We start from the raw sequence: 49,795 nt of genomic DNA, 5'->3' as shown, positions 1-49,795 counted from the left end.
GGAAACGTCATTCACGGAGGAATGTATCTTATGATAAATCGTGTACTGTCACGACCGAATTTACTTCAAGCGCTCAAGCGTGTAGAAAAGAATAAAGGAAGCCACGGTGTCGATCAAATGCCCGTAAAATCCCTACGTACGCATTTAAAAGAAGAGTGGACATCATTAGTGGAAAGCCTGCGGTCGGGAACTTACCAACCTCAACCGGTACGTCGAGTCGAAATCCCGAAACCAGACGGCGGAAAGAGGAAGCTGGGCATCCCCACGGTGACAGACCGATTTATTCAACAGGCAATCGCCCAACAACTATCCGAGATGTATGACCCGACCTTTTCGGAATACAGCTACGGGTTCCGTCCAAATCGAGATGCCCACCAAGCTGTCCGTCAGGCAAAAGAGTACATCCAAGAAGGATACCGCTGGGTCGTGGACATGGACTTGGAGAAGTTCTTCGATAAAGTCAACCATGACCGACTTATGGCAACCCTATCCAACCGTATCCAGGATAAGAACGTTCTCTACCTTATCCGACAATACCTTCAAGCAGGTATTATGGAACAGGGTCTTGTAAGCCCAAATACGGAAGGGACTCCTCAAGGAGGCCCCCTCAGTCCGTTGCTTTCCAACATCGTATTAGACGAGCTGGATAAAGAACTGGAAAAGCGTGGTCACAAGTTCGTTCGGTATGCGGATGACTTTCATATTTACGCGAAGTCTAAGCGTGCAGGGGAAAGGGTGATGGCGTCCATCACATCTTTCATCGAGAAGAAGTTACGACTGAAGGTAAACCGCGAGAAGAGTGCCGTGGACCGACCTTGGAAGAGAAAACTTCTGGGGTTCAGCTTCACTCCTAATCGAATCCCTAAGATTCGATTAGCTAAGCGTTCCATCGAACGGTTTAAGAACCGAGTCCGAAGTCTTACTTCACGAAAAGAACGAATATCGATGGAGAATCGAGTGAGGAAGCTTAATCTATTCCTACAAGGATGGATGAATTATTATAGCCTAATTGACACACTAAGTGTATTGAAAGAGTTGGAATCATGGCTTCATCGAAGACTTCGAATGATTCGCTGGAAAGAATGGAGACTTCCCAAAACGAAAATCAGGAAACTGATCAAACTGGGAATCTCTCCGCAGAAAGCCCACGAATGGGGAAACTCACGGAAGGCTTACTGGCGAATTGCGAGAAGTCCCGTCTTACACAAAACCCTAGGCACCACCTATTGGTGGCGCCTAGGGCTGAAGAGTATTGTCTTAAGATACAAATTTATTCGTCAGACATGATTGGAACCGCCGTATACGGAACCGTACGTACGGTGGTGTGAGAGGGATGGAGGTTAGTCACCTCCCCCTATCTCTATTACTAAAGGTTTTACTGTACTATGATATGCAACTATAGCAATAGCGTACTGTGAGTGCCTTACTACACCACGTTAACACTTAGCAGATTAGGGCGGCCACCGACAACAAGAACATAAGGCAGAAAATATCGATGTCTTTGACTTCAGCTTACAAATGAAGATAAAGCAGCTATCGCGACCTTAAATATTGAAGAAAGGCAGTTTTTCTTACATGCTGACCCAGATATGATTAAGATGCTTGACGAAACTAAGTTAGGTTTATAAGAGTGATTCTATTTTTTTAGAATAGTAATCGCATGAAATCCGTTTATTTAGAACGTTGTAGAAGGGAAATCCCTCAAAGAGAAGGTGTACATATGCTATAATGAGACAAAAAAGAGGAAGGGATATTATGGGATATCCTGCAGATTTACGGGAGCAAATTTTACAACAACTGAAATCGATTTTGAATGAACAACTCGCCAATGAAAAAGCACGTGTTTTCTTATTTGGTTCTTGGGCTCGACAGGAAGAAAAGCGTAGCTCAGATATCGACATCGCTATCGAATCTTACTCCCCGATCTCTCCTTCTAAATGGAATAAACTGATTGAGCAAATCGAAGAGTCTACCATTCCTTACAAGGTAGATGTGGTGGATTTACATGATGCCAAAGAAGCTCTAATCCAACAAGTGAAAAAGGAGGGTATCTTATGGAAAGATTACGTCAACGACTAGAAGCAGCAGAAAAAGCGTTGGCTTCCTTTGAAAAGCTAGCTAACCTTAAAAACCCGAACGATGTGGAACGAGATGCAGCGATTCAACGATTTGAATTCTCTTTCGAGGCTAGTTGGAAAGCGGCTAAGCAATATTTATATGACATAGAAGGGTTGGATGCCGGCTCTCCGAAGAGCGTCATTCGCAGTTGCAGGGAGGTCCACTTGTTAGAGGATGAAGAGGCCGTATTGGCTTTGGAAATGGTAAATGATTGTAATTTGACCGTCCATACCTATAATGAAGAAGTGGCCATTAAAATCCACAAAAATTTGTCCCGGTATAATAACCTTCTCCAGCAATGGGTTGAACGTATGAATGGTAAAGTGATGGAATAGCTAATAAAGATAAAACCCCAGACGTTAGTAACTACTTCTAGTTTGTGAACCAAATATTTTAAAAAACGCATTATCCCAAATGGGTAAAGATCTATTTCTTTTATTCTGAATTCTGGTGATGTTTTTAGTGACTGGATACTGTTCATAAAGTATTAAAGCTTATTGTGGTTTATAAATTCATTTTGCGATGGAAACCTTGGTATAACAAGGTTCTGAGGGTCTTATTATTATCCTATTAAATAGTCGAGTGAATGGGCGGCATGATGTGATAACGCTCAAACCACTTATGTAATAGGTTTTTTTCCGCATTACAAATAAGTTTTGACTGGATTTTTCTATAAAAAGTTTGAAACACACAAAAAAGTCTCTGGAAACTCTTCAAGTAATGTATAAATAGTTAGTAATTAAAGGACTACTTCCTAAATAAAGGAGGTAGTCCTTTTTTGCTTTTAAAATTTGCATTTCAGGTTTTTTAGAAGACCGTAAATTCTAGCCAACAGAAAAAATAGCAAATATTATTAATATCTAAAGTCCCCATAGCCGAATGGTTTATACATCCAAGAAACCTAGGTGTGGAAAGGGACTAATTTACACCTATTTTCCTGATAGTTCTTTTATTAGTTTGTGTTCAAAGTAAAGAATGTATAACTTTTGACAATACTACAGCCCTTGATGATGTGGTATTGTACTTGTATGGAGACGAATATTTTACGATGAATTTTCTTTGATGAACATCAACATTGGGAAGCATTTAAGAACAAATATGGAGCTAAGATCCGGCCAGTCGTGCAAAAGAAAGTGGAGAAGTTTCGAGATTGTGGAAATTTTAAAAAGGGTTTTAAGCTTTTAGTATATGAATAGACACACTAAACATACTGTAATACGAATTGAGGTGACCGAGTGGAGCGTACAGAGGACTTAATTGAGTTATGTTTATTAATTGGGAAGATAATGCAACAAAATGGAGCGGAAACCTATCGTGTGGAAGATACGATGACGCGGATTGCCCAATCTTTTGGACGGGATGAAGCACAAAGTTATGTAACACCTACTGGGATTGTGTTTACGATTAGCCCTGGTGCCCCTGCAAAATTAGTAAGAGTTTCAGCACGAGAGACAAATCTCGAAAAAGTAAATCTCGCGAATAATGTCTCTAGAAACATTACAAGTGGAGACATGTCTACTCACATAGCGTATAAAGAGCTTAGAAAAATTGAAACCAGTCCTACAGATTATTCCATGCGCATGCAAATCATCGCTGCCACGTTAGCGAGTGGTTTCTTTAGTCTCATGTTTCAGGGGAGTTGGTACGATTTCCTACCAGCCTGCGTAGCAGGAGGGCTGGGATTTATTGCATTAATTAACTTTATTCGATTATTTGAAATTAAATTTGTTGCTGAATTCATTGCTTCGTTGGTGATTGGTTTTACAGCCTTTTCCCTTTTTTCATTAGGTATTGGGAAGGAAGTTGATAAGGTAGTTGTTGGTTCTGTCATGCCGTTGGTCCCTGGCCTGCTCATCACCAACGCTGTAAGGGATTTGATGGCAGGTCATCTTATCTCAGGACTCGCCAAGGGGGCGGAGGCCTTTTTAACGGCTTTTGCAATTGGGGCAGGTATTGCTGTTATGTTTGCACTATTTTAGAGATCGTGAGGAATGACTATGTTGATTGAACATGCCATAGCAAGCTTTTTTGCATCAGCTGCCTTTGGAATCATCTTTCAGGCGCCAAGAAATACGCTCATTAAATGTGGTCTCGTCGGCATGATTGGTTGGGTCATTTACATATCCTTAGTATGGGAAGAAGTCGACAGTGTCCCAGCTACACTCATCGCCTCCTTTGTTATTGCCATGGTCAGCCAGATGCTGGCAAGGATATACAAAACGCCTATGATTATATTTAACGTACCAGGGATTATTCCTCTCGTACCAGGAAGTCTCGCGTATGATGCCATGCGAAGCTTTGTGCAAAATGACTACAGCGTCGCTATCTCCATTGCAGCGAAAGCTTTTATGATATCTGGTGCTATTGCATTTGGGCTCGTGTTCTCGGAAGTGCTTAACCAGATTATAAAAAAGATAAGACAAACAAAAGCGCAATTGAGGTAATGGGTGAGCCTCACTTGCGTTTTTGTTTGTCTTTATAATTCACTGGGTTAATCCTTGTTTTGGCATTCAGCTATAAAGTCATTTGCGGTGATATAAAGGGCTGTATGGCCTTGTGTAAGGACTTCTACTGTCATGGAAGTGGCTGAATGCGTTTTCCCTACACCAGTTGGGCCTAGGAGGATAATATTCTCACCATGATGTATGTATCGCCCGGTTAGAACTTCTTTAATACGCTTCTTATCTATACTTGGTTGAAAAGCAAAGCAAAATCAAAATCGCCCTACAACTCAAACAGTACTCATCTCAAAGCAGTGTTAGATTGATTCCAGGTTTGGCTAACTCCTTATGAATATACTCACAAGCTGACTTTCTTCTGAATTTGATAACGAGTACTTTTCCGGAAACTCGAGTGCGTTAGTTGAAATTATGCATTAAATATCTCGAATTCAAGTCTTACGTTAACGGGGCGATTCTCTAAAAAAGAAATCGTCTCCTTTTTGTGTATTTGGGAACTGGTGTGGTGGAAGTTCAGTTTCGAGATATTGATCTAATTATTAAGTGGATTACCTTGTAATAGAGACTTCTTAAATTTGTTGAATCTAAGAGTACTTACTCCTCTTTTGTTGCGAATTTTATGGAGGTTTTTGGGTTATAATCCAGAAGTTATTCTACATAAGGGCAAATTGAATTAGAAGTATAGGGGCCATTTAATGGATAACGTGAAATACGTTTACATAAATTAGTAAATTACAAGGGGGGAAATTTTGGTGTGCAAATAATGCTTCGAAGCGTAATTGAAGATGACCTTCCGGTTTTCTTCAAACACCAACAGGATCGGGATGCAAATTATATGGCGGCATTTACAAGTAAGGACCCGGCGGATTGGAGCAGTTTCTTAACCCATTGGAATAAAATTCTGGCGGATAAAGACATCATCAAGCAAACGATTACTGTTCAAAATAATGTTGCTGGAAATGTTCTATGTTTCGAGCAGTTCGGCGTACCAGGAATTAGCTACTGGATAGGAAAAGAATATTGGGGCAAAGGAATCGCTACCAATGCTTTAAGAGAATTTTTAAAACAAGTTACCATTCGTCCACTTTATGCTCGTGTTGCCAAAGACAACATTAGGTCACTCAAGGTACTGGAGAAATGTGGTTTTACAATCTATGGTGAAGATAGTGGGTTTTCTAACGCACGTGGTGAAGATGTAGCAGAATTTGTTCTTACACTTGAATAAAGATTATTTGCAATACAGAATATCTGTTAATTACGGGAGTATTGGTTAAAAAGATACTTGTTAATTAAATTTTTTCTGTTAAAGGGCGTTTATGAAAAAATGGTGTTTTCAATGGTGTTTTACATTGTGTTCAACAATAGCGCTAGTTTGTTAAACAACTTATTTTATTGGATTTTTGAAGCAATTTTCGAAAAATTGGCTGAGAACAAGACAAAGTTTATCGAGAAAACGGTGGATCAATCAGTAGAAGGTCGAGATGGAATGATTAAAGCAGGTATGTCTGAAGGAGCCGTTGAACTTCTGGATCGGCTTGAAGAATTGCTGGAAAATATCCAGAACGTGTGAAGTGAAAAATACTTCAAGGAGGAAATTACGATGGTAAAAACCAATGATAATATCGTCCCTCATTTGTGGTTTGACAAGGAAGCTAATGAAGCAGCGGATTTCTATGCTTCCATATTCCCTGAATCAAGAATTACGAATGTAACAACACTTCATGGAACACCATCCGGCAACTCCGATTTAGTTTCTTTTGAGTTGTGGGGACAGGAGTTCATGGCAATTAACGCAGGGCCTTACTTCAAATTCAATCCGTCTGTGTCTTTCATGGTTCATTTTCATCCCTCACAAGAAAAAGATGCGAGTATGATGATAGATAAGGTTTGGAACAAATTATCCAAAGGCGGAACAGTGTTAATGCCCCTGGATAAGTATCCGTTTAGTGAGAAGTACGGTTGGATTCAAGACAAATATGGTTTATCTTGGCAGCTAATCCTTACCAACCCTGAAGTTGAAAAGCGGCCTACGGTAGTTCCGTCATTTATGTTTGTTAATGATCAATGTGGAAAAGCAGAAGAAGCGGTTCATTTTTATTTGTCCATATTTAAAAACTCCAAACAGGGTTCAATTGCCCGCTATCCTCAAAGTATAGAATCTGCCAAAGAAGGTACCATCATGTTTTCGGATTTTATGCTTGAGAATCAATGGTTCACCGCAATGGATAGTTCAAAAGACCATAAGTTCAACTTCATCGAAGCCATCTCTTTTATGGTGAAATGCGACACACAAGATGAGATAGATTACTACTGGGAAAAGCTATCCGCGGTTCCTGAATCCGAACAATGCGGCTGGCTGAAAGATAAGTATGGAATGTCGTGGCAGATTGTGCCGAGAGAAAAGGATGAGATGCTGAGTGATAATAGTACTCAGGAGCAAATTGCTCGTGTGACCCAGGCCACTTTGAAAATGAAAAAACTTAATCTTAAGGAGTTACAGAAAGCCTACAAAGGATAGTGAAATAACAGACGATCCCCCATATCCATTTTTATTTATGGAAATTTCCAATGAAAAGGGGATATTTATCATGAGAAATTTAGGTCGTGATGAGATGTTAAAGCGGTTAGAATTTTTTATAGGTGAATGGGAAATAGAGGTGATTCATCCACAATTTAAAACAAGTTCCATTAAAGGACAAACATTATTTGATTGGATGGAAAAAGAGAAATTTATCGTTCAGCGAACTTTTATAAAGCAAATGGAATTTCCAAGTAGTACGATTGTCTATGACTATGACTCTAATACTAGTAACTATTTACAACACTATTTTGATTCGCGAGGTGTAACTCGACTATACTATATGAATTTGAAAAGCGGTTTGTGGGAATTGTGGAGGAATTCATCTGATTTTTTCCCAATTAGATTTTTGCCAGCGTTTTGTTGGGGAAATCAATGACTCCAGAGATAAAATAAAAAGTTCATGGGAAAAATCAGATGACGGTTTACACTGGGAGCACGATTTTATGCTTCTATATAGAAAAGTCAATTAGAATAATTTGGTAATACTTTTGGAATGGAAGTCAACTTTTTCCTTCCCCTAAACTCAGTTTAATCGAACAAGCCATTTAAAAGTCGATTTCTAAATAAAAGAAATCGACTTTTACGTTGAAATTTATTTAACATTATACTTTGGCATTTTCCTTACGTTTCCTCTATCCTGTCAGGCGTACTTGCATATTAAATTATTGTCGATTCAGTAAAGGTTAGTTCGTCGTATATATAGAAGCGGAATTACCCGAATGATTGTTACAAGGGTTAACGAAGCTTCAAAAAATAAAGGAGGTAAACACATATGAGATTTATGATCATTGTCAAGGCTACAACAGATTCAGAAGAGAAGGTTATGCCGAGTGAGGAACTTTATAGTGCCATGCAAAAGTACCATGAAGAATTGGCGAGAGCTGGTGTTTTGATCGATAGGGCTGGGCTGCAGCCTAGCTCAAGCGGAATACGGCTTTCCTATCCGATACCTGGAGAAAAACCGAAAGTCATTGATGGTCCGTTTACGGAAGCTAAAGAATTAATCGCGGGATATACTCTAATTGAAGTCAAATCGAAAGAAGAAGCAATTGAATGGGCACATCGATATCCTGATCCTCATGGATTTGGACAAGGAGAGATTGAGCTCAGGCCGTTATATGAAGCGGGGGATCTTACGATTAATTCAGAATTGCTGGAAAAAGATGCAGAACTCGACAAGCAGGTAGAGGAGCAGAAAAAAACGTGAGTTTAATCGATACACATCGAACCACTGATTCCATATGGAGAATGGAGTCGGCAAAGCTAATTGCTAGTTTAACCCGAATGCTACGGGATGTGGGTGCTGCAGAGGATATTGCCCATGATACTTTAGTTATTGCTCTCGAACGATGGCCGGAAATAGGCATTCCAGACAATCCGGGTGCCTGGCTAATGACCACGGCGAAACGGCGTGCGGTCGATCTTATGCGCAGGACGAAGCTACGTGATCAGAAGTATGGAGAGATCGCCCGCGGTATGAATTTATATAAAGAGGAAGATGTAGATCATGCTTTGGAGGGGGAGATCGATGACGATCTCCTTCGTCTGATCTTTATGACCTGCCATCCAGTGTTATCACAAGATGCTAGAGTTGCCCTAACTCTCCGCCTGTTATGCGGACTTACTACAGATGAAATTGCACGATCTTTCCTTATTGCCGAATCGACGATTGCCCAGCGAATCGTCCGTGCCAAGAGAACCCTCAGAGCCAAGAAGGTACCTTTCGAAGTGCCAACAGGTGGGTCACTCAAAGACCGTCTATCTGCCGTACTTGAAGTGATTTACCTAATGTTTAATGAAGGTTATTCAGCAACATCAGGTAATGACTGGATCCGTCCATTACTGTGTCAAGAGGCACTGAGACTGGGACGTATACTTACCGAAATTGTCCCTCATGAATCGGAAGTTCACGGACTAGTTTCCCTTATGGAGATTCAAGCTTCGCGGCTTAAAACTCGAGTTAACCCCAAAGGAGAACCGGTTCGTCTGTTGGAACAAAATCGAGCGCAGTGGGATCAATTGTTGATCCGTCGGGGGTTAGCGGCATTGGAGCGCAGCCAGAAGCTTCGAAGCACACTCGGGCCGTACGCGTTGCAGGCTGCGATTTCTGCTTGTCATGCAGAAGCTCCTACGGCATCTGAGACTGATTGGATTCGTATCGCTGCCCTTTACGAAGCATTGGCCAGGGTAACTCCATCGCCGATCGTCAATTAAATAGGGCGATTGCCATATCAATGGCATTTGGACCCTCTTTCGGTCTGCAGATTGTTGACGAGCTGAGTGCCGAACCTTCCCTAAAGGGATACCATCTACTGCCTAGCGTTCGTGGCGATCTACTGGTTAAGCTCGGGCGATTCGATGAAGCCCGGACAGAATTTGCACGAGCGGCGTCGATGACCCGGAATGACCGTGAAAAGGAGCTTTTATTGAACCGGGCAAATGATTGTGAGTCCTAAAGCATTGGATTAACTTTCTTCGCCTTGTCGATTGTAGCGTTCCTCGTTCGTCGCTTCAAAAGTCATCTTCCCACAAGGAGGAATTAAAGATTCCTTTCTTCTAGAAGTTTTGGTGACTGGATAATGACTGGATACTGTACAGATAATATTAAAACCTATTGTGCTTAATCAATTTGTTTGCTAAGGAAAACCTTGTTATAACAAGGTTATACAGGGTCTGTTATAGTCTTTTTAACTAAACGATTGAATGGGCGGCATGATGTAATTACATCTCCCCCTCCACTATAAAAAGATGGCGAGCATTTGCTCGTCATCTTTTTTTTTGTAATTCTTTCCTCGTCTATTAAAGGGGAATTACACGAATTAGTGGAATGCATAGAGTAAGAGAGTAGAGAAAGCTTAACAGTTTGCAGTAATTATTGGAGGAGGGATCAATGCATGGATAAAATGATCAGCCAGGCAATTTCCGTATCTATAGACCCGGAACGAATAAATGAAATCATCCAACAAGCGAAGAAAAATAAAGAAGAAATTATTAAGGATGAACAGGTGTACTTTGATGAAAGTAAAAACAAACAAACGAAACAAGAATATTATGCGTCTGTTAATTTTTCGGATCCAGCCAACAGCACGGCAATAGAAAAGGTAATGGAACTAATCCAGTCGACACATAATAATTTTTTACGATACGACCCGAGCTTATACGTTTATCCTTGGGTAGACCTGCGACCTGATGGCAAACTGCAGAGCATCTATTCGGGAGAGATAAGAGAGCCGGAGGATGTCATACAGGAAGATTATGCTGCTTCCCAAAAACGTGAACAAGAGATAAGAGCAAACAAAGACGAGGGTGAGAATCTGCTGAAAGTGATGGCAGAGGCCGTTACCACCTTTAAATACAATTGTGAACATGCCGTTCCGCAATCCTGGTATGATGCGCAGGAGCCCATGCGAGGCGACCTGCATCATTTATTTACGTGTGAACCTCTATGTAATTCAATCAGAAGTAATTATCCTTATCATGATTTTCATGATTATCCAGCTGAGCAAGAGGCGGGGGTTCTTAGAATCGAGGATCAATGCGGAAAAGCGGAGGATGAATTATTTGAACCGGAGTTCGCAAAAGGGACGGTGGCTCGTGCGATGCTTTATTTTTTGGTGAGATATCCGGATGGTTTGGAAATGAATCAAAAAGAAAGAATAGATGTAGATCTTATGCTTGATTGGCATAGGAATGAACCACCTGAAGTTTATGAACTGCACCGTAATCAGGCGATTTTTGAGCTTCAGGGAAATCGGAACCCGTTCATTGATTATCCGGTTGAGATGGCTGAGTTATTGAGAAATAAATAAAGATAACTACCATCGTAATAAACTCTATCTAAAAATAAGGCAGGCCTTTTTTCTTGGGGTCAGTCACCGAAATGGAAAATTACTAGTCTAATAAATAAGAAAAAAAGGCCCCTGCTAAGCATTGATATACTTATCAGGAACCATTGAGCGTTAATATTATAGATTCAAGATGAATAGTTTGTCGCGTGTCATGGATTCAATACTGCGGCGTATTCCTTGAGACCCGAGGCCGGAGTTTTTAGCTCCGATGAACGGGAAATGATCAGGACCGCGTTCTGTTTTTGCGTTCATTTGCACGGAACCTACATCTAGTTTTGTGGCTATTTCCCTGGCTTTTTGGACATCTTTTGTAAAAATACTTGCTTGCAGACCGTATTCTGATTGGTTGGCAAGCGATACAAAGTCATCTTCATCGTTGATACGAATGATCGGTAGGACTGGACCAAAAGGTTCTTCCCATGCCACATCCATATCTGAATTTACATGATCTAATAATGTTGGATAAACTAAATTATCTTCACGTCTATTGCCAGTAATGAGCTCTGCACCCTTGTTTATGGCATCATCGATCAGATGTTGCACAAAGTCAGCGGCATCGTTATTAATCAAGGGAGTCACTGTCGCATTGTCTTCAGGAGTTCCGACCGAGAGAGCTTCAACCTTCTGCTTTATTTTCTCTGTTAGATCATTAGCAATAGTGTCATCTACTAGAACACGCTTAATTGCCGTACAACGTTGACCTGAATAAGAGTAAGCACCACTGACGATGTGCTCAGCTGCTAGCTCAAGGTCAGCATCCTCCAGAACGATCGCTGGATCTTTACCGCCGAGTTCTAATACAACAGGAATCATTTTTGCTTTTTGAGATATTGCTTGTCCTGTTTCTGTACTCCCTGTAAAAGTAATCATATCAATGTTCGGGTGTGTAACGAGAAAATCACCAATCTCTGAACCTTTTCCGGACACAAATTGAATGATATCAGAAGGTAGATTTGTTTCGAGCAGTGCTTCGGTCATCAGTTGACCGCTCAACGCCCCTTGAGAAGCTGGTTTAAAAACAACGGCGTTTCCGGAGATGAGTGCGGGCGCAATTTTGGAAGCTGCTAAATTAACCGGATAGTTGAATGGAGATATAGCGAGGACAACACCGAGTGGCTCCTGCTCCACCATTGCCATTTTGCTTGATGATCCTCCTCTGGAAGAATCCCCTTTCAACATTTCACCATGGATACGGCAACCTTCCTCAGCGGTGTAACGAATTAAATCTGCTGTCCTTACAACTTCTTTAATAGCGGAAGCCAGGTTTTTACCTACTTCTTTAGAAATTACCTCTCCGATTCGATCCTGTTTTTCAACTAATCGATCTGCCCATTCGTGCAAAATATCTGCCCGCTTATATACCTCTGTTGCAGACCAAATCTTTTGGGATTCACTTGCCAGTTTTATTTTATCGTCTACTTCCTCTTGGGACATCAAAGGAAGAGAGCCAAGAACTTCGTTTCCAGAAACTGAATAGACCTTCTTTTCATTTTTGATTGCAATGCTGATAACTAATCAATCCTCCTAATATATTTGACTATTCTGATTATTAAGTATATTAAAAAGACCTGCAAACTCAAAGTAAGCGGTAACATCACTCATTTAAGCGCTTACTTTTAATGTAAGGTTTAATATGATCCATCATCCTTTTATTTTAATGCAAAAGTGAAAAGTATTATTTGAAACAGTAATTAAGTAGACGTAAGATCATCATTTAATAAACGGTAATGTAAGAAGTGAGTGTATATGTATGAGAACATAATCGCACCACGCGTTTCAATAACATGTATCGGTGCCTGACACCAATGCGGTAAAGTGTTAACGAGGTGGAGGGCAGGCACTTTTAGCGTATGTGGGGTGTTTAGTCAGATGAAGAGAGTAAGAAGTTAAAAAAATGTATATTGGATCTTAAACTTCTTTGTAATATTCTGGTCTTCCAAAGTGAAGATTTTTTCTACCTTATCTTCTTCGGTGTCTTCTCCAACCCGCTTATTAAAAGCAATCCCTCGTCCCATAACGATTACTTCCTGCTTGTTTTTATAGATCAAAACCCACTAAAAATACGGCAAATAAAAGTTATCACAATGCTAATGAGGTTATCTCATGTATAGTTAAAGTATATGCAGGAAGTGAACGCAGGCCGAAATATAACCAAGGGGGAAATAGAATGCGAAAGATAATCTTATCGACCGAAAGCGGTGCCGACTTACCGGATGATTTAGCTGAAAAGTACGAGGTTCAAGTAGTTCCCATGCACATTATTATGGATGGAAAGGATTATTTAGACGGTTCTTTGCCGGTTCAGGATATTTATGACTATTACAGACATACGAAGAAAATACCCTCTACTACCTCCACAAATGCTCATGAGTATCAAGAGTTTTTCGCAACGATAAGAGATAATTTCCCAAATTGCATCATTATCCATGTTGGTTATACATCAAAAGCGTCTTCTTCTTTTCAAAATGCTGTCATTGCTGCGGAAGAATTTGAAGACATTTTTCTCATTGATGCTCTGAACGTTACTGGAGGATTAGCTGCGATCGTATTGTATGCCGCTGATTTATTAGAAAAAGAACCTGGCATTGAACCGGAACGCTTAGTTGAAAAAATACAGGCGATCGTTCCTAAATCAAGGCTGGCTTTCATCCCAGGCAACTTGGAATTTCTTAAAGCGGGAGGAAGGGTAAGCAATATGGCTTCTCTGATCGGAGCTCTGTTGAAAATAAAGCCATGCATAGAGTTGAAGGATGGAAAGCTTGTGTCTACAAAGAAGTACCGCGGGAAAATGAGTAGAGCTACTGAAAAACTCTTTAGTGATTATTTAAATGAATTCGACATCGATAGACAGCAGCTTTATTTTATCTACTCCATCGGACTCGATGAAAGGATCAAGCAGCGGATGGAGGAAGTTGCCAAAGGAAATGGCTTCCAAAATATAAGATGGATCCAAGCGGGCGGTATGATATCGACTCATTCTGGAGCCGGTGGCTTCGGAGTAGCAGGGTTAGAGCATTAGTGCGGAATGGACTAGAGGGAGTGTAGAGAGAGGATCTATTCTATAACTTTTGAATACTAGTAACCTCACAATGCTTAAGCCGAGTCCAAAGTCTGAAACGAGATTAATTATTATTGATCCTGTTGCTAAATTAAATAGCTCATAACAGAATTCAAAAGGTGCTTCCCTATGAGGAGAAGCACCTTTATTATGCAGAATATTTCTTGACTGAAAGTCCTGTGAAACCATCTTAAGTTTAAAAGTTATAGTGGGCGATCATCAAACTCATAATGAACAGGTCCAGGGGCAACTCGTGCATTTTCCAACGCGGGAGTATCTGGTCTTGCGATTCTGTAGACAGCTGCTCCTACGATTTGCGTCGTTTCTTTCAATTTTTCTTTACTTATTTTATCTAAAGTATCTTGAGGGGAATGGTACCACGGCTCAAGAGGAGCATGAATAAACAGTGCGGCAGGAATTCCCTCCAGATAAAACGGCACATGGTCACTGCGGCCAAGCTGTCCGTATTCGACCACTTCGGCCACTCTTGCACCTGCAGATGCGCCTAAATCTGTGACTAGATTTTTCTCTCCAGCCGGTGTGAACATAATCAGGTCACCAGAGTCGCGGCTTCCGATCATATCCATTTGGAAGTGAGCGGAGATTCGGTTGATTTCATCATCTTTGAGTGTACTGACGTAGTGATAGGAACCGAGTAAACCTTTTTCTTCCGCTCCAAAGGTCATAAATCGTAACTCTGTGTCCGTAGGAGTTTTCGCCATGATTTTAGCCAATTCTAAAACTCCGGACACACCGGAAGCATCATCATTGGCGCCTGGTCCGCCTGCCACTGAGTCGTGGTGAGCACCAACTGTGACAATTTGTCCTGTATCTTTATTTTTGTGTGGTTTCATGGTTGCGATCACGTTATACGATGTTTGATCGATGGGGCCTGCATCTTGGACAGATACTTCTGCCGTGACTTCTTCTGACTGAAGTTGATTTACGAGGGACAGGCCAGCTTCGCGATCAATCGCAACAGCTGGAATGTTCTGCCCTTCATATGTAGAACCGAAATCGTTGCCTTCTGTTCCTTCCCGGTTAAACATAATGACTCCTACAGCACCTTTATCGATCACGTTTTGGATTTTTTCATAAAAACTGATTTCGCCTCTTTCAATTAAAGCGATTTTACCAGAAACGGTATCCGGCACATCCCCCGCATAAGCAAGACCTACATACTCCAGCGTAGCTTCGACTGTGCCGTTTACAGATCCATTAAAGGTATGAACATCACCAGCAAAGTCTGAGCCATTGACTGAAATGGAGGAAGTTCCTCCGTCCCACGCTTGGAAGGTGAAAGGCTGTACTTCTGTTTCATAACCGTAGCTTTCGAATTCGCTTTTGATGTACTGAACGGCATCATACTCTCCTTGTGTTCCTGCTTCCCGGGGCTGTTTAGACAGCAGATCTACCCGTTCGTAAAGACGCTCGGCACTGATTTTTTTAATGACCTTATTATCAAAGGCGTGGTCTGCTTGTTCATTTGGTGCAGGTGGATCAGCAAAAGTTACAGCAGGCGCAGACCCTAAAACTAATCCAGCGGCTAACATGAAAGGGATGGCTTTCTTGGACAAATCAATTTCCTCCTCTTAAAGCGTAAACCGTACTATTGGTAGTTTATCAGAATTGTAATTATTTGGTTTTTATAATAATCGGGGAGGTAGTTATTCTCCTTGTCCTTCTTACCTATGAGAAAAAGGAGAAAATTGAGGGAGGATGTCGAATATATAGTTCGTCATAGGTAGATCCATGATGAACTTTGATAGGATTTAATAGAAGTTGTTACTTAAGATTCATTTTTTTGCAGAGGGAGCCCTTTTTGACGACAAGGAAGAAACCTAATAATGATTATTCCATTGTTTTGACTTTTGATTTCGCATGCATCAAAATATACTTTGGATAGAAGAGGTGAAACAATGTCAGATAAAATGAATAATGTGCGTTGGTTCAGTATGGCTTTGAAAGCTTTGATCGTATTAGCTGAAAACGAAGGCCGCTGCCCGAGTGGTAAACTTGCAGAGAAGCTCGAATCTCAATCTGTATATCTTCGTAAAATTCTGACTCACTTGGTTAAGGCAGGAATCATAAGTGCGAAAGAAGGCCGCGATGGGGGATACTCCCTTAGTAAAAAGACGGAAGATATTAAGCTTTCTGAAGTATATGAAGCTATTAGCGCTGAGACCGTAGTGAAAGACTACTTTGAGACAGAAGGAAAACACTGTTTCTCAGGCACTTCCCAACAGTCTCTTTGTGATTTGCAAAGGGAAATGGAGACTTGGATTTTGGAAGGGTTACAATCGAAATCCTTATCGGATCTTATTGAACAGTAAAACGAAACGATCACCGTTTCGTTTTTTTCGATGAGTAACTGTATTTGACAAAGTAACAGTTAACGATCTATACTGTAATCGTGTAAGATACAGTTAAAGGGGTGCAATTCCATGTCTAACAAAACGATGACCAAAGAAGAATATCTCAATAAAGTAAAAGAAATCGATACGACGAAGGAAGCTCCGAAAGTCCTTGAAGATACCGATTTTCTGACAATAGCAAAAGAACGTCGTTCCGTACGTCAGTATGACCCGGATTATAAGATTGAACGTAAGGAGATTGAAGAGCTGTTGGAAACGGCAACATTAGCTCCGTCTTCATCCAACTTACAATCCTGGCGTTTCCTTGTCATTGATGAGCAGGAAGAAAAAGAACGTCTGCTTCCGATTGCGAATAACCAGCAGCAAATTGTGGATGCTTCTGCTGTCATAGCGGTCCTTGGTGATAAAAAAGCCTATAAGAATGCTGACCAGATCTATTCTCAAATTGCTGAAAAAGGGAATATGCCTGAAGATGTAAAAGATATGTATGTAAACAGCATCTTCGACAACTATGGAAATTTCCCTGAAGAGCGTCTTGCGAAAATCGCCCACATTGACGGTGGGATTGTTGCCATGCAGCTTATGCTTGCTGCGAAAGCAAAAGGATACGATACTGTACCGATGGGTGGATATGATGAAGAACAGTTCTTAAAAGCCTTCAATGTGCCTGAGGAATATACTTCTGTTATGCTGATCTCCCTTGGGAAAGGAGTCAAAGCAGGCTTCCAAAAAACACGTCTACCTTTAGATAATGTTGTGAAGTGGAATCGTTACGAATAAAATAGAAAAGATCATTCATAGCGGATGATCTTTTTTTGTTCAAGAATCATTCAAGGTCAGCTTCTTAGTGGAACGTGGGTAATCGACGTTTTTCTAGTAATCCAAGCCAAAAAAACTCTCCTAGGTCTGGGGAGTTTTTTTGGCTAGTCTAAATTATTAGTTTTGTTGCAACTATATAAAACACATTTGAAAAATGAAAGATGCTGAAATGCTTTATCGAATTGAACTAAAAAGGACAGAGTTTGAGCTTTTTGGGGAAGTTTCCCAAATGATTAGGAACGGGGGTAATGGATTTGTTACTCATCGAACAAGTCAGGATAGAATCCTTTTGCAAAAGTTTCAACTGAATAAGCCATTCGATTTCCCGGTAAAACACTTTCTAAGGAAATAGTGACGAATCTTTCGTTTTTCACACTTTCTAATTGAGATAAAACGGGATGATTTTTAATGTCTTCTATTTTCTGCTCTAATGAAGGGTGATCATAATCGTGAATCAAAATGACATCCGGATCTCTGGACAATACCTCTTCATAACTTACCGTTGCCCATTGCTTCTCGATTAGATCTTCGAAAATGTTCTTTCCACCAGCTAATTCAATGAGTAATGTTTCAAAGTTGGTCCCCCCAGCAGTGAAAATTCCTTCACCGCCATTATCATACACAAGAACATTGACAGGGTCCTTTTGTGAAACCTTTTCTTTTATATTCTCAATTCTTCCTTTTTGGTCAGCAACAAAGGCTTCTGCTTTATCTTCTACTTCAAAAATTTTCCCGATATCCAAAATTTCCTGATACATTTTCTCTAAAGTGGAAGCTTTATTCACATAGGTTGCAATACCATAGTCTCTCAATTCTTCAATATTCAGGCCCTCTTTGCCAAACTCCCATTCAATTCCGTATATAAAGTCTGCGCCACTCGTTAATACAGCCTCTCTAGTAGCTGAGCCATATGTTAATTCTGGAATCTGTTCGTATGCTTCTTCATACTCTGGCAATGCCCCGCTGCTATGATTATCTAAACTGTTTCCGATGATATAGTTACCAAGACCTAACGCTATGAATAATTCTGTCGTGTTTGGTCCCAGTGTTAATACATTCTTTGGTTTTTGGCTAATAGACAGCTCTCTTCCGTAATTATTGATGGTTAATAATTCTTCTGATTTAGAAGCATCATTGTTATCGGTATGTTCTTTACTGATGGATTCTTCACATCCCGCGATCATTATACTTATGAATCCAACTAAGAACCATGACCATACTTTACTTTTATACAACTTTTTCCTCTCCTTTATTGAAAATACTTTCTGGTAAGTAGGTAATCATTACTTTTTTTGTTACGGGATGCCGCCTGACATCTGTTTTAATATTAAAAACCTCATGAATAGTTTTAGAAGTTAATATATCTTCAGGAGTGCCGGATTTATAGATGGTGCCATCTTTCATTACATAGATTCTGTCACAGTAGAGAGCAGCAATATTAAGGTCATGAATAGCTGAAAGGACAGTTGCGCCTAATCCCTTGATTACATCGAATATTCTAAGTTGATGATGGATATCCAAATGGTTTGTAGGTTCATCTAATACGAGACATTCCGTTTGCTGAGCGAGTACTCTTGCCAGCAGTACTCGCTGCTTCTCACCGCCGGAAAGGTATAGGTAATTTCTTTCCGCCATATCTCCCATCTCTACTTTTTTAAGAGCATTTTCTATAATTTCTTTGTCTTCTTTGTTGTCGCCTTCAAAAAGTTTTTTGTGGGGGCTTCTCCCCATAGCCACGATCTCTTTTACTGGGAAGTCGAATGGTAACGCATTGTCTTGGCCGATCACACCAAGTTTTTTAGCTATTTCTTTTACTTTTAGATCACGATAGTTTTGCTGGTCTAAGTAAATGGAACCTGAGTCAGGGGTAAGAGCCCGATATAAATTCTTTAGAAGTGTTGACTTCCCGCTGCCATTTGGTCCTATGATTCCGACAAATTCCCCATTCGCAACATGAAGTGATATATCTTTCAGGATTTTCTGGTGGTTATAAGAAAAATTGAGATTTTCCACTTGCAGTTTCATATTTTGTCTCCTTACTTTCTGGAATTTCTTTTTAATAACCAAATGAAAAAAGGACCTCCAAATATGGCCGTTAAGACACCAATAGGCAATTCTTCAGGTGCAATAATTAATCGAGCGGCAACATCTGTCCAAACGACTAAGATCCCTCCTAAAAAAGCACTTACTGGAAGTACTTTTTTATGATCGGAGCCGATTAATAGTCTGGTTATGTGGGGGACCATTAACCCTACAAACCCGATTGAACCACTGACGGCAATGGTCACACCTGCTAATAGTGATGCGACCAACACAAGCATTGTTTGTATTACATTCACATTAAAACCTAATGTCCCAGCTGTTTCATCTCCTGCCAACAGGGCGTTGAGGGCTCGATAATTGATTAATAGAATAGTCATACATAGAAACATGGCTAATAGAGGAAGGGTCAAATAACCCCATTTGGCTCCTGCTAGACTACCTGCCATCCAAAATGTTGCGTTATGTAATCCTAAAGCATTGGGGGCGCTTAAAGTAATCAACTTTGTTATCGATTCCATAATAAGACCTATAGCCACCCCTGATAATAATAATTGGGTCATATTAATCTTTCCATTCACCCTTGAGAGAGCATAAACCAACACTATTACGACTATGGCTCCTATAAATGCACTTAAAGACAGGGAATAGGTGCCTAGAAAAGAAAAAGTGCCAAATAACATCCCCAATGTGGCAGTGGCAGATGCACCGGAAGATACTCCAAGAATAAATGGATCTGCTAAATGATTTCGTACCAGAGCCTGTAAGGCAACCCCCGTTACGGACAATGAAGCGCCCACTATTAACCCTAATAGGACTCTTGGAAGTCGTAATCCTAATACAATGCTTTCCTCCAGCTGAGTCCAATCATCCCCTGCTGCATTAGAAAAAATTGGAACCTTACTTATGAGAATTTGTAATACCGTTGTTGTATGTACTGAAACCGGCCCCATTCCTGTTGCAAAAATGACCGTGCCAATCATCAATAGAAGGAAAAATGAAAGGATAACAATCAGCTTGGTTTCTTTTAAACCTTTTGGACGTTGTGCTATGTTATTAAACATTTTTCCCATTCCTTATACAATCTTGAAGTACTTTACGTGCCATCGTAATAAGAAAGGATCTATAAAATCTTCGGTGTTTAGCCATCCCATTATTCAACTCCCTTTAATATTAAGAAGTTAACATATTTATAGATTTCAGAATAGGGGGAATTATCAAACAAAATTTCTGCCTATGAGAAGCAAGAATGAGCTTTTAAGAAACGATTAATTGAACACGAAGCTTTTTTATTTTTTAAAATTTTTTACAAATATTCATGAAGCCAGGCATGGGTTAAATGGTAACGCTTACCAATTCACTCTCATGTAAGCTTTCCTTACATATTGTGTTGACTGTCTTACGCAATATGTTACATTATTCAGTATATTAAAAATATTTGGAGGGTGCTTTATGTTACCATCTTATGTTGGCTATGGGCTGTTATTGGTTTTTGGATTGTTCTTTACCCTTATCACTTTTGTAATGCAGCGAAGAAGGAAACAGGCCATGACTGCTGAGCAGTTTAGTACGGCAGGTAGAAGTGTGGGGGTTGGATTAGCAAGTGCTTCTATAATTGCGGCTTGGACGTGGGCCGCTACGCTGATGATGTCCTCTTCCACTGGGTATCAATACGGGATCAGCGGTCCCTACTGGTATGCTGCAGGCGCTTGTATTCAAGTGTTACTGTTTGCGATTGTTGCTATTAACTTGAAGAAGCGAGCCCCTAACGCCCACACGTTCTTAGAGTTCATTGGCCAGCGATTCGATAAGAAAAACCACCGTTTAATTATGGGGTTTGCTCTAATGACCAATATTCTCGTGACATCCATGGTCGTTCTTGGTGGAGCGATTGCTTTAAACTCTCTCACGGGAATGAATATTTATGTAGCTGCCTTTCTGATTCCTCTCACCTTCACGATTTACACCATGATCGGTGGACTGAAAGCCTCTTTCATTGCCGACTACTTTAATACCGTTATGATTTTTACCATCCTTGCTATTTTCGCTACCGTTGTTTATGTCAAATTTGGAATTGATCCTATATATGAAGGGTTGAGCAACATGCCGTCTTCGGATTCCATGCTCACAATGGCCTCTGTATCCGGTCTGTTTTTCGGAATGATTAATATTATAGGAAACTTTGGTGCGGTATTCGTGGACCAGGCATATTGGCAGCGGGCCATTGCAAGTAAAGATAGTGCTGCCTCCAAAGCATACATATACGGAGGGATTTCATGGTTTTCCATTCCGTTTGCGATTGCCACATTTCTTGGGGTGAGTGCTGCAGGTCTTGGTATAACGGTTGGAAGCCCTGACTCTGTTGCTCCGGAAATGGCTGCCCATCTGCTTGGTGGTGTAGGTTCAATTTTATTTCTGGCCATGTTGTTCATGGCGGTTATGTCTACAGGAGCTGCTGAACTAACAGCCATCACAAATATTATCGTCACAGATATTTACCGGAAATCGATTAACCCTAAAGCGAGTAGTGACAGGCTGCTGAATGTCTCTCGAAAAGTTACGTTAGGCTTCGGTTTGATGATGGGTGTCCTTTCAATCTTATTGTTTAAAGTAGGCATTGGTTTAGGATGGGTTTATATGGCTATGGGGATTTTTGTAAGTGGAGCTGTCATCCCAGTAACTTTGGGACTGCTTTGGAAAAAGGCTACAAATGAAGGAACCTTCTATGGTGCTTCCGCGGGACTCGTCTTTGGTGTAACCGCATGGTTCACTTCTGCTTATCTGCTCTTCGGTGAGATTAGTATTCGTTCACTAGGAGAACTTCAATCGATGTTTTTTGGTAATATTACCGTCTTTCTTGTAAGTGGAACGATTTCCATTGGCCATGCCTTGATGTCGAATCAAGAATTTGATTTTGATTCGCTGCAAGATAAGTTCCGCAGCTTTGATGATGAGGAGAATGACGACGAGATCACAGAGGAGGAAATAATGTATGGAGGTAAACAAGCATCAGCTAAGTAAAGACGCAAAACTATGTAAGAGATGGGCCTTCGGGTTGACGGCGTTACTGATCATTGCTTTTCCTGGGATCATGTTCCTCACAGGTTATTCCTATAGCCTCGAGTTTTTCAAAGGATGGACGTATCTATCGTTTTGCTGGCTGATCATTGCGGGATTATATATTGCGTTTCGCCCTGTGGTTGAATATATGCAAGGGAAGGACGGGCAGCCGTAAGGAAATGCCATAAGGAAACTTAGGGAAATTTGGGCAGAGGGGAGGTGGAAGTATGAAGTTAACGTCTAGAGAGATGGAAAAGCTCATGGTGGTTTCGGCAGCTGATCTTGCGCGGAGGCGTCAGGGGAGAGGGTTAAAGCTCAACTACCCTGAAGCGGTCGCCATTATCACTTATGAAGTGGTCGAAGGGGCAAGGGATGGCAAACCAGTAGCGGAGTTGATGCGATATGGCGCAACGATTCTGGAGAGAGAAGATGTCATGGAAGGTATCCCAGAGATGATTCCTGATATTCAAGTGGAAGCGACGTTTCCTGATGGTGTAAAGCTTGTGACCATTCATGATCCGATTCGCTGAGAAGGGGGTTGAACGATGATACCAGGAGAGTTTTTATTACGGAAAGAACCGATTGTTTGTAATGAAGGAAAAGAAGTCGTCAAAGTCAATGTATTGAATCGAGGAGACCGCCCTGTCCAAATCGGCTCCCACTTTCATTTTTATGAAGTGAATCCCTACTTACAATTCGACCGGGAGCATGCAAAAGGCAGGCATTTAAATATTCCAGCAGGCACGGCTGTTCGTTTTGAGCCAGGAGATGAGAAAGAAGTCGAGCTTGTAGCGTTTTCTGGTGAAAGGAAGATTTGCGGTTTGAGTAATCAGTTCAATAGGAGGGCTGATCTATGAGTTTTGAAATGTCGCGAAAACAATATGCTGAGATGTTTGGACCTACTACGGGGGATGCCGTTCGCTTGGCGGATACGGAATTATTCATTGAAGTGGAAAAGGATTATACGACATACGGAGATGAAGTGAAGTTCGGTGGCGGTAAAGTGATCAGGGACGGGATGGGGCAGCATCCGTTAGCTACAAGCGATGAGGCTGTCGATCTTGTCATTACCAATGCCGTTATCTTGGATCATTCAGGCATTTTCAAAGCGGATATCGGTGTGAAAGAAGGCTGGATCTCAGCTATCGGGAAAGCGGGAAATCCTTTGCTCATGGACGATATCGATATTGTAATTGGGGCTTCAACGGAAGTCGTAGCAGCGGAAGGAATGATTGTCACTGCAGGCGGGATTGATGCTCATATTCACTTTGTTTCACCGCAGCAAATTGAAACAGCTCTTTCCTCAGGAATCACTACGATGATCGGAGGAGGCACAGGTCCCGCTACTGGAACGAAAGCGACTACTTGTACGCCAGGTCCGTGGAATATCCATCGAATGCTTGAAGCAGCGGATGAATATCCGATGAATCTAGGGTTTTTAGGAAAAGGGAATTCATCTAGTGAAGAAGCCATTCAAGAGCAAGTGGAAGCGGGAGCTGTAGGGTTAAAGCTCCATGAAGACTGGGGGACGACGGCTTCATCCATTGATACTTGTTTACGTGTAGCTGACCGAAATGATGTTCAGGTGGCTATACATACCGATACATTGAATGAAGGAGGTTTTGTGGAACATACGCTTCAAGCGATCGATGATCGAGTTATCCATACCTATCATACCGAGGGAGCAGGAGGAGGACATGCACCGGATATCATTGAAGCGGCAAGTTATCCGAATATACTCCCTTCCTCCACAAATCCGACCAGGCCTTATACGGTTAACACACTTGAAGAACATTTGGACATGCTGATGGTTTGTCACCACTTGGATCCAAGTGTACCGGAGGATATCGCTTTTGCAGATTCTCGAATTCGGAAAGAGACGATTGCTGCTGAAGATATTCTTCATGACCTCGGGGTATTCAGCATGATTTCTTCCGATTCCCAGGCAATGGGGCGTGTAGGAGAAGTCATTATCCGTACGTGGCAAACAGCGGATAAAATGAAAAAACAGCTCGGGTCTTTAGAAGGAGACCACAACAAGAAGGACAACTTTCGTGCTAAAAGATACATTGCTAAATACACGATCAATCCGGCCATTACACATGGGATTTCTGATTATGTCGGATCAGTGGAAAGTGGAAAACTGGCTGATTTAGTGCTTTGGGATCCGAAGTTTTTTGGTGTGAAGCCGGAGTTGATTATTAAAGGCGGGATGATCGCCCACAGCTTGATGGGTGATCCTAACGCAAGCATTCCTACTCCCCAACCCGTTTTTTACAGAGAAATGTTCGGTTCTCACGGCCAAGCGAAAGACAAAACCTCGCTGACGTTTGTATCGAAAAAGGCTCATGAGAAAGGTCTGCATGAAGAGCTGGGGTTGAAGAAAATGGTACGGCCGATTTCCGGTGTGCGGAATTTAACGAAACGATCGATGATTCATAATGGAGAAACACCAAAAATCGAAGTCGACCCACAAACCTATGTAGTGAAAGTAGATGGAGAAGTCATTGAATGTGAACCGGCGGAAACGGTTCCTATGGCACAACGATATTTCTTATTTTGAGGTGAGGAAAATGATCATTGAAAATATAGTCGGAAACGTAGCTACATTAGAGAAACGAGCTCCTCATATTGAATACGTATACTTGGAAAGCGACCAGCTTGTCAAAAGGATTCAACGCATGACAACAGACCATGGAAATGAGATTGGGATGAGGCTATCTAAAAGTGAAGAGCTCTCGGACGGAGACGTATTGTATATGGATGAAAAAAATATGGTCGTCATTTCTGTGAAAAAAGATGATGTCTTGGTCATCAGCCCAACAAATATGCAGCAAATGGGGGATATCGCCCATCAGCTGGGAAACCGTCATTTGCCCGCCCAGTTTGAAAGAGAAGAAATGATAGTGCAGTACGATTATTTGATCGAGGAATTGCTTCAGGACTTAGGAGTACCTCATAAGCGAGAAAAGAGAAAGGTGCCTGAACCATTCCGCTATATTGGACATCACCATGACTAATGGTTTGATGCCGTTATTGCAGCTTAGTGACTCTCAATTTCCCTCGGGGGCCTTCTCTCATTCTTTCGGGTTTGAAACGTATATTCAAGAAAATGTAGTGATTGGAACGGAGAGCTTTAAGCAGGCACTGATTGTCTTCTTAAAGAAGCAATTAATCTTCAATGATGGACTCGCTTGCCGTCTAGCTTATGAAAGTATAGAAAATGGCAGACCTGAGGATCTCCTAGAAATCGATCATGTTTTGTTCGCTACTTGTGTAGCACGAGAGACGAGAGAAGGAAACCGGAAAATGGGAGAGCGTATGGCTAAGCTGTTCATGGAATTATATCCATCAACTGATTTGAGCGAGTACTTGTCATGGATCAAAGAAAAGGAAGCTTATGGCCATCCTTCGGTAGTTCTTGCAGCCGTTTATCATTCCCTGAATATTCCTAAAAAAGTGGCAGTGGAGACATTCTTGTTCACGAACTTGTCTTCTCTTGTACAAAATGCGGTCAGGGGAATACCGATCGGGCAGACCGACGGGCAAAGGATTTTAGTAGACCTGCAACCTATCGTGGAAGAAGCAGTCCAATCAATTATCAATCTTTCATCAGATGATTTAGGTGCGGGGAGCCTTGGTCTTGAAATTGCTCAAATGCATCATGAACGGTTGAATGTGCGGCTGTTCATGTCTTAATTGAAATCTTATCTTATCAAATATAGAGGAGTGGAAATGATGGAACCGATTTGTATTGGAGTTGGAGGTCCTGTTGGTGCAGGAAAAACGATGCTTGTAGAGAGAATAACCCGGGATCTTAAGGATGAATTGAGTATGGCGGTTATCACGAACGATATTTATACAAAAGAGGATGCGATGTTTCTTTTGAAAAATGGGGTGTTGGAAGATGATCGAGTAATTGGAGTTGAAACGGGAGGTTGCCCTCATACGGCGATACGAGAAGATGCTTCTATGAATTTTTCAGCCATTGATGAATTGAAGGAGCGCCACAGTGATCTTGATTTGATTTTTGTAGAAAGTGGCGGTGATAACTTAGCAGCAACCTTCAGTCCTGAACTGGTGGACTTCTCTATTTATATTATCGATGTGGCGCAAGGAGAAAAAATTCCAAGAAAGAATGGACAGGGCATGATCAAATCGGATTTATTTGTTGTAAATAAAACAGATCTTGCCCCTTATGTAGGGGCTGACTTGGATATTATGAGACAGGATACAATCAAAGCGAGAGGAGAAAAGCCTTTTGTTTTCACAAACTTAAAGACTCAAGATGGTTTGGATGAAGTGATCGATTGGATCAAATCCAATGCCTTTCTTAAAGGATTGAAAGCATGAGTGAAACGGGTCTTCTTAACCTTGAGGTGAAGAACCGCAATTCGAGGGCCATGATTCATGGATATTATGAAGGAGCATTTAAATATACCCGTCCTGTTCGCCTCGATGATGATTCCTTGTCTGTCTACCTTATTCATGTAGGTGGAGGGTATGTCGACGGGGATACATACGGATCTACAATTAAATTGGAAGAAGGAGCGGAACTGGCGGTCACAAGTCAAGCCTCCACAAAGGTGTATAAATCACCTTCAAAGCCAGTGGAGCAGCGTACGACGATACAGCTAGGCGCTGATAGTGTTCTTGAGTATTGTTTAGATCCATTGATTTTGTATAAGGGAGCCAAGTTTATCCAAGAGACGACGGTTGAGATGGAACCAAACTCCTCTTTCGTTTACAGCGATATCATCACTCCGGGCTGGTCTGAAGATGGATCGAACTTCCAATATGACTGGGTGAGGAACAAATTAAAAGTCTACCAAAATGGAAAGCTCGTTTTGTTTGATCACCTTTTCTTAGAACCTGATGATGAGTTGGAAGGGGTATTGCAGTTAGAGGGACACACACATGTAGGTTCTTTCATCATTTTTCATCCGAAAGCTTCTCGTGAATTAGGTGAATCTCTATATGAAAGTGTAATCGAGCTTTATCCTCATGTCCGTTTCGGTATTTCTGACATGGAGGGTGGCGGGATTGTTGTGCGGATTTTAGATAACCGGACGCAGACAATTGAAAAGGTCATCTCCCACATCCATACCTTTGCAAGAAAAGAATTATTGGGGAAAGGGGAGGTTTCCTGGAGGAAGTATTAACGGTGGTCTAGTTTGTAGGAGTGCATTGAAATATAGACCGGTGTCTAATCTCCACTTTGATAAAGTGGTAACCTATTGGGTTCAGGTACTTTCAAAAAATAATCCGGCTGCTTTCTTAGACTAATCAACTATATTACTCTATTAAGGAATTAGGTTGTTTTACTTTCTGGATGGTCGCACGTAAGGTGAGATTAGTTTTTTTGAATAGAGGTTGTCCTCTATAAGTTTCAAGAATTAAAAATCGCTAAAGTCTCCCTTAAAATCAAAAAACTTAAGGGAGACTTTTTTATAGACTAAAACCAAAGTGTAGTCTTGCATGTGTCCGGGAAAAGGAACAACAAATGTGATAGATATTAAAAGACTTTACACTTAAGAAAAAGAGATTCTGAAGGAGGGAAAGATCAATGGCTGACCAAACATCGGAAAACCAGGAAACCGTCAAGAAAATAAAAGAATTAATTAAAGATGAGAAGGTAGCGATGCTGACTACGGTATCTCCGGAAGGCAAACTGATGTCCAGGCCGATGCAAACAAAGGAAGTTGAAATGGACAGGGGAGAGATCTGGTTCATCACAGAGAAAGATACAGAAAAGTACAGGGATATCCAACGGAACCCGGCCGTCAACTTGGCCTACGCGGGCAAATCCTATGTATCGATCAGCGGCACAGCTGAGTTCGTCTCAGATGACGAGAAGAAAGAAGAATTTTGGAATAAGATTATCGAAAAAGTGTTGAACACTTCCGCCGATAATCCGAATGTTGTCCTGGTCAAAGTGAAACCTGAAATTGCAGAGTTTTGGGAATCCGGACTTAGCGTGAAAACCGTCAAAGAATTTGTGAAAAAGATGGCCAGCAGTAGTTCTATGGAAGAAGGTAATGATTTGAAAGACACAGTTAACTTTAATGAGAGACCGAGATAATCTCTGTCAGAAACATATTAAGCTTTATAAGGTTGGGAGTCCTTTTTAGTAAAGCCTCCTAACTATATATCAGACAATGTTAAACGACATGATCATGTTACCAAGCGAAAGAGCCTGCATACTTAAAAAGTACGCAGGCTCTTTTTGTTTTGCCAATGAAACGTATGGTACATAAAGTGACTAAGTTATACGCTTGTACTTTCACTCATTAAAATTCGTTTTTGCAAATTTTAAAAGAACGGTTGGCAAGAGATATTGAGTTGTGTAGAATTAAACACGTACAATAATTTAATATTTTATATTAACGTTCGTATTTTAATTGTTGGGAGGAGAAATAACATGAGTTTAAAACAAAGAGCAAGTTTTTTAATTGGAGTCCTGATTTTAGCCTTCTTACTGGCAGGGTGTGGAGAGAAGCCGGAGGAAGCAGGAGCGGCTAACAAAAAGGAAGAAAAAGTAGTAGGAATCATCGGTCCGATGGAAGTGGAAATTGACATTCTTCATTCTCATATGGAAGTGGAAGAAACAACGAATAAAGGCCAATTAACTTTTTATGAGGGAGAGTTGGAAGGCCAGCCCATTGTACTTGTGAAATCCGGAATAGGAAAAGTGAATGCAGCTTCTGCGGCCCAAATGCTCATCAGTGATTTTGGAGTGGATGTGTTGATTAACTCTGGAGTTGCTGGCGGAATCCACCCGGACCTAGGTTTGGGAGACATCGTTATTTCTACGAAGACGGTCCATCACGACATGGACGAAACGGCTAAAGATTTTAAACCAGGGCAGATTCCATACATGGACACACGATATTTTGAAGCCGATCAAAAGTTGGTTCAGCTAGCTGAGAAAGGTACGGAAGGTCTTCCTGATTACGTTGATGTTTTTAAAGGACCGATTGCGACAGGCGACCAATTCATTGCAAGTAAAGAAAAGGCAAATTGGATTCATGAAACGTTTGATGCGTATGTCGTGGAAATGGAAGGAGCCGCTGTTGGACAAGTAGCGTACTTAAATGAAATTCCCTATGTAGTCATTCGCTCGGCTTCTGACGATGCGGAAGAGGAAGCTGCTGGGATTCAAGAAAACTTTGTAGAAGAGGCAGCAAAGAACTCCAGTCATGTGATGGAAGAAATATTAAAAAACATGTAGAATCCTTACATTGTAATAGCTAGTAAAGAGACGGCTTTCTTGTAAAAGAAAGCCGTCTCCTTTTATTTTTGCTACTTTAACATGATTTTGCGCAGCCATTTTTTGCTGATGATTGACAATCGATCTGTACCTTTTTTAGTTAAAAAAGTGTGTGACCGAAGCTTTGTTAAAGGAATCGTGCGATGGAGGCAGAATTTTCTCAAAGAGGTGTAGAGCAGGAGGAAGTTTGACTTTAGCTTGATCACGAATTTGAATTTCAAACCACCTTATAAATCCCCCCTTTTATGGAAAGGAATAGAGCTATGGTCAAATAAAGAAAAGGAGAGGGTTTTATGGTCACAATAGCTTTCGTATTCATACTTATTTCATCAACTCTTTTATCCATTCTATTGGATATGCATTTATATAATCTTTCATTTTTCCAAACCCTTCACTTCTCCTTAACATTGGATGCTGGAACAAGGGAAACGATCGTGTTTACCGCACTGATCACGGGTCTTTTTGCTTCCTTTTTCCTTGATTATCGAATGAGTAAAAAAGAAAGCAGAGAAAAAAGAAGCTAGGTGAACCCTTTTATGCAAAGAGAATTGGTTGAAAAAATTTCATTAACCCAACTATTTATTCTTGTTAGTGCCTTTTTATTTGGGAGTGCCATTGTAGTAGGAATTGGTGGGGAGGCCAAACAAGACAGTTGGATTGCGGTGATTGTTGCCTGCTTATTAAGTATTATTCCTGTATGGTTTTACACTTTCTTATTATCGAGGATTCCAGAGAAGAATTTATTTGAAATTATGGAGATTGTTTTGGGAAAAGTAATCTCAAAAGTATTCATTCTATTGTATATCCTGTATTTCTTCTACGTATCGGCGAGAGTTCTGAGAGATTTTGGAGAATTGATTGTTGGAGACATGTTAGTGAACACTCCAATTGAAGTGATCTCCATCACCTTCATGCTGTTCGTCGCCTATATCCTCTACCTTGGCTTGGAAGTTTTAGGGCGTTTTTCTGAAATTTATGCCCCTTATTTGATGGGTTCGATCTTCGCGATTGGTATCTTGCTTTTATTTAGTAGAGAACTCCACGTTAAAAATGTTATGCCCATACTTCCCGAAGGCATAGGACCTGTGATAGGCACGGTCTTTCCTGAATTGATTACTTTTCCATTTGGTGAACTTGTAGCCTTTATGATGATCCTTCCCTATGCCAGTAAGGTTCGTTATGCCGGGAAAACGACAATTTTTGCTTTAATAGTCAGCGGTCTTATCTTGGCTTATTCGTCCTTTGTGCAAATAGCGACTTTAGGTCCCGAAGCAAAATTAAGGTCCAAATTCCCGCTTTTAACCGCTACGGGGGAAATTTCTTTATGGGACTTTATTGAACGTGTCGACTTAATCATTATTTTTGTTGTGATGTTTGGCATTTTGGTGAAAGTCAGCATTTTCTTTTATGGCGGGTTAAAAGGGTTAGAACTAGTTTTCAATCGACCTTATCGTGCTTTCATCTACCCCATGGCGATGATCATTGCTTTTATGTCTATTATCATCAGTAAGAATTTTGCTGAACATATAAGTGAGGGAATTAGCATGGTACCATGGATTATTCATTTTCCATTCCAATTTGGTATCCCATTACTTCTTTTCCCTTTTGTTTTATGGAAAGCTAAAGTTTTAAAATCAGAAGGGAAGAAAAGATAATGGGATGGATAAAAAAGATCTTACTTTCACAAAAATCCTACAACCAGGACAAGTCTCTGAAACATGAACAGTTGTCGCTTGGGAAAGAGGCCCCTCCATTATCAAAAGATTTAAAAGAAAATCAGTCGAACATTGAAAAAGCCTTTGAAAATGCAAAGGATTTTAAAATAGAGAATATTCATGTAGGGAACAGAGAAGGAATGATATGTTATTTGAACAGTATGACGGATACATCCTTATTGGCTGAGAAAATCATGGTGCCTCTATCCAACTCTTCTCAACAAGACAGAAGCATAACCAATTTAGAAGAATTCGAATCCTACCGTAAAGAATTTTTTTCGGGGGTAGGCTACCACTTTCATGATAAGCTTCATGGGCTGATCGATGATGTTCTGGCAGGGTACGCAGGAGTGATCGTCGATGGGCAGCCAAAGGGTCTTTCACTTCATGTCGGGAATATTGAATATCGGCCGATTGAAGAACCCAGCACACAAACGGTGATTCGTGGACCTAAAGAAGGATTTACAGAATCGATGGATACAAATATAAGTTTAATTCGCAGAAGAATCCAAAATACTTCCCTCAAATTTGAAACCATGACTGTTGGAAAGGACACTCGAACTTCGGTAACGATTGCCTATATCGACGGGGTTATAAACGAAGGAATTTTAGACGAAGTAAAGAAACGGATAAAAAAGATCAGGACCCATGCTATTTTTGACTCTGGAAATGTGGAGGAATATATTTCAGATAAAAACATGACGGTTTTTCCATTGATCTACAATACAGAAAGACCGGATAGTGCTGCAGCTAATTTATTAGAAGGAAAAGCAGTGATTATCGTAAATGGAAGTCCTTTCGTATTAATCGCCCCTACAGTTTTTAGTGACTTTTTTGAAGCAACCGAGGATTATTATCAATCATTTTTTATTGGTTCCTTTATTCGACTGATTCGTTATGCCTCCTTTCTGATTGCATTAACTCTGCCTTCCTTATATGTGGCACTTACAGCTTTTCATCACGCTCTCATTCCAACTGATTTGCTTTTCAGCTTGCAGGCTCAACGGGAAGGTGTGCCCTTCCCTGCTGTTATCGAATTGTTAATCATGGAAGTCACTTTTGAAATTTTAAGGGAAGCAGGAATTCGAATGCCTCGGGCAATTGGGCAGACGATATCCATTGTAGGAGCTCTGGTTATTGGGCAGGCTGCTGTAGAAGCTGGCCTCGTATCGAACGCTCTTGTCATTGTGATTGCATTAACCGCTCTAGCCACATTTGTATCCCCTATCGCGAGTTTTACAGCGGCAGCCCGTTTGTTACGATTTATATTTATATTCATGGCCGCGGTATTTGGGCTGTATGGAATCCTGCTATGTCTCTTTTTCATGGTCGCCCATCTTGTTAGTTTACGATCATTCGGTGTCCCTTACCTTGCCCCTATTGCACCATTTATTGCGGAAGATCAGGAAGATGTATTTCTTCGCTTTCCTTTCTTTTCTAATAAAAGAAGACCACATTATCTGAAGACTGAATCGCCTTTGAAAAATCCAGAGTCTGAATCTCCCACTCCTCCTCGCAGCAAAAAGGGGGGCGGATCATGAAGGCGATGAAACTTCTCCTGCCCAGCTTGTTATTACTTGGATTACTTAGTGGCTGTTGGGATACAAAAGAACTGAATGATGTAGCTTTTGTTACGGGTGTTGCGGTTGAACAAGGGGAGGATGCGAAATTTAAAGTAACAGTAGGAGTCGCAAATGCAAGTCAATTGAACGTTCAGAAATCCGAAGGGAACACTCCTTCTGTTACCTTTAGCTTAGAGGGAAATTCAATTTCCGAGTTATTAGATAAAATGAATGTAGGATTGACGAGGGAACTAAGGTTTTCGCACACGAGAACATTAGTTATTGGAGAAGAAGTCGCCCGTGAAGGGATCTCAGGCTTTTTAGATTACTTAGAACGGTCAGGACAGTTTCGCAATAATTTCACCATGCTTATTGCTCAAAATATTTCAGCGGCTGATATATTGAAAACCACCTTTCCTATTCAAAAAATCCCATCTCTGAAGGTTCATAATCAGTCGTCCACCTTATTTGAACAGTGGGGGGGAGCACCTGATATGAAATTATCAGATTTTATTGCAGCTCTTACTTCTAGAGGGCGACAACCTGTTGCTGAGGCACTTACGATCGTTGGGACTCCCAAACAAGGACAGAGTGTAGAAAACAATAAAAAACTGGAGCCTGAATCCTTGATCACACTTGTGGGTTTAGCTGTATTTAAGGAAGATAAACTCATTGGGTATCTTAACCTTGAAGAAACACGCAATTATGTATGGACACAGGATCTCATCCAAACAACGCTTACAGTCCCGTGTGGGGAAGAAAAGTATATCGATGTACGAATCTTAAACTCTAAATCCACCATTCATGCCAATTACGATGGGGAAACACCTAATTTCCAAGTGGAAATTGTTGCAGAATCATTCCTCAATGGTACGCAGTGCAAGGATAACCTGGAGAAGATCGAAACGTATAAAAAGTTTGAAAAAGATATTGAAGAAATGGTAGAAACCATGATCTTAAATACTGTTACAAAAGTTCAAGAAGAATATGAAGTGGATATTTTCGGATTTGGGGAAGTGATGAGGAGGCAGCATTATCAAAGATTTGAAGCGGTGAAAGATCAGTGGGATGAACAATTTAGTAAAGCAGACATTGATATAACAGCAAACATTTTCTTAAGAAGGGCTGGAACGTCTAACAAAAGCTTTTTAACGGAAGATGAGTAGCAGTATCTCAGATAACAAATTCAGATGGCCGTACCTCCCTGATTAAGATTTGAGCTCTATGTTGGTCTTTCCTATTCAATCCTGGGAAAGAAAATACAGTTCATACTAACAGAAAATGAAAGCACCTGTCCCCACCCCCAAAATGATTCTGTGAGTGGGGGGGCAGGTGCTTCTTAAATAAAATAATTCCCGCTGTTCCTACAATCTATTTTATAAAATAACCGTCCTTTCCTGAGTCATGATTTTAATTCGAAGGAATATATTTCAAGGGAAGGAGGACGGTTATGATTCTAAAAATGATAGATTTAAGTTTAATGGCCGAACACTTGGCTGTTCATAAAGCTGAATTAGCAAAGTTAGAGTCGCTGATTTGCAGCCTGGAAGAACAAGAGGTCAAGCAGGTCGCAACAGAGCAGTATATGATTATGAAAAATCATGTGAAAGTTATGGTCGCACTTATGGATCCAGTTCAAAATGAAACCATAGGAATCAATGATCTACATAAGTGGGAACCTGTGCAATTTAACTGCCAAGGCACCTCCATAGGCATGTCCCCAGAAAATATTTTAACAGTACTTAAAACTTCTGCTGAAACAATGGCTAACAAAAATTTTAATTCAGGGTTGAGGATGAAAGCGGAAAACGTACGTAATATTCATATTCATATGGCCTTGCAGCAAATGATGATCCTCAATCGATATATTGCCTTGATGGATAAATTCGTAAAAGAAAAAGCACCAGAGAGTTCACGGGAGGAGCAAGTCCAAACATATGAGACATTCAAAAACTTTTTCAATCGGTAAGGAATAGGGAGAGCAATCGTTTCTCTCTAATTAGGTAATCTCATGTCAGGAATTTTTATACCGGTCAATCATCTTCGGAAATTGAAAAAATATCTCTACACAATGAAAGTGCCTCACCTCCGCTATACTTGAGCAATCTTAGCGGGGGACGGGCGCTTTTTTTTCTTTGAATTCCTTTTGACAGCCTTCAAAAGACATGTTAGTGTTAAAAACGTTAAATAAATTCTTAACAAACTTAATTCACTTCAGAATTGGAGTTGATCAAATGAACGTAAATTTAAAACTTAAACAATACATCAATGGGGAATGGGTAGACGCGAATTCCGAGGAAACTCGTACGATTATCAATCCATTCAACCAAGAAACAATCGCCATCGTTCCAGAAGGCGATGAAACAGATACAAAAGCGGCCATTGCTGCAGCAAGAGAAGCTTTCGATCACGGTGAATGGCCGACGACTCCGGCAACGGAACGTGGAGTGATCGTTCGTAAGATTGCTGAATTTATCGAGAGAGATAAAGAAGAATTGGCTTATCTGGAATCACTGGATACTGGTAAAACAGTAGAAGAAAGCCGTGGAGACATGGACGATATCGCTGGCGTCTTCCGTTATTATGCAGAGATTGCTGATAAGAATGGCGGCGAGATCATCGATTCTCCAGTGCCAAACTCCATCAGTAAAGTTGTTCACGAACCGGTTGGTGTTTGCGGGCAGATTACCCCATGGAATTATCCTCTACTTCAAGCGTCCTGGAAACTGGCTCCAGCGCTTGCAACAGGAAACACTTTAATTATGAAGCCAAGTGAAATCACGCCGCTTACGCATATTAAAGTATTTGAACTGATTGAAGAAGCGGGCGTACCTGCTGGTGTGGCGAACCTCGTTCTTGGTTCAGGGGCTACCGTAGGTGCAGAGTTGTCCAGCAACGAAGATGTCGACCTTATTTCTTTTACCGGCGGTATCGTGACAGGGAAGAAAATCATGCAGGCGGCAAGCTCAAACGTGAAGAAGCTCGCTCTTGAGCTTGGCGGGAAAAACCCGAATGTTATCTTTGCTGATGCTGATTTTGACCTTGCTGTCGATCAGGCATTGAACGGAGTATTCTTCCACGCAGGGCAGATCTGTTCTGCTGGTACAAGACTGATCGTAGAAGAAAGCATTCACGATGAGTTCGTAAACGCGCTTGTCGAGCGAGTGAAGAAATTCAAACTCGGAAGCGGATTTGACGAAGATACCCAAATGGGACCACTGATTTCTGCTGAACACCTTGCGAAAGTTGAGAAGTATGTAGAAGCAGGAGTTGAAGAAGGGGCTACGTTAGCCGTTGGCGGTAAACGCCCGGAAGACCCTGAATTACAAAATGGATTCTTCTTCCTGCCGACAATTTTCACTGATTGTACAACAGACATGACCGTTGTCCAAGAAGAAGGGTTCGGTCCAGTCATTACAGTTGAGAAGTTCACGAAAGAAGAAGAAGCTGTGAAACTTGCGAATGACTCCATCTATGGCCTTGCTGGCGGTGTCTTCACAAATGATATCGCAAAAGCAGAGCGCTGTGCTGCGAAGATGCGCATGGGTACGGTATGGATTAATGAATTCAACCTGTACTTCCCACACGCCCCATGGGGTGGGTACAAGCAGTCCGGAATTGGGCGCGAACTAGGTAAATTAGGTATTGAAGAATATACAGAAACGAAGCATATTTTCCAAAACCTTAAACCAGAACAAATCAACTGGTTCTAAGCTGACCATTTATTTTAAACATTCATGAACAAACCAGATAAAGGAAGAAGGGTTTTTTGCACCTTCTTCCCGACTAAAAACATCAAGGAGGAATATTAGATGGCTATGATTGAGTCTTATGATTATGTAATCGTTGGTGGCGGTAGTGCAGGTTCTGTAATGGGAAACCGTCTAAGTGAGGATGGCAAAAAAAGCGTACTTGTACTAGAAGCAGGACGCAGTGACTATTCTTGGGATTTATTGATCCAAATGCCTGCAGCTCTTCCGTTCCCTTCAGGTAAAAACCTTTATGACTGGCAGTACGAATCCGACCCAGAACCATATATGAATGGACGCCGCATCCCTCATGCACGAGGAAAGGTTCTCGGAGGTTCCAGTTCCATTAACGGGATGATCTACCAACGCGGAAACCCGAAGGACTATGAACGCTGGGGTGCCGATGAAGGTATGACAAATTGGGATTGGGCTCACTGCCTTCCATATTTCAAGCGTCTGGAAAATGCATTGGCATCTCCTGATGATGATATGCGCGGTCATGATGGTCCAATCAAATTGGAGCGCGGTCCAGCGAAAAATCCTCTATTCCAAGCCTTCTTTGATTCAGCTGTAGAAGCTGGTTATAATCGCACACCTGATGTTAACGGATTTCGTCAGGAAGGGTTTGGCCCGTTTGATAAGCATGTGTACAAAGGGCAGCGTTTGTCCGCATCCCGTGCTTACTTGCACCCGGTCATGGACCGTGAAAACCTGACTGTTAAGACACGTGCTTTTGTTACGAGCATTGACTTTGATGGCACAAAAGCAAAAGGACTAACGTATAAGCGAAATGGAAAAATGCATCAAGTAGAAGCGGGAGAAGTCATCCTTGCCGGTGGTGCGATCAACACGCCACAGCTGCTTCAACTATCTGGTGTAGGCGATGCGAAGCACCTTCGTTCCCTTGGCATCGATCCAGTCGTTGATCTTCCGGGTGTAGGGGAAAATCTTCAGGATCACCTTGAAGTTTACGTCCAGCACGCATGCCCGGTTCCTGTTTCCGAACAGCCGAACCTTCAGAAACGACGCATGCCTTGGATCGGCCTACAGTGGATGCTTGGACGTACAGGTCCAGCTGCGACGAACCATTTCGAAGGCGGAGGTTTCGTCCGTTCCAATGATGAGGTCGACTACCCGAACTTGATGTTCCACTTCCTTCCGGTAGCGGTTCGTTACGACGGGCAGAAAGCACCGACAGATCACGGATTCCAAGTGCACATCGGACCAATGTACTCTGATGCCCGCGGATCATTGAAGATTAAATCAAAAGATCCGAAAGAGCATCCAAGCATGGTTTACAACTACCTTTCTACAGAACAGGACAAACGTGAGTGGATCGAAGCGATTAATATCACTCGTGAAATTATGTCCCAGCCTTCTATGAAGCCTTATAACGCTGGCGAAATTTCACCTGGTCCTACGGTTCAAACAGAGGAAGAAATCCTTGAATGGGTAAGAGAAGATGCGGAAACGGCTCTTCACCCATCTTGTACAGCTAAAATGGGACCTGAATCAGATCCAATGTCTGTTGTAGACCCGGAATCTATGAAGGTTCACGGACTTGATAATGTACGTGTAGTCGATGCGTCTGCTATGCCGTATGTTACAAACGGCAACATCCACGCACCTGTATTAATGTTGGCAGAAAAAGCAGCAGACTTGATCCTTGGACGTAAGCCACTGGATCCAATCGATGCTGATTACTACCAGCACGGTGTTCACCCAGCTGATGCAGGGACAGTTCCTAAATCCAAATCTAAAGCTGTAACAAAATAAAACGTAAATGGAGAAGGTCTCTTCAAAATGTATGGCTAGTGAAGCGTACATGGATGAAGGAGAGCCTTCTCTTTTTTGTTGTTTTTAATAATCTTGATGGGCTTTCATAAGGAACATTCTTGAAAAAAACGTTCCATCCGTTGTTTGGATGGAACGCTTTTTGTACAGAAGTAGCATCGCTCAATTAACTGTACTGTGGTTCTTTTCGGGACTTCTTCCGTTCACTGCGAATGGTTGACTGCGCGGCTGCAAGCCTGGCGGATGGCACGCGGAAAGGGGAGCAGCTTACATATTCCAACCCTAAGTCAAAGCAGAATTGGATGGATTCTTTTTCTCCTCCATGTTCTCCACAAATCCCTGTTTTCAGTGCGGGATTTGTTGCTTTGCCCAGTTTCACACCATTTTCCACAAGTTTCCCGACACCATCCTGATCTAATGAAACAAATGGATTTCTTTTTAGTACATCGCTATCTACATAATGCTGGAGAAACTTCCCTTCTGCATCGTCTCGACTAAATCCAAACGTCGTTTGAGTTAAATCATTGGTTCCGAAAGAGAAAAAGTCTGCTTCTTCAGCAATCTGATCGGCGGTGAGTGCCGCGCGCGGCGTTTCAATCATGGTACCAATAAGGTAATCGAATGCTAGGCCTGTTTCCGTCTGAACGTGTTGGCTGATCCGGATGACCAACTCTCGCATTTCTTTCAGTTCATTCACATGACTGACCAGAGGTATCATGATTTCAGGTTTAACTGTGATTCCTTTTTTCATGACGTTAGACATCGCCTGGAAAATGGCCAAGATTTGCATTTCGTAAATTTCAGGATGGATCATACCTAAGCGGCAGCCACGAAGGCCTAACATCGGGTTCGATTCTTCTAATAATCGTACTTTTCGTAAAAGGGTTTGTTTTTCCTGCAACTCGTTTGAGTCAGGACTAGTGATTTGCAGTTTTGTCACATCAACGAGCAGTTCTTCTTTGTCCGGCATAAATTCATGAAGCGGAGGATCTAGTAATCGTATGGTGATGGGGTGTCCCTGCATCGTTTCAAAAATTTGTTCGAAATCCTGTTGCTGCATGGGCAGGAGTTGATCGAGTGACTCCTTCCGTTCCGTTGTTGTTTCAGATAAAATCATGCTTTGAACCGTAGGAATGCGAGAGGCATCCATAAACATATGTTCGGTACGGCAAAGCCCAATGCCGCCGGCTCCAAATTCCAAGGCTTTCGCAGCATCTGTTGGATTATCAGCATTCGCTCGTACTCCGATCTTTCTTTCTTCATCTGCCCAGCGAAGCAGCAATTGGAATTCATCGGAAAGTTCCGGTTCAATCATTGGGATTTCACCGAGGAAGATTTCTCCTGTCGAGCCGTCAATCGTAATGATCTCTCCCTGGTTCACAGTCGTATCCCCTACGGCAAACTGTTTGGAGTCTAAATGAATTTTAAGAGAGTCACAACCGCATATGCATGCTTTCCCCATCCCTCTAGCTACCACGGCGGCATGGCTTGTCATTCCGCCTCGGCTCGTAACCGTAGCTTGAGCAGCGACGATTCCATGGATGTCATCAGGAGTCGTTTCGGGACGAACAAGGATGACCTTTTTTCCTTCCTTGGAAAGCTTATCGGCTTCATCAGCATCAAAAACGACTTGGCCTGTGGCTGCCCCAGGGGAAGCGGGTAAACCTGCTGCTAATTTTTCTCTCTTGTATTCAGGGTCGATGCGGTGGTGGAGCAGTTGATTGAGCTGATCGGGATCGACACGTAAAAGGGCTTCACGTTGATCCATAATTTTTTCTTTTACCATTTCAACAGCGATCCGGATGGCTGCCTGGGCGGTTCGTTTCCCTGTCCGCGTTTGAAGAATGAACAGCTTTCCGCGTTCTACTGTAAATTCGATGTCCTGCATATCTTTGTAATGGTCTTCTAATAACTGGCAGGTATTCACCAATTGTTGATAGACATCCGGCATTTCATCCTTGAGCGTCGCAATCGGCTGAGGCGTTCGAATTCCTGCGACGACATCTTCTCCTTGGGCATTAATCAGATATTCTCCATAAAGCTTAGACTCACCGGTGGATGGGTTGCGTGTGAAAGCAACCCCCGTGCCGGAATCCTCTCCCATATTTCCGAAAACCATGCTCTGAATGTTGACAGCTGTACCAAGGTGGCCCGGAATTTGATGAAGGCGGCGATACAGGATGGCCCGTTTGTTATTCCATGAGTCAAACACGGCTTGGATCGTAAGGAAAAGCTGTTCTTTTGGATCCTGAGGAAAGCTCCGCTTCGTATTTTTGAGCACAATCGATTTGAACGCTTCTATCACTTCTTTCCAATCTTCGGCTGTGAGTTCTGTATCGGATTGGTATCCTTTTTCTTCGCGGATTTCTTCCAACTGTTGTTCAAAAAAGTAGTTTTCTATATCCAGGACAACATTTCCGAACATTTGAATGAACCGGCGATAGGAATCATAGGCAAAGCGAGCGTTATTCGTAAGTTCCGCCATTCCTTTAACCGTTTCATCATTCATTCCAAGGTTCAAAACGGTATCCATCATACCTGGCATGGAATGTACGGCACCTGAGCGTACAGAAACGAGAAGTGGATTGGTTGGATTCCCTAATTTTTTATCTGTTTTCTCTTCAAGGACTTGAAGGGATTGTAATACTTGGGATTCGACTTCTGGTGATATGACTTTTTCTGCATCATAATAGGCGTTACAGGCTGCTGTCGTAATCGTAAAACCATAAGGTACTGGTAAACCGATTCTTGTCATTTCCGCTAAGTTCGCACCTTTTCCACCCAGAAGTTCCTTCATACCACTTTCAGATTGATCAAACATGAATACAAAATTGTTTTCCATTAGGCAAAGCTCCCCCTTTTATTAAACATGGCCAGAATGATATCGGCTGTCTCTTCAATCGCCTTATTGGAGACATCAATCACTGGACATCCAATCTTCTTCATAGTGTCTTCTGCACACGTCAATTCTTCAAAGATCCTATTCAATGAGGCATAACTGGCTGAATTTGTTAGTCCCAGCCTTTTTAATCGTTCTTTACGAATGTCATTTAATTTTTCCGGTGAGATGACTAATCCAATGCATTTCTTCCTAGGTATTTTAAAAAGTTCTTCAGGAGGCGGGACCTCCGGGATGAGAGGTACGTTGGCTACCTTGAATTGTTTATTCGCTAGATACATAGAAAGAGGAGTCTTTGAGGTTCTCGACACGCCGATGAGAACAATGTCTGCCTGTTTCAATCCTCTAACTTCCTGACCGTCATCATATTTCACAGCAAACTCAATGGCTTCCACTCGTTTGAAATAGTTCTCATCCAACTTTCTCATCTGTCCAGGTTCGCGGTTGGGCTGCCTATTGAACTTTTGAGTGAAGGCATTCATCAACGGATACATTAAATCCACAGCAATGATTTGTTCTTCTTCAGCTCTGTGGTCCATGTATTCCTTTAACTCAGGCAGGACGATGGTGTAGGCAATGATGGATGGACGATACTTCGCCAAAGTGATGACGTTATTAATATCCTGCTTGTCCTCCACATAGGAAAAGTGCTGGATCTCAACATCCTGACCAAAAAATTGACTCACCACAGCTTTTACCATTAATTCAGCTGTTTCCCCGACTGAATCTGACACGATATAAACCATTTCTTGATTAGTCACAATCCAACTCCCTCACTATTAGTCATACAGGAAGTAAATGAAATCGCTGGTGTGTATGTACAGCTCACTACTTTTTCATACCTTCCCGATTAATATGTCACACTAATATTGTGATAATGAATAAATGTGACATACTATTACTGAATAGTATAGTATCATTGTTTTCGGCTCGGTACAACAAAAAGATTGTTTAACGCTTAAAGCAACTTTAAAAGGTTGGGAGAAATCAAGGCTATACTACGGAAGGATATAATCATCTTTTTATGAATGGGCTATAATAAAAGTAACCCTGTAGGAAGTCAGCCCCTTTTTTGAAGAGACGGTGAATTCAATGTGTACCGACGATTTTTCATAAGTTTTACCGTAAGCTCCGGGTAGTTTATAATGAGGGGCAAACAAGAAAAGACAGGAAGTGCCTATGAGTAAACGAAAGAACCAAGGATATAAAAAAACGAAGAATAAACCGAAGAGGTCAGGTAAGCCATATGGAAAACAGAAATCCTCTTCACATACACCACCTAAAGGTAAGTCTACACGTGGACAAAAACCTGTAACTGCAGAAGTGACCTGCTCAGGTCTGACCGATGAAGGAAAAGGGATCGCTGAGTGGAAGGGGAAGCAGTTGGAAGTCCCACTTTTGTTACCTGGGGAAAAGGCTGAGGTAAACATCATTCAAAAGGGCCGGTTTTTGGACGCAGAGTTGAAGAATGTGCTCATTTCAGAAGAAGAACGCGTCGATCCACCTTGCCCGTATTATTACGAGTGCGGGGGTTGTCAACTTCAGCACATGAGCAACGATGCACAAGCGCGTTTCAAGCAGGAAACGATTGATCACTTGATGAAGCCATTCGGAAAACCGGATCCTATTTTCACGATGGACCATCCGTATGATTACAGGAATAAGAACCATAATACCTTCGGTTTGAATCACAAGCGTCAGGTCATTGGCGGGTTGTATGCGCAGCATACGCACGAAATCATCCCGATGGATCGTTGTCTTATCCATGACCCTAAGGCAGATGAAATCATCGATACCATCAAGGACTATCTCAAGAACTCAAAAATGCAGCCGTATGACGAAGACACGGGACGCGGCTTTTTACGGCATGTGTTAATCAAAGTCGGCAAAGTCAGTGGAGAGATCATGGTCGTGCTGGTCGCAGCCTCCTCTGAGTTCAAAGGGAAAAACAATTTTGTGAAGGCCCTGAGGAAAGCTCATCCAGATATTACGACCATGCTATTGAATGTGAATAAACGGGATACGAGTGTTGTTCTCGGCGAACAGGAAAAAGTATTGTTCGGGAAAGGAACCATTACCGACACGTTGTGCGGGCTTGAATTTGAGATTTCGGCAAAGTCATTCTATCAAATCAATCCGGTCCAGACAGAAAAGTTGTACGGAAAAGCGATTGAAATGGCCGAGCTCAGTGGAAACGAGACTGTGATCGATGCGTACTGCGGGATTGGCACGATCGGGCTCGTGGCCAGCCGCAAAGCTGGGAAAGTCATCGGCGTAGAGGTGAATAAGGACGCCGTACGGGATGCCATCCGTAATTCCAAGCGCAATGGCGTGACCAATGCACGGTTCTATCAAGGCGACGCTGGCGAATTCATGGTCGATATGGCTGCACGCGGGGAGAAAGCGGATGTCGTGATTATGGATCCACCGAGAAGCGGGAGCGACGAAGCGTTTTTATCAAGTGTGGTGAAACTTAAGCCGAAGCGTGTCGTGTATGTTTCCTGTAACCCTGAAACGCAGGCGCGGGACATGAAGTACTTGGTCAAGAACGGTTATGAGGTTGAAGGGATCCAGCCGGTGGATATGTTTCCACAGACGTATCATGTGGAATCCGTGGCGAAGTTAGTGTTGAAAAGGTAGTCACTACTTAAATACAAGGTTGTGGCACGTATCACAATCAACTTAACTAGAAAAAGGTTCATCCAGAGCAGTGGATGAACCTTTTTCTATATTTGCATGACTTGGGCAGATAACCTATATCGAATCTACCTGTAATCCTTTGGGGTACCCCAGTACTCATATCGATTGTAACGGGGATCTGTGGAATCAAAACGAATGAAAATGGGAGCATGATCCAATTCAGGATAAAATTCAACATAATATCGGTCTCCATACCTGATGGCTTCAAGGGCTAAGGGGAGTTCCCACCTGAAAATAGTATTGCGAAGAGCGGATTGGTTAGACCCATACTGTCCATCCACATAAACATAGACAAAGAGGTAGGGGCAACCGTTTTCTATCCTCCATTCAGCAAGTACTTCATCTCTCATTGGGGTAATCTTGTCATAGGCATACGACAATCCCAGCGTAAGAAAAAGCTCTGCTGTTATGTCTGAGTGGGTCAATGTGTACCTGCGTCCTAACAGGGGAGCGGTTTTTGTAACACCATGCCTGAACTCAACGAAAAGTTTATCTGGATTAAGCCTTTTCAAAGGAAACCTCCTTATAAAAGACATTCATATGACCGGTAAACGGGGGCAATCCTTATTAATTGTGCTGTCATGAATTCCGTTTACTAACCTTTATTCATGTTCATGAATTCCCTCTTGAGTGTAGAGTTCAAAGCGCATATGAACCCGAACGACCGTTTTAAATCATATGCGAAGAACCCATCTGCCATTTCTTTTTTATGGAAGTGAACGTTCTTTTTATGTTTCAGTAAGGTAGCCTGGAAAAAAGAAAAAGTTGAGCCATAATAGGATGCTCAACTTTTTCGTAGGTTTTGATTTTTTTATCTTATAAGAAAAACAGAACAAACAGCTGGAGATAGATTTGGACCATGACATAAAAGGCAATGGCATATTTATAATTGAACATCAGTCCGTTCTTAATGATGCTCAACTTGTTCACAGAACTCAAGATGATCGATGGTAAAATCAGAGGAGATAACATGATCGAAATCACGCTTCCTGAAGTAATTCCTAGTACAACGATCTCAGGTGGATAGGGAAGTTCGACCCCTTGCAAAATTCCTGAAACGAGTACGATGACCGTCAAGGGGCCGAGTCCTATGAACCCTAAAATGATCACCACAAATGGGAGTACCCATAAGAAGTTCAAGAATGGTACGGCGTCTGTAATGTAAAAGAGACCGTCTATTATATACTCACCATATCCTGACTGGTTCACCGCATTGATTAAAAATCCAGCTGCCAGTAGAATCGAGAACTGCTGGGCTTTGTTAGGGATGCTTTTCGCTACATAGGTCTTCCCATTCTCCGTAATTGCGCTGCTTCTCTTACGAATGATGAAGTAAAGGATGACCCAGGCCACGATTACGATCGGGATAATGAGCAGAAGCTGAACGTCCCAAAATGCGTTGAAAAGAAAAATGGAACCGAATAACGTTACAAAAAGTATGCCGAATTCGAGTGCATCCTGGTTCCCTTTTGTATCCTGTTTCTTTTGTTCGGTGATCTTCTCAAGCTGTTCCTGGATTCCTGCCGTAAGGTCTACGCCATAATGACGTTCCTGATAATAGGAGAACAGGACAGATAATAAGATACCTGCGAATGAAATAAAAAATCCTTGTAAAATCGATAAGCCTAATGATGCACCAAGCGCATCGACGGCAAAAATAAAGCTTGGGATACTGACGACCCACATCGTCGTTAAAGAGAAAGCACGCAAGAGGGCCGTTCCTTTATAATTCTCCCACGCCTCTCCTTTTTGATTGCTTAAGAAGTCGTTGATCATGCTATAGACCATAGGGATTGATCCGAATAGTAAGAAGTAAGAAATGATTTGGGTGATTACCATCATTCCAAAATAGAACTTCCGGCTAGTATTAAGCAGATTCTGAGCGAAATTGATGACTGATTCGATATAGGGCTTTTCTTCCAGAACCCAACTGATTGTAGGAACAATCAATAAGAGCGCAATCAGTCCACTCATCACTGTGAACCCAGATACAGTACCTTCTATGAGTGAAGTGCCAGCCGAGATGTGAACAATCAGGGCAATAATCAACAGCAGAAGGGAGATCGCTGCCTGTTTCACCGGCAAGAAGAAGTATCCGAGTACAAAGGCCGCTAAACCGAATAAGGAAAGAGTGGTGGAGAGCATTTCTCCACCTATGAAATATACGATAAAATGCATGAGGACATATAGACTGATAAAAAAGGTATACCCTCGCTTTGCGATTTGTACCATTGTAAATGCTCCGTTCTTTATTGAAATGTACCTTACATATCGTACCATAAGCGAAATTCAATCGCTCGTTTTGTGCCCCCTGATGTGGAAGGTGAGAAGTTAAAAAAGCAAAAGGAATCGTGGTCGCTTCACGATTCCTTTTGCTTTTTTTATATCAATCCAGAGATCCTTTTAAGAATCCTTCCACGATCTTATTAAATTTCTCTCCATGTTCCCAGAACATAAGGTGACCTCCAAGAGCTTTCACAGACGCTTTCGGAGCAAGTTTTTCTAAATAGGGAATCGCTGTTTGAGCCCAATGTTCAGCGACCACATACAATGTCGGTGTAGTTTCACTGCTTTTTGAGGCTTCTTCCCGGTAATCAGCGAAGAGTCCTGAAGAAAATAAGTTGGCCGCTATATAGTATGGCGTGCGAAGGGATTGCTCGACAACCCACGACAATTCTTTCTCCGTTAATTTTCGCTGGACCATCACTCCGGATGCATAGGCTGTAATAAATTCCCTCTGTCCCTTTGGATGCCTGAGGTAGTTTGTATAGGCGGCAGCTAAATCATCCAGCGGCCCTTCCACCCAATCTGTATCCTGCTTCAGAGAGAGGGATTTCGGCGGCATGTCAATGAAAACCAGTGATTTGATTCCTTCCGTGCCAAACTGACGAATATACTCCCAGGCGGTCAGGCACCCGAATGACCAGCCGACAAGTGTTGCATTCTTAACCTTTAAAGCATGGAGCACTTTTTGTAAATCTCCCCCGTGCGTGACGTAATCATTTCCGTGCACCGTCAGGGTTGATCGCCCGTGACTTCTAGGATCAATGACAATCGTTCGGTGAGTTTTTGAAAAGTAACGGATTTGTTCAGAGAAGACTTCCGTCGTGAATGTAAAGCCTGGGATAAACACTAAAGGTTCTCCCGATCCAGCTTCTTGAACGAATAATTCAATACCTGGTTCTACTTCAATATAAGCTTCTTTCAATTTCATGACCTACCCCCTGAGTTCCTCTTCCTCGAATAAGATTTAAAACCCTCTTTTAATCTTATTCAAAGAATTGAGGATCTATTTCTTCTGCAGGAGGTTTGGAAAGTGGCATTTTTATAATGTTTTAAGAAGTCATCCCTCCATACTTTCATACTAGATTTGCAGGTATAAATGACTAAATGTAGTTGCTGAGCCTACCAAATTGTTTGATGAAAGAGTAGAGCGGCAATATCCCCCAATGTAGCCCGAATATATAGGAGGAGATTACATGAACCGTTTTACAATACCACGCGATATTTATTTCAGTGAAAATGCTCTTGATATATTGAAATCTTTAGAAGGAAAAAAAGCCTTGCTGGTGATCGGTGGAGGTTCTGTCAAAGAAAATGGCAACCTTGAAACGATTGAGAATAACCTGGCAGAAGCGAATGTAGAGACAAAGCTTATTGAAGGGATCAAAGAAGAACCTTCCACAGACCTTGTGCAAGAACACCTGGAGACGGTGAAGGACTTTGAACCGGATTGGATTATTGGGATCGGGGGCGGTTCCCCGATGGATGCTGCCAAAGCCTTCTGGTTGTTCTATGAACATCCGAATCTTAGTTTCGAAGATGCGACCAAACCATTTGAGCTGCCTGAACTTCGTACTAAAGCGAAATTCATCGGTATTCCAACAACAAGTGGTACAGCATCGGAGATCTCCAACCTTTCTGTAATTACCGACTCAGAAACAGGTGTAAAATATCCACTGGCAAGCTTTGAACTAACGCCGGATTTAGCCATCATCGACCCTGTTATGGTTGAATCCATGCCGAAACGTGTGACAGCTTACAGCGGAATGGATGCTGTAACCCACAGCATTGAAGCCTATGTAGCTAAACCACGAACAACATTTACAGATGCTCTTGCCAAAGAAGCGGCTGAGATCCTGAGGGAAAACCTTCTTTCTTCATACAAAGGAGATAAGGATAGCCGTGAAAAAGTCCACTATGCCCAGGCAATGGCTGGTATGGCCTTCTCTAATGCTGTATTAGGTAACGTACACAGCTTAGCGCATAAGAGTGGACCGACATTCGGAGTACCGCACGGTTGTGCCAATGCGATTTATCTTCCGTATGTCATCCAATTCAACCGTAGTGTAGTAGAAGATCGCTTTGCTGCATTGGCGAAAAGAATTGGTTTAGAAGGTCAAAATGATCAAGAATTCGTAGACGCTCTCATTGAGTGGGTCCGTGAGTTAAATCGTGAAATGGAAGTACCAAATACACTGCAGGAATTCGGGGTATCCGAAGAGCTCTTTAATGAGCACGTTGATAAGATGGCAGAAAATGCGGTAGAAGATCCATGTACAGGAACAAACCCACGTGAAACGTCTGTGGAAGAAATGAAAAAACTCTTTGTCGCCGCTTATTACGGGCAGGAAGTTGATTTTTAATTAGAAGATTTATAGAGATCAATCCACCATTGGATTGATCTCTTTTTTCTGGACAAATATATGGGCATCCATTTTAATAGAATGGAAAGGAGCGGACTTATGATCATCAAACCCCGCATCATCCCACCTGATATTGCTCATCTGGAAATGCTGCTTCATCGAATTAAACCTCACCACACGAAAATACCTCAATTAGAGGAAATCCTCTCCGCAAAACAAGCCGGTTGGAGCGGCGAACAATCCCTTGATTTTCACCTCGATTATTTGAAAGGCCCTCATTACATCCTTCACAACCTGCGCCTAAATGACGGGCGCCACTTTTTCCAAATCGACACCGTTATCTTATTCCCTTCATTCATCCTGATCCTTGAAGCTAAAAATATGATCGGTCAGATTTCTATCCATCGCGAAAAAAGAGAGATGCGTCGTGACACGGAAGGATTCCAGGATCCTGTAGAGCAGGCCGAACGGCAAAAGTATTTATTAGACGAGTGGTTGTATAACCACCTGGGAACCCGTATGCCCATCGACTTCCTGGTCGTCTTCACAAACCGACGGTGCACGTTGGAATTTGACTCCTCAGATTCTAGTATCTATGAAAAAGTCATACGGGCTACTAGTTTGGTTGATACCATCGAAAAGAAAAAAGGTTTTTATCCCAAGAGGATGTTTGGAAAGGAAGAACTCTCCCGGATCGGACAAGCTCTGGTTGATGCCCACAAGGAGTATATCCCTGACTACATGAGTCGCTACAATTTGAATTATTCTGATCTGCAAAAAGGAGTCAGATGCCCGGCGTGTGGAAAGTATTCGATGAAAAGAACAAAAATGAAATGGGCATGTCCTGTTTGTTTTCATATATCTCTCTATGCCCATGAACAAGCATTGAGAGAATATGCTGTGCTGGTAGCGAAAATCATTAGTAATAAAGAAGCTCGAGACTTTTTAAGGATCAGTTCAAGACATGTGGTTTATCGACTATTAAGCGCTTATTGTAAGGAGAGAAGAGGTTCTACTAAAAAAGCGAGATTCCTATTGGAGTGAAAAACTTTTTAATAAAGCCTCCGTGGCGCCAAAGAGAGAGCAAGTCGCACCAAAGGGA

46 protein-coding genes and 3 pseudogenes are annotated in these 49,795 nt (G+C 41.8%); 37 read left to right on the top strand and 12 right to left on the bottom strand.

Translation table 11 applies throughout. The features are described from left to right. Positions 1-30: 30 nt before the first annotated feature. From ltrA to BLS23_RS06115, 6 genes and pseudogenes are all read left to right on the top strand, one after another. Complete coding sequence (gene ltrA, locus BLS23_RS06135; RefSeq protein ID WP_089651672.1) at positions 31-1,287, top strand: group II intron reverse transcriptase/maturase; 1,257 nt, start codon at positions 31-33, stop codon at positions 1,285-1,287. Between the two features lie 468 nt (positions 1,288-1,755). Then, positions 1,756-2,079, top strand: a complete 324-nt coding sequence (locus tag BLS23_RS06130; RefSeq protein WP_160917492.1) for a nucleotidyltransferase family protein — start codon at positions 1,756-1,758, stop codon at positions 2,077-2,079. Continuing rightward, entirely contained in the window at positions 2,055-2,453 is a 399-nt protein-coding gene (locus BLS23_RS06125; RefSeq protein WP_089651655.1) for an HI0074 family nucleotidyltransferase substrate-binding subunit, read from the top strand. Before BLS23_RS06130 ends, BLS23_RS06125 begins: the two co-directional genes overlap by 25 nt. Positions 2,454-3,170: 717 nt before the next feature. After that, positions 3,171-3,311, top strand: a pseudogene (locus BLS23_RS22255) (IS91 family transposase); the annotation flags it as partial. A gap of 42 nt (positions 3,312-3,353) precedes the next feature. After that, on the top strand, positions 3,354-4,097 hold the full coding sequence (locus tag BLS23_RS06120) for a threonine/serine exporter family protein (protein ID WP_089651654.1): 744 nt from the start codon (positions 3,354-3,356) through the stop codon (positions 4,095-4,097). Positions 4,098-4,115: 18 nt separating this feature from the next. Further along, a complete protein-coding gene (locus tag BLS23_RS06115) occupies positions 4,116-4,562 on the top strand; it encodes a threonine/serine exporter family protein (RefSeq protein ID WP_089651653.1) in 447 nt (148 codons plus the stop codon). A 47-nt stretch (positions 4,563-4,609) separates the two neighbouring features. On the opposite strand, the pseudogene BLS23_RS22250 reads toward BLS23_RS06115, so the two are convergent. Further along, positions 4,610-4,813, bottom strand: a pseudogene (locus BLS23_RS22250) (ATP-binding protein); the annotation flags it as partial. A 527-nt stretch (positions 4,814-5,340) separates the two neighbouring features. Between BLS23_RS22250 and BLS23_RS06105 the strand changes: the two are divergent. The 7 genes and pseudogenes from BLS23_RS06105 to BLS23_RS06075 all read left to right on the top strand — a co-directional run bounded on the left by BLS23_RS06105 (position 5,341) and on the right by BLS23_RS06075 (position 10,967). Continuing rightward, positions 5,341-5,802 carry a GNAT family N-acetyltransferase gene (locus BLS23_RS06105; RefSeq protein ID WP_089651671.1) on the top strand — a complete coding sequence of 154 codons (462 nt, stop codon included), beginning with the start codon at positions 5,341-5,343 and terminating at the stop codon, positions 5,800-5,802. Between the two features lie 111 nt (positions 5,803-5,913). Further along, positions 5,914-6,147, top strand: a complete 234-nt coding sequence (locus tag BLS23_RS06100) for a hypothetical protein (RefSeq protein WP_143015231.1) — start codon at positions 5,914-5,916, stop codon at positions 6,145-6,147. A gap of 30 nt (positions 6,148-6,177) precedes the next feature. Further along, the gene (locus tag BLS23_RS06095; protein WP_089651650.1) at positions 6,178-7,095 is read left to right on the top strand and encodes a VOC family protein; all 918 of its coding nucleotides are present in this window, start codon (positions 6,178-6,180) and stop codon (positions 7,093-7,095) included. A 70-nt stretch (positions 7,096-7,165) separates the two neighbouring features. Then, on the top strand, positions 7,166-7,534 hold the full coding sequence (locus BLS23_RS06090; RefSeq protein WP_089651649.1) for a hypothetical protein: 369 nt from the start codon (positions 7,166-7,168) through the stop codon (positions 7,532-7,534). Between the two features lie 396 nt (positions 7,535-7,930). Next, entirely contained in the window at positions 7,931-8,365 is a 435-nt protein-coding gene (locus BLS23_RS06085) for a YciI family protein (RefSeq protein ID WP_089651648.1), read from the top strand. Beyond that, positions 8,362-9,614, top strand: a pseudogene (locus BLS23_RS06080) (RNA polymerase sigma factor). The gene BLS23_RS06085 and the pseudogene BLS23_RS06080 overlap by 4 nt, the downstream one beginning before the upstream one ends. A 438-nt stretch (positions 9,615-10,052) precedes the next feature. Further along, the gene (locus BLS23_RS06075) at positions 10,053-10,967 is read left to right on the top strand and encodes an endonuclease I family protein (RefSeq protein WP_089651647.1); all 915 of its coding nucleotides are present in this window, start codon (positions 10,053-10,055) and stop codon (positions 10,965-10,967) included. 156 nt (positions 10,968-11,123) lie between these two features. On the opposite strand, the gene BLS23_RS06070 is transcribed toward BLS23_RS06075, so the two are convergent. Both BLS23_RS06070 and BLS23_RS06065 read right to left on the bottom strand, forming a co-directional pair. Beyond that, the gene (locus BLS23_RS06070) at positions 11,124-12,503 is read right to left on the bottom strand and encodes an NADP-dependent glyceraldehyde-3-phosphate dehydrogenase (RefSeq protein WP_341845035.1); all 1,380 of its coding nucleotides are present in this window, start codon (positions 12,501-12,503) and stop codon (positions 11,124-11,126) included. 389 nt (positions 12,504-12,892) lie between these two features. Next, positions 12,893-13,054, bottom strand: a complete 162-nt coding sequence (locus tag BLS23_RS06065) for a CAT RNA binding domain-containing protein (RefSeq protein WP_279615115.1) — start codon at positions 13,052-13,054, stop codon at positions 12,893-12,895. A gap of 119 nt (positions 13,055-13,173) precedes the next feature. Between BLS23_RS06065 and BLS23_RS06060 the strand changes: the two genes are divergently transcribed. Further along, entirely contained in the window at positions 13,174-14,025 is an 852-nt protein-coding gene (locus BLS23_RS06060) for a DegV family protein (protein ID WP_089651644.1), read from the top strand. Between the two features lie 242 nt (positions 14,026-14,267). On the opposite strand, the gene BLS23_RS06055 is transcribed toward BLS23_RS06060, so the two are convergent. Next, positions 14,268-15,641 (bottom strand): M28 family peptidase, encoded by a 1,374-nt coding sequence (locus tag BLS23_RS06055; protein WP_089651643.1) that lies wholly within the window; start codon positions 15,639-15,641, stop codon positions 14,268-14,270. Positions 15,642-15,983: 342 nt separating this feature from the next. Between BLS23_RS06055 and BLS23_RS06050 the strand changes: the two genes are divergently transcribed. Both BLS23_RS06050 and BLS23_RS06045 read left to right on the top strand, forming a co-directional pair. Further along, a complete protein-coding gene (locus BLS23_RS06050; RefSeq protein ID WP_089651642.1) occupies positions 15,984-16,397 on the top strand; it encodes an RrF2 family transcriptional regulator in 414 nt (137 codons plus the stop codon). Positions 16,398-16,508: 111 nt separating this feature from the next. Then, entirely contained in the window at positions 16,509-17,219 is a 711-nt protein-coding gene (locus tag BLS23_RS06045) for a nitroreductase family protein (protein ID WP_089651641.1), read from the top strand. Between the two features lie 296 nt (positions 17,220-17,515). Here the strand turns inward: BLS23_RS06045 and BLS23_RS06040 are convergent, their stop codons facing one another. The 3 genes from BLS23_RS06040 to BLS23_RS06030 are packed head-to-tail and all read right to left on the bottom strand — an operon-like array spanning position 17,516 to position 20,362. After that, positions 17,516-18,493 carry an ABC transporter substrate-binding protein gene (locus BLS23_RS06040; protein WP_244157102.1) on the bottom strand — a complete coding sequence of 326 codons (978 nt, stop codon included), beginning with the start codon at positions 18,491-18,493 and terminating at the stop codon, positions 17,516-17,518. Next, on the bottom strand, positions 18,486-19,283 hold the full coding sequence (locus BLS23_RS06035) for a heme ABC transporter ATP-binding protein (protein ID WP_089651640.1): 798 nt from the start codon (positions 19,281-19,283) through the stop codon (positions 18,486-18,488). The genes BLS23_RS06040 and BLS23_RS06035 overlap by 8 nt, the downstream gene beginning before the upstream one ends. Positions 19,284-19,294: 11 nt before the next feature. Beyond that, positions 19,295-20,362 carry a FecCD family ABC transporter permease gene (locus BLS23_RS06030; RefSeq protein WP_089651639.1) on the bottom strand — a complete coding sequence of 356 codons (1,068 nt, stop codon included), beginning with the start codon at positions 20,360-20,362 and terminating at the stop codon, positions 19,295-19,297. A gap of 388 nt (positions 20,363-20,750) precedes the next feature. On the opposite strand from BLS23_RS06030, the gene BLS23_RS06025 reads away from it, so the two are divergent. The 18 genes from BLS23_RS06025 to betA all read left to right on the top strand — a co-directional run bounded on the left by BLS23_RS06025 (position 20,751) and on the right by betA (position 38,430). Then, on the top strand, positions 20,751-22,319 hold the full coding sequence (locus BLS23_RS06025) for a sodium:solute symporter family protein (protein WP_089651638.1): 1,569 nt from the start codon (positions 20,751-20,753) through the stop codon (positions 22,317-22,319). Beyond that, the gene (locus tag BLS23_RS06020; protein ID WP_089651637.1) at positions 22,291-22,533 is read left to right on the top strand and encodes a hypothetical protein; all 243 of its coding nucleotides are present in this window, start codon (positions 22,291-22,293) and stop codon (positions 22,531-22,533) included. Before BLS23_RS06025 ends, BLS23_RS06020 begins: the two co-directional genes overlap by 29 nt. Positions 22,534-22,585: 52 nt before the next feature. Further along, positions 22,586-22,888: an urease subunit gamma gene (locus BLS23_RS06015; protein ID WP_089651636.1), complete on the top strand. Its 303-nt coding sequence runs from the start codon at positions 22,586-22,588 to the stop codon at positions 22,886-22,888. A 15-nt stretch (positions 22,889-22,903) separates the two neighbouring features. Further along, complete coding sequence (locus tag BLS23_RS06010) at positions 22,904-23,215, top strand: urease subunit beta (RefSeq protein WP_089651635.1); 312 nt, start codon at positions 22,904-22,906, stop codon at positions 23,213-23,215. Then, positions 23,212-24,921 (top strand): urease subunit alpha, encoded by a 1,710-nt coding sequence (gene ureC / locus BLS23_RS06005; protein WP_089651634.1) that lies wholly within the window; start codon positions 23,212-23,214, stop codon positions 24,919-24,921. Before BLS23_RS06010 ends, ureC begins: the two co-directional genes overlap by 4 nt. Positions 24,922-24,931: 10 nt before the next feature. Beyond that, on the top strand, positions 24,932-25,378 hold the full coding sequence (ureE, locus tag BLS23_RS06000) for an urease accessory protein UreE (RefSeq protein WP_089651633.1): 447 nt from the start codon (positions 24,932-24,934) through the stop codon (positions 25,376-25,378). After that, the gene (locus tag BLS23_RS05995; RefSeq protein ID WP_089651632.1) at positions 25,371-26,057 is read left to right on the top strand and encodes an urease accessory protein UreF; all 687 of its coding nucleotides are present in this window, start codon (positions 25,371-25,373) and stop codon (positions 26,055-26,057) included. The genes ureE and BLS23_RS05995 overlap by 8 nt, the downstream gene beginning before the upstream one ends. A 39-nt stretch (positions 26,058-26,096) precedes the next feature. Next, positions 26,097-26,711, top strand: a complete 615-nt coding sequence (gene ureG / locus BLS23_RS05990) for an urease accessory protein UreG (protein ID WP_089651631.1) — start codon at positions 26,097-26,099, stop codon at positions 26,709-26,711. Further along, a complete protein-coding gene (locus BLS23_RS05985; RefSeq protein WP_089651630.1) occupies positions 26,708-27,520 on the top strand; it encodes an urease accessory protein UreD in 813 nt (270 codons plus the stop codon). Before ureG ends, BLS23_RS05985 begins: the two co-directional genes overlap by 4 nt. Before the next feature lie 404 nt (positions 27,521-27,924). Then, positions 27,925-28,440 (top strand): pyridoxamine 5'-phosphate oxidase family protein, encoded by a 516-nt coding sequence (locus BLS23_RS05980; protein WP_089651629.1) that lies wholly within the window; start codon positions 27,925-27,927, stop codon positions 28,438-28,440. 339 nt (positions 28,441-28,779) lie between these two features. Next, entirely contained in the window at positions 28,780-29,589 is an 810-nt protein-coding gene (locus BLS23_RS05975; protein ID WP_089651628.1) for a 5'-methylthioadenosine/adenosylhomocysteine nucleosidase, read from the top strand. A gap of 332 nt (positions 29,590-29,921) precedes the next feature. After that, a complete protein-coding gene (locus BLS23_RS05970; RefSeq protein WP_089651627.1) occupies positions 29,922-30,152 on the top strand; it encodes a hypothetical protein in 231 nt (76 codons plus the stop codon). A gap of 12 nt (positions 30,153-30,164) precedes the next feature. After that, positions 30,165-31,283, top strand: a complete 1,119-nt coding sequence (locus BLS23_RS05965; RefSeq protein WP_089651626.1) for a GerAB/ArcD/ProY family transporter — start codon at positions 30,165-30,167, stop codon at positions 31,281-31,283. After that, positions 31,283-32,884, top strand: a complete 1,602-nt coding sequence (locus BLS23_RS05960; RefSeq protein ID WP_089651625.1) for a spore germination protein — start codon at positions 31,283-31,285, stop codon at positions 32,882-32,884. Before BLS23_RS05965 ends, BLS23_RS05960 begins: the two co-directional genes overlap by 1 nt. Continuing rightward, positions 32,881-34,071, top strand: coding sequence for a Ger(x)C family spore germination protein (locus BLS23_RS05955; protein ID WP_089651624.1), 1,191 nt, complete (start codon positions 32,881-32,883; stop codon positions 34,069-34,071). The genes BLS23_RS05960 and BLS23_RS05955 overlap by 4 nt, the downstream gene beginning before the upstream one ends. Positions 34,072-34,355: 284 nt before the next feature. Continuing rightward, positions 34,356-34,874 carry a hypothetical protein gene (locus tag BLS23_RS05950; protein ID WP_089651623.1) on the top strand — a complete coding sequence of 173 codons (519 nt, stop codon included), beginning with the start codon at positions 34,356-34,358 and terminating at the stop codon, positions 34,872-34,874. Positions 34,875-35,139: 265 nt separating this feature from the next. After that, a complete protein-coding gene (gene betB, locus BLS23_RS05945; protein ID WP_089651622.1) occupies positions 35,140-36,618 on the top strand; it encodes a betaine-aldehyde dehydrogenase in 1,479 nt (492 codons plus the stop codon). Between the two features lie 105 nt (positions 36,619-36,723). Then, positions 36,724-38,430, top strand: a complete 1,707-nt coding sequence (gene betA, locus BLS23_RS05940; protein ID WP_089651669.1) for a choline dehydrogenase — start codon at positions 36,724-36,726, stop codon at positions 38,428-38,430. 184 nt (positions 38,431-38,614) lie between these two features. On the opposite strand, the gene ppdK is transcribed toward betA, so the two are convergent. Together ppdK and BLS23_RS05930 are read right to left on the bottom strand one after the other, a co-directional pair. Further along, complete coding sequence (ppdK, locus tag BLS23_RS05935; protein ID WP_089651621.1) at positions 38,615-41,290, bottom strand: pyruvate, phosphate dikinase; 2,676 nt, start codon at positions 41,288-41,290, stop codon at positions 38,615-38,617. Next, positions 41,290-42,108, bottom strand: coding sequence for a pyruvate, water dikinase regulatory protein (locus BLS23_RS05930; RefSeq protein WP_089651620.1), 819 nt, complete (start codon positions 42,106-42,108; stop codon positions 41,290-41,292). Before BLS23_RS05930 ends, ppdK begins: the two co-directional genes overlap by 1 nt. A gap of 418 nt (positions 42,109-42,526) precedes the next feature. Here BLS23_RS05930 and rlmD point away from each other — a divergent pair, with 418 nt between their 5' ends. Then, a complete protein-coding gene (gene rlmD / locus BLS23_RS05925; protein WP_089651619.1) occupies positions 42,527-43,987 on the top strand; it encodes a 23S rRNA (uracil(1939)-C(5))-methyltransferase RlmD in 1,461 nt (486 codons plus the stop codon). A gap of 125 nt (positions 43,988-44,112) precedes the next feature. Here the strand turns inward: rlmD and BLS23_RS05920 are convergent, their stop codons facing one another. The 3 genes from BLS23_RS05920 to BLS23_RS05910 all read right to left on the bottom strand — a co-directional run bounded on the left by BLS23_RS05920 (position 44,113) and on the right by BLS23_RS05910 (position 47,261). After that, positions 44,113-44,559: a staygreen family protein gene (locus BLS23_RS05920; RefSeq protein WP_089651618.1), complete on the bottom strand. Its 447-nt coding sequence runs from the start codon at positions 44,557-44,559 to the stop codon at positions 44,113-44,115. A gap of 304 nt (positions 44,560-44,863) precedes the next feature. Then, positions 44,864-46,279: a hypothetical protein gene (locus BLS23_RS05915; protein WP_089651617.1), complete on the bottom strand. Its 1,416-nt coding sequence runs from the start codon at positions 46,277-46,279 to the stop codon at positions 44,864-44,866. 154 nt (positions 46,280-46,433) lie between these two features. Beyond that, positions 46,434-47,261, bottom strand: coding sequence for an alpha/beta fold hydrolase (locus tag BLS23_RS05910; RefSeq protein ID WP_089651616.1), 828 nt, complete (start codon positions 47,259-47,261; stop codon positions 46,434-46,436). Between the two features lie 265 nt (positions 47,262-47,526). On the opposite strand from BLS23_RS05910, the gene BLS23_RS05905 reads away from it, so the two are divergent. Further along, positions 47,527-48,693, top strand: a complete 1,167-nt coding sequence (locus BLS23_RS05905; protein ID WP_089651615.1) for an iron-containing alcohol dehydrogenase — start codon at positions 47,527-47,529, stop codon at positions 48,691-48,693. Between the two features lie 99 nt (positions 48,694-48,792). Beyond that, positions 48,793-49,737, top strand: coding sequence for a nuclease-related domain-containing protein (locus BLS23_RS05900; RefSeq protein ID WP_167356019.1), 945 nt, complete (start codon positions 48,793-48,795; stop codon positions 49,735-49,737). Positions 49,738-49,795 lie beyond the last annotated feature (58 nt).

The sequence above is a fragment of the Halobacillus aidingensis genome (assembly GCF_900104185.1).
Lineage (GTDB): Bacteria > Bacillota > Bacilli > Bacillales > Halobacillaceae > Halobacillus > Halobacillus aidingensis.
The sequence above is the reverse complement of the archived record's forward strand: the minus strand, read 5'-3'. Positions and strand labels throughout refer to the sequence as shown.

Bases quoted from the DNA above. Each gene is read 5' to 3' on its own strand.
- ureC (WP_089651634.1), top strand. From the start codon at position 23,212: ATGAGTTTTGAAATGTCGCGAAAACAATATGCTGAGATGTTTGGACCT.
- BLS23_RS06125 (WP_089651655.1), top strand. From the start codon at position 2,055: ATGGAAAGATTACGTCAACGACTAGAAGCAGCAGAAAAAGCGTTGGCT.
- BLS23_RS06020 (WP_089651637.1), top strand. From the start codon at position 22,291: ATGGAGGTAAACAAGCATCAGCTAAGTAAAGACGCAAAACTATGTAAG.
- BLS23_RS06025 (WP_089651638.1), top strand. From the start codon at position 20,751: ATGTTACCATCTTATGTTGGCTATGGGCTGTTATTGGTTTTTGGATTG.
- BLS23_RS06075 (WP_089651647.1), top strand. From the start codon at position 10,053: ATGGATAAAATGATCAGCCAGGCAATTTCCGTATCTATAGACCCGGAA.
- BLS23_RS06050 (WP_089651642.1), top strand. From the start codon at position 15,984: ATGTCAGATAAAATGAATAATGTGCGTTGGTTCAGTATGGCTTTGAAA.
- BLS23_RS05955 (WP_089651624.1), top strand. From the start codon at position 32,881: ATGAAGGCGATGAAACTTCTCCTGCCCAGCTTGTTATTACTTGGATTA.
- BLS23_RS06060 (WP_089651644.1), top strand. From the start codon at position 13,174: ATGCGAAAGATAATCTTATCGACCGAAAGCGGTGCCGACTTACCGGAT.
- BLS23_RS06115 (WP_089651653.1), top strand. From the start codon at position 4,116: ATGTTGATTGAACATGCCATAGCAAGCTTTTTTGCATCAGCTGCCTTT.
- BLS23_RS05970 (WP_089651627.1), top strand. From the start codon at position 29,922: ATGGTCACAATAGCTTTCGTATTCATACTTATTTCATCAACTCTTTTA.
- ltrA (WP_089651672.1), top strand. From the start codon at position 31: ATGATAAATCGTGTACTGTCACGACCGAATTTACTTCAAGCGCTCAAG.
- BLS23_RS05980 (WP_089651629.1), top strand. From the start codon at position 27,925: ATGGCTGACCAAACATCGGAAAACCAGGAAACCGTCAAGAAAATAAAA.
- BLS23_RS06085 (WP_089651648.1), top strand. From the start codon at position 7,931: ATGAGATTTATGATCATTGTCAAGGCTACAACAGATTCAGAAGAGAAG.
- ureE (WP_089651633.1), top strand. From the start codon at position 24,932: ATGATCATTGAAAATATAGTCGGAAACGTAGCTACATTAGAGAAACGA.
- BLS23_RS06095 (WP_089651650.1), top strand. From the start codon at position 6,178: ATGGTAAAAACCAATGATAATATCGTCCCTCATTTGTGGTTTGACAAG.
- BLS23_RS06090 (WP_089651649.1), top strand. From the start codon at position 7,166: ATGAGAAATTTAGGTCGTGATGAGATGTTAAAGCGGTTAGAATTTTTT.
- BLS23_RS06045 (WP_089651641.1), top strand. From the start codon at position 16,509: ATGTCTAACAAAACGATGACCAAAGAAGAATATCTCAATAAAGTAAAA.
- BLS23_RS06010 (WP_089651635.1), top strand. From the start codon at position 22,904: ATGATACCAGGAGAGTTTTTATTACGGAAAGAACCGATTGTTTGTAAT.
- rlmD (WP_089651619.1), top strand. From the start codon at position 42,527: ATGAGTAAACGAAAGAACCAAGGATATAAAAAAACGAAGAATAAACCG.
- BLS23_RS05975 (WP_089651628.1), top strand. From the start codon at position 28,780: ATGAGTTTAAAACAAAGAGCAAGTTTTTTAATTGGAGTCCTGATTTTA.
- BLS23_RS05950 (WP_089651623.1), top strand. From the start codon at position 34,356: ATGATTCTAAAAATGATAGATTTAAGTTTAATGGCCGAACACTTGGCT.
- BLS23_RS05915 (WP_089651617.1), bottom strand. From the start codon at position 46,279: ATGGTACAAATCGCAAAGCGAGGGTATACCTTTTTTATCAGTCTATAT.
- betA (WP_089651669.1), top strand. From the start codon at position 36,724: ATGATTGAGTCTTATGATTATGTAATCGTTGGTGGCGGTAGTGCAGGT.
- BLS23_RS05905 (WP_089651615.1), top strand. From the start codon at position 47,527: ATGAACCGTTTTACAATACCACGCGATATTTATTTCAGTGAAAATGCT.
- BLS23_RS05965 (WP_089651626.1), top strand. From the start codon at position 30,165: ATGCAAAGAGAATTGGTTGAAAAAATTTCATTAACCCAACTATTTATT.
- ppdK (WP_089651621.1), bottom strand. From the start codon at position 41,290: ATGGAAAACAATTTTGTATTCATGTTTGATCAATCTGAAAGTGGTATG.
- BLS23_RS05960 (WP_089651625.1), top strand. From the start codon at position 31,283: ATGGGATGGATAAAAAAGATCTTACTTTCACAAAAATCCTACAACCAG.
- betB (WP_089651622.1), top strand. From the start codon at position 35,140: ATGAACGTAAATTTAAAACTTAAACAATACATCAATGGGGAATGGGTA.
- BLS23_RS06100 (WP_143015231.1), top strand. From the start codon at position 5,914: ATGGTGTTTTACATTGTGTTCAACAATAGCGCTAGTTTGTTAAACAAC.
- BLS23_RS05900 (WP_167356019.1), top strand. From the start codon at position 48,793: ATGATCATCAAACCCCGCATCATCCCACCTGATATTGCTCATCTGGAA.
- BLS23_RS05910 (WP_089651616.1), bottom strand. From the start codon at position 47,261: ATGAAATTGAAAGAAGCTTATATTGAAGTAGAACCAGGTATTGAATTA.
- BLS23_RS05985 (WP_089651630.1), top strand. From the start codon at position 26,708: ATGAGTGAAACGGGTCTTCTTAACCTTGAGGTGAAGAACCGCAATTCG.
- BLS23_RS06105 (WP_089651671.1), top strand. From the start codon at position 5,341: ATGCTTCGAAGCGTAATTGAAGATGACCTTCCGGTTTTCTTCAAACAC.
- BLS23_RS06130 (WP_160917492.1), top strand. From the start codon at position 1,756: ATGGGATATCCTGCAGATTTACGGGAGCAAATTTTACAACAACTGAAA.
- BLS23_RS06030 (WP_089651639.1), bottom strand. From the start codon at position 20,362: ATGTTTAATAACATAGCACAACGTCCAAAAGGTTTAAAAGAAACCAAG.
- BLS23_RS06035 (WP_089651640.1), bottom strand. From the start codon at position 19,283: ATGAAACTGCAAGTGGAAAATCTCAATTTTTCTTATAACCACCAGAAA.
- ureG (WP_089651631.1), top strand. From the start codon at position 26,097: ATGGAACCGATTTGTATTGGAGTTGGAGGTCCTGTTGGTGCAGGAAAA.
- BLS23_RS05995 (WP_089651632.1), top strand. From the start codon at position 25,371: ATGACTAATGGTTTGATGCCGTTATTGCAGCTTAGTGACTCTCAATTT.
- BLS23_RS06015 (WP_089651636.1), top strand. From the start codon at position 22,586: ATGAAGTTAACGTCTAGAGAGATGGAAAAGCTCATGGTGGTTTCGGCA.